Origin of the sequence: Streptomyces sp. XY006, assembly GCF_002237655.1 — a bacterium.
Lineage (GTDB): Bacteria > Actinomycetota > Actinomycetes > Streptomycetales > Streptomycetaceae > Streptomyces > Streptomyces levis.
In genome coordinates this window covers 170877-228326 of the sequence record NZ_NOKT01000008.1, presented here as the reverse complement: position 1 = coordinate 228326, position 57450 = coordinate 170877, and the positions used below count along the sequence as shown (strand labels likewise).

General features: G+C 72.3%; 47 protein-coding genes, 2 tRNA genes and 1 riboswitch (2 of these 50 running past the window's edge). Of the genes, 19 read left to right on the top strand and 30 right to left on the bottom strand.

Annotation, left to right across the window (positions count from 1 at the left end):
- A protein-coding gene (gene hutU / locus CHR28_RS12085) for a urocanate hydratase (protein WP_094053550.1) crosses the window boundary here: on the bottom strand, positions 1-967 show its 5' portion. The gene continues 698 nt to the left of window position 1, outside the view; 967 of the gene's 1665 nt are visible here — the first part of the coding sequence; the start codon lies at positions 965-967; its stop codon lies beyond the left edge, outside the window.
- A gap of 127 nt (positions 968-1094) precedes the next feature.
- On the opposite strand from hutU, the gene CHR28_RS12080 reads away from it, so the two are divergent.
- On the top strand, positions 1095-2447 hold the full coding sequence (locus CHR28_RS12080; protein ID WP_256984226.1) for a diaminopimelate decarboxylase: 1353 nt from the start codon (positions 1095-1097) through the stop codon (positions 2445-2447).
- A gap of 95 nt (positions 2448-2542) precedes the next feature.
- Here the strand turns inward: CHR28_RS12080 and CHR28_RS12075 are convergent, their stop codons facing one another.
- Both CHR28_RS12075 and CHR28_RS12070 read right to left on the bottom strand, forming a co-directional pair.
- Positions 2543-3154: a hypothetical protein gene (locus CHR28_RS12075; RefSeq protein WP_094053548.1), complete on the bottom strand. Its 612-nt coding sequence runs from the start codon at positions 3152-3154 to the stop codon at positions 2543-2545.
- A 105-nt stretch (positions 3155-3259) separates the two neighbouring features.
- Complete coding sequence (locus tag CHR28_RS12070) at positions 3260-4102, bottom strand: MurR/RpiR family transcriptional regulator (RefSeq protein WP_094053547.1); 843 nt, start codon at positions 4100-4102, stop codon at positions 3260-3262.
- A gap of 191 nt (positions 4103-4293) precedes the next feature.
- Here CHR28_RS12070 and CHR28_RS12065 point away from each other — a divergent pair, with 191 nt between their 5' ends.
- Positions 4294-4719, top strand: coding sequence for a hypothetical protein (locus CHR28_RS12065; protein WP_179272408.1), 426 nt, complete (start codon positions 4294-4296; stop codon positions 4717-4719).
- Between the two features lie 14 nt (positions 4720-4733).
- Here the strand turns inward: CHR28_RS12065 and CHR28_RS12060 are convergent, their stop codons facing one another.
- On the bottom strand, positions 4734-5495 hold the full coding sequence (locus tag CHR28_RS12060; protein ID WP_094053545.1) for an SDR family oxidoreductase: 762 nt from the start codon (positions 5493-5495) through the stop codon (positions 4734-4736).
- A 143-nt stretch (positions 5496-5638) separates the two neighbouring features.
- Here CHR28_RS12060 and CHR28_RS12055 point away from each other — a divergent pair, with 143 nt between their 5' ends.
- Positions 5639-6532, top strand: coding sequence for a helix-turn-helix transcriptional regulator (locus tag CHR28_RS12055; RefSeq protein WP_094053544.1), 894 nt, complete (start codon positions 5639-5641; stop codon positions 6530-6532).
- 373 nt (positions 6533-6905) lie between these two features.
- On the opposite strand, the gene CHR28_RS12050 is transcribed toward CHR28_RS12055, so the two are convergent.
- Entirely contained in the window at positions 6906-8294 is a 1389-nt protein-coding gene (locus CHR28_RS12050; RefSeq protein WP_094053543.1) for a cystathionine beta-synthase, read from the bottom strand.
- A 159-nt stretch (positions 8295-8453) separates the two neighbouring features.
- Between CHR28_RS12050 and CHR28_RS12045 the strand changes: the two genes are divergently transcribed.
- The 3 genes from CHR28_RS12045 (at position 8454) to CHR28_RS12035 (ending at position 11910) form a co-directional block, all read left to right on the top strand.
- Positions 8454-9482: an SGNH/GDSL hydrolase family protein gene (locus CHR28_RS12045; RefSeq protein WP_094053542.1), complete on the top strand. Its 1029-nt coding sequence runs from the start codon at positions 8454-8456 to the stop codon at positions 9480-9482.
- Between the two features lie 142 nt (positions 9483-9624).
- Positions 9625-10842: an acetyl-CoA C-acetyltransferase gene (locus CHR28_RS12040; protein ID WP_094053541.1), complete on the top strand. Its 1218-nt coding sequence runs from the start codon at positions 9625-9627 to the stop codon at positions 10840-10842.
- Between the two features lie 273 nt (positions 10843-11115).
- Positions 11116-11910, top strand: a complete 795-nt coding sequence (locus tag CHR28_RS12035; protein ID WP_094053540.1) for a hypothetical protein — start codon at positions 11116-11118, stop codon at positions 11908-11910.
- 40 nt (positions 11911-11950) lie between these two features.
- On the opposite strand, the gene CHR28_RS12030 is transcribed toward CHR28_RS12035, so the two are convergent.
- Positions 11951-12256 carry a hypothetical protein gene (locus CHR28_RS12030; RefSeq protein ID WP_179272404.1) on the bottom strand — a complete coding sequence of 102 codons (306 nt, stop codon included), beginning with the start codon at positions 12254-12256 and terminating at the stop codon, positions 11951-11953.
- A gap of 101 nt (positions 12257-12357) precedes the next feature.
- On the opposite strand from CHR28_RS12030, the gene CHR28_RS12025 reads away from it, so the two are divergent.
- Positions 12358-12588, top strand: a complete 231-nt coding sequence (locus tag CHR28_RS12025; protein WP_059424410.1) for a DUF4287 domain-containing protein — start codon at positions 12358-12360, stop codon at positions 12586-12588.
- 82 nt (positions 12589-12670) lie between these two features.
- On the opposite strand, the gene CHR28_RS12020 is transcribed toward CHR28_RS12025, so the two are convergent.
- From CHR28_RS12020 to CHR28_RS12010, 3 genes are all read right to left on the bottom strand, one after another.
- Positions 12671-13582 carry a Bax inhibitor-1/YccA family protein gene (locus CHR28_RS12020; protein ID WP_094053539.1) on the bottom strand — a complete coding sequence of 304 codons (912 nt, stop codon included), beginning with the start codon at positions 13580-13582 and terminating at the stop codon, positions 12671-12673.
- Positions 13583-13732: 150 nt separating this feature from the next.
- Positions 13733-14914 carry a 4-hydroxybenzoate 3-monooxygenase gene (locus tag CHR28_RS12015; protein ID WP_094053538.1) on the bottom strand — a complete coding sequence of 394 codons (1182 nt, stop codon included), beginning with the start codon at positions 14912-14914 and terminating at the stop codon, positions 13733-13735.
- Positions 14915-15085: 171 nt separating this feature from the next.
- Positions 15086-15169 (bottom strand) — tRNA-Leu (locus CHR28_RS12010).
- A 438-nt stretch (positions 15170-15607) separates the two neighbouring features.
- Between CHR28_RS12010 and CHR28_RS12005 the strand changes: the two genes are divergently transcribed.
- Complete coding sequence (locus CHR28_RS12005) at positions 15608-16378, top strand: ABC transporter ATP-binding protein (RefSeq protein WP_094053537.1); 771 nt, start codon at positions 15608-15610, stop codon at positions 16376-16378.
- A 37-nt stretch (positions 16379-16415) separates the two neighbouring features.
- Positions 16416-18950, top strand: coding sequence for an ABC transporter permease (locus CHR28_RS12000; protein WP_094053536.1), 2535 nt, complete (start codon positions 16416-16418; stop codon positions 18948-18950).
- A 92-nt stretch (positions 18951-19042) separates the two neighbouring features.
- Here CHR28_RS12000 and CHR28_RS11995 read toward each other — a convergent pair whose 3' ends face one another.
- From CHR28_RS11995 to CHR28_RS11930, 14 genes are all read right to left on the bottom strand, one after another.
- Entirely contained in the window at positions 19043-20350 is a 1308-nt protein-coding gene (locus CHR28_RS11995) for a class I SAM-dependent methyltransferase (RefSeq protein ID WP_094053599.1), read from the bottom strand.
- Positions 20351-20550: 200 nt separating this feature from the next.
- Positions 20551-21939 carry an NAD(P)/FAD-dependent oxidoreductase gene (locus CHR28_RS11990; protein ID WP_094053535.1) on the bottom strand — a complete coding sequence of 463 codons (1389 nt, stop codon included), beginning with the start codon at positions 21937-21939 and terminating at the stop codon, positions 20551-20553.
- 421 nt (positions 21940-22360) lie between these two features.
- A complete protein-coding gene (locus CHR28_RS11985; protein WP_094053534.1) occupies positions 22361-23302 on the bottom strand; it encodes a Ppx/GppA phosphatase family protein in 942 nt (313 codons plus the stop codon).
- Positions 23299-23829 carry a DUF501 domain-containing protein gene (locus CHR28_RS11980; RefSeq protein ID WP_094053533.1) on the bottom strand — a complete coding sequence of 177 codons (531 nt, stop codon included), beginning with the start codon at positions 23827-23829 and terminating at the stop codon, positions 23299-23301. The genes CHR28_RS11985 and CHR28_RS11980 overlap by 4 nt, the downstream gene beginning before the upstream one ends.
- A 53-nt stretch (positions 23830-23882) precedes the next feature.
- Positions 23883-24359, bottom strand: coding sequence for an FtsB family cell division protein (locus tag CHR28_RS11975; protein WP_094053532.1), 477 nt, complete (start codon positions 24357-24359; stop codon positions 23883-23885).
- Between the two features lie 115 nt (positions 24360-24474).
- Positions 24475-25755 carry a phosphopyruvate hydratase gene (gene eno, locus CHR28_RS11970; RefSeq protein ID WP_094053598.1) on the bottom strand — a complete coding sequence of 427 codons (1281 nt, stop codon included), beginning with the start codon at positions 25753-25755 and terminating at the stop codon, positions 24475-24477.
- Positions 25756-26008: 253 nt separating this feature from the next.
- The gene (locus CHR28_RS11965; RefSeq protein ID WP_094053531.1) at positions 26009-26698 is read right to left on the bottom strand and encodes a LysM peptidoglycan-binding domain-containing protein; all 690 of its coding nucleotides are present in this window, start codon (positions 26696-26698) and stop codon (positions 26009-26011) included.
- 4 nt (positions 26699-26702) lie between these two features.
- A riboswitch (cyclic di-AMP (ydaO/yuaA leader) is annotated at positions 26703-26868 on the bottom strand.
- Between the two features lie 228 nt (positions 26869-27096).
- Positions 27097-28101, bottom strand: coding sequence for a transglycosylase family protein (locus CHR28_RS11960; protein ID WP_094053530.1), 1005 nt, complete (start codon positions 28099-28101; stop codon positions 27097-27099).
- A 124-nt stretch (positions 28102-28225) separates the two neighbouring features.
- On the bottom strand, positions 28226-29536 hold the full coding sequence (locus CHR28_RS11955) for a cytochrome P450 family protein (protein WP_094053529.1): 1311 nt from the start codon (positions 29534-29536) through the stop codon (positions 28226-28228).
- A 46-nt stretch (positions 29537-29582) separates the two neighbouring features.
- Positions 29583-30590, bottom strand: coding sequence for a nucleoside triphosphate pyrophosphohydrolase (locus CHR28_RS11950; RefSeq protein WP_094053528.1), 1008 nt, complete (start codon positions 30588-30590; stop codon positions 29583-29585).
- Between the two features lie 263 nt (positions 30591-30853).
- Positions 30854-31498 (bottom strand): SurA N-terminal domain-containing protein, encoded by a 645-nt coding sequence (locus CHR28_RS11945; RefSeq protein WP_094053527.1) that lies wholly within the window; start codon positions 31496-31498, stop codon positions 30854-30856.
- A 142-nt stretch (positions 31499-31640) separates the two neighbouring features.
- Positions 31641-33140 carry a serine/threonine-protein kinase gene (locus CHR28_RS11940; RefSeq protein WP_256984229.1) on the bottom strand — a complete coding sequence of 500 codons (1500 nt, stop codon included), beginning with the start codon at positions 33138-33140 and terminating at the stop codon, positions 31641-31643.
- 38 nt (positions 33141-33178) lie between these two features.
- Positions 33179-33838, bottom strand: a complete 660-nt coding sequence (locus CHR28_RS11935) for a hypothetical protein (RefSeq protein WP_094053525.1) — start codon at positions 33836-33838, stop codon at positions 33179-33181.
- Between the two features lie 239 nt (positions 33839-34077).
- A complete protein-coding gene (locus tag CHR28_RS11930) occupies positions 34078-34854 on the bottom strand; it encodes an HNH endonuclease family protein (RefSeq protein WP_256984225.1) in 777 nt (258 codons plus the stop codon).
- A 159-nt stretch (positions 34855-35013) separates the two neighbouring features.
- Between CHR28_RS11930 and CHR28_RS11925 the strand changes: the two genes are divergently transcribed.
- Complete coding sequence (locus tag CHR28_RS11925) at positions 35014-35199, top strand: antitoxin (RefSeq protein ID WP_094053524.1); 186 nt, start codon at positions 35014-35016, stop codon at positions 35197-35199.
- 207 nt (positions 35200-35406) lie between these two features.
- On the opposite strand, the gene mfd is transcribed toward CHR28_RS11925, so the two are convergent.
- The 3 genes from mfd to CHR28_RS11910 all read right to left on the bottom strand — a co-directional run bounded on the left by mfd (position 35407) and on the right by CHR28_RS11910 (position 42546).
- Positions 35407-38940: a transcription-repair coupling factor gene (mfd, locus tag CHR28_RS11920; protein WP_094053523.1), complete on the bottom strand. Its 3534-nt coding sequence runs from the start codon at positions 38938-38940 to the stop codon at positions 35407-35409.
- Positions 38941-39181: 241 nt separating this feature from the next.
- A complete protein-coding gene (locus CHR28_RS11915) occupies positions 39182-41761 on the bottom strand; it encodes an ABC transporter permease (protein ID WP_094053522.1) in 2580 nt (859 codons plus the stop codon).
- Complete coding sequence (locus CHR28_RS11910) at positions 41758-42546, bottom strand: ABC transporter ATP-binding protein (RefSeq protein ID WP_094053521.1); 789 nt, start codon at positions 42544-42546, stop codon at positions 41758-41760. The genes CHR28_RS11915 and CHR28_RS11910 overlap by 4 nt, the downstream gene beginning before the upstream one ends.
- A gap of 442 nt (positions 42547-42988) precedes the next feature.
- Here CHR28_RS11910 and CHR28_RS11905 point away from each other — a divergent pair, with 442 nt between their 5' ends.
- The 4 genes from CHR28_RS11905 to CHR28_RS11890 all read left to right on the top strand — a co-directional run bounded on the left by CHR28_RS11905 (position 42989) and on the right by CHR28_RS11890 (position 47231).
- Positions 42989-44482, top strand: a complete 1494-nt coding sequence (locus CHR28_RS11905; RefSeq protein ID WP_094053520.1) for an MFS transporter — start codon at positions 42989-42991, stop codon at positions 44480-44482.
- A gap of 20 nt (positions 44483-44502) precedes the next feature.
- Positions 44503-45024, top strand: a complete 522-nt coding sequence (locus CHR28_RS11900) for a GNAT family N-acetyltransferase (RefSeq protein WP_094053519.1) — start codon at positions 44503-44505, stop codon at positions 45022-45024.
- A gap of 162 nt (positions 45025-45186) precedes the next feature.
- Positions 45187-45621, top strand: coding sequence for a DUF485 domain-containing protein (locus CHR28_RS11895; RefSeq protein WP_094053518.1), 435 nt, complete (start codon positions 45187-45189; stop codon positions 45619-45621).
- Entirely contained in the window at positions 45618-47231 is a 1614-nt protein-coding gene (locus tag CHR28_RS11890; RefSeq protein WP_094053517.1) for a sodium/solute symporter, read from the top strand. Before CHR28_RS11895 ends, CHR28_RS11890 begins: the two co-directional genes overlap by 4 nt.
- A 241-nt stretch (positions 47232-47472) precedes the next feature.
- Here CHR28_RS11890 and CHR28_RS11885 read toward each other — a convergent pair whose 3' ends face one another.
- The 3 genes from CHR28_RS11885 to CHR28_RS11870 all read right to left on the bottom strand — a co-directional run bounded on the left by CHR28_RS11885 (position 47473) and on the right by CHR28_RS11870 (position 53057).
- Positions 47473-48357, bottom strand: coding sequence for a cellulose-binding protein (locus tag CHR28_RS11885; protein ID WP_094053516.1), 885 nt, complete (start codon positions 48355-48357; stop codon positions 47473-47475).
- A 331-nt stretch (positions 48358-48688) separates the two neighbouring features.
- Positions 48689-52045: an SUKH-4 family immunity protein gene (locus CHR28_RS11880; protein ID WP_256984224.1), complete on the bottom strand. Its 3357-nt coding sequence runs from the start codon at positions 52043-52045 to the stop codon at positions 48689-48691.
- A gap of 7 nt (positions 52046-52052) precedes the next feature.
- Positions 52053-53057 carry an SMI1/KNR4 family protein gene (locus CHR28_RS11870; protein ID WP_094053515.1) on the bottom strand — a complete coding sequence of 335 codons (1005 nt, stop codon included), beginning with the start codon at positions 53055-53057 and terminating at the stop codon, positions 52053-52055.
- A 387-nt stretch (positions 53058-53444) separates the two neighbouring features.
- On the opposite strand from CHR28_RS11870, the gene CHR28_RS11865 reads away from it, so the two are divergent.
- Both CHR28_RS11865 and CHR28_RS11860 read left to right on the top strand, forming a co-directional pair.
- Positions 53445-54020: a YwqJ-related putative deaminase gene (locus CHR28_RS11865; RefSeq protein ID WP_094053514.1), complete on the top strand. Its 576-nt coding sequence runs from the start codon at positions 53445-53447 to the stop codon at positions 54018-54020.
- An 86-nt stretch (positions 54021-54106) separates the two neighbouring features.
- Complete coding sequence (locus CHR28_RS11860; RefSeq protein ID WP_094053513.1) at positions 54107-54601, top strand: SUKH-3 domain-containing protein; 495 nt, start codon at positions 54107-54109, stop codon at positions 54599-54601.
- Positions 54602-54625: 24 nt separating this feature from the next.
- On the opposite strand, the gene CHR28_RS11855 is transcribed toward CHR28_RS11860, so the two are convergent.
- Positions 54626-55924: a sensor histidine kinase gene (locus tag CHR28_RS11855; protein ID WP_094053512.1), complete on the bottom strand. Its 1299-nt coding sequence runs from the start codon at positions 55922-55924 to the stop codon at positions 54626-54628.
- Between the two features lie 167 nt (positions 55925-56091).
- Between CHR28_RS11855 and CHR28_RS11850 the strand changes: the two genes are divergently transcribed.
- From CHR28_RS11850 to glmU, 3 genes are all read left to right on the top strand, one after another.
- Complete coding sequence (locus tag CHR28_RS11850; protein ID WP_094053511.1) at positions 56092-56952, top strand: hypothetical protein; 861 nt, start codon at positions 56092-56094, stop codon at positions 56950-56952.
- Positions 56953-56966: 14 nt separating this feature from the next.
- Positions 56967-57039, top strand: a tRNA-Gln gene (locus tag CHR28_RS11845).
- 134 nt (positions 57040-57173) lie between these two features.
- Positions 57174-57450: the start of a bifunctional UDP-N-acetylglucosamine diphosphorylase/glucosamine-1-phosphate N-acetyltransferase GlmU gene (glmU, locus tag CHR28_RS11840; RefSeq protein WP_094053510.1), read on the top strand. The gene runs 1172 nt beyond the window's last position; only the first 277 of its 1449 coding nucleotides appear in the window; it begins with the start codon at positions 57174-57176; the stop codon falls past the right edge of the window.

The following is a 57450-nucleotide window of genomic DNA, read 5'->3' as shown; positions in this document are numbered from 1 at the left end:
CGCGGATGGAGTTGCCGTAGTCGAAGACCTCGGCGCCGGCGTCCTGGAAGCCGACCATGGCCTCGACGTGCTTCGCCATGGACTCACGGGCGCGGGTGGTGAAGCCGGCCGGGTCCTTGGCGGCGTAGGAGGCCATCTCGTCGAAGTCGACGCCGAGCGGGAGGTAGGCCAGCGGGTCGTGCGCCGAGGTCTGGTCGGTGACGATGTCGATGGGCGCGCCCATGGCGAGGAGCTGCGGGAGGAGTTCGGCGGCGTTGCCGAGGACGCCGATGGACAGCGGGCGGCGGGCGTCGCGGGCCTCGGTGGCCAGCCGGAGGGCGTGGTCCAGGCTGTCGGCCTTCACGTCCAGGTAGCGGTGCTCGATGCGGCGCTCGATCGCGCGCGGGTCGCAGTCGATGCACAGGGCGACGCCGTCGTTCATCGTCACGGCGAGGGGCTGGGCGCCGCCCATGCCGCCGAGGCCGGCGGTCAGCGTGATCGTGCCGGCGAGGGTGCCGCCGAACTTCTTCGCGGCGACGGCGGCGAAGGTCTCGTAGGTGCCCTGGAGGATGCCCTGGGTGCCGATGTAGATCCAGGAGCCGGCGGTCATCTGGCCGTACATGGTCAGGCCGAGCTGTTCGAGGCGGCGGAACTCCTCCCAGTTGGCCCAGTCGCCCACGAGGTTGGAGTTGGCGATGAGGACGCGCGGGGCCCACTCGTGGGTCTGCATGACGCCGACCGGGCGGCCGGACTGGACGAGCATGGTCTCGTCCTGCTTCAGGCTCTTGAGGGTGCGGACCATGGCGTCGAAGGAGCGCCAGTCGCGGGCGGCCTTGCCGGTGCCGCCGTAGACGACGAGCTGGTCGGGGTGTTCGGCGACCTCCGGGTCGAGGTTGTTCTGCAGCATCCGCAGGGCGGCTTCCTGCTGCCATCCGAGGGCGCTCGGTTCCGTGCCGCGCGGCGCTCGGACGGGGCGGGGTCCGGACATGGTCTGCCTCCTGGTGGGGTCTCCCGGCGGATGTTGCTGCTTCTATTCACATCCTGGACTCATGAATAGAGCTAGTCAATACGCGGGGACGTCGGCGCGGCCGGGGCGTGGATGTTTGGCTGGGCGTATGGGCGCACACAGGGAAACGGACGAGACGGACGGCTCCGGGGCCGGGCGGGTGGCCCGGCGGGACGAGGCGGTGCGGGCCGCGGTCGAGCAGGGGCTGCTGGGGCCGGACCGGCCCCTGGTGGGACTGCTGGACGTCGTCGGCATCCGGGAGTCGGCCGCGGGGCTGCGGGCGGCGTTCGAGGCGGTGACCGCGCCGGGCACACCGGTGCTGCACGCCTTCGCGGTGAAGGCGACCCCGCTGGTGCCGGTGCTGCGGCTGCTGCGCGAGGAGGGCGTCGGCGCGGAGGTGGCGAGCCCGGGCGAGCTGGCGCTGGCCCGGGCGGCCGGGGTGCCGGTCGGGATGACGGTGCTCGACTCGCCCGCGAAGACACCGGCCGAACTGCGTGAGGCGCTGGACGCAGGCATCGCGGTCAACGCCGACAACCCGCAGGAGCTGGCCCGCATCGACGCCCTGATGCGCACCCGCCCCGCCCGCTCCCCGCTCGGGATCCGGGTGAACCCGCAGCTCGGCGGGGGTGCCATCGAGGCGCTGTCCACGGCGACGGCCACGTCCAAGTTCGGGGTGGCGCTGCGGGACGAGGGGGCGCGGGAGTGGGTCGTCCAGGCGTATCTGGACCGTCCGTGGCTGACCCGGCTGCACACGCACACCGGGTCCCAGGGCATCCCGCTGTCCCTGATGGCGCGGGGTGTGGCGGAGGCGTACGCGCTGGCCGAGGAGATCAACCGGCGGGCCGGGCGGCGGCAGGTCGACACGCTCGACATCGGCGGCGGCCTGCCGGTGAACTTCGCGTCGGACGCGACGACGCCGACGTACGCGCAGTACGCGCGGATGCTGGCCGAGGAGGTGCCGGGGCTGTTCGACGGGCGGTACGGGCTCGTCACCGAGTTCGGCCGGTCCCTGCTGGCGAAGCACGGGACGGTGCTGGCCCGGGTCGAGTACGCGAAGACCTCCGGTGGGCGGGCGGTCGCCGTGACGCACGCCGGGGTGCAGGTGGCGGCGCGGACGGTGTACGCGCCGGGGAGCTGGCCGCTGCGGATCGCGGCGTACGACGCGAAGGGCCGGGTGAAGGAGGGGCCCGTCGTGGTGCAGGACGTCGCGGGCCCGGCCTGTTTCGCGGGGGACCTGCTGGCGGAGGGGCGCTCCATGCCGCTGCTGGAGCAGGGGGACTACGCGGCGGCGCTGGACACGGGGGCGTACTACTTCGCGCACCACTACGGGTACAACTCGCTGGTGCGGCCCGGGGTGTACGGGTTCTGGCCCGGGGGGCGGTTCGCGGTGGTGCGGGAGGCGCAGACCGTGGAGGAGGTCGTCGCGGAGTCCGGCGGGGCGCAGGTGGACGCGTTGGCCTGAGCGCCGCGGGAGTGCCGTGGTGGGGCGGCTGCGGGGGCGTGGGGGCTGATCGCGCAGTTCCCCGCGCCCCCGAGGGGGCGTGTCCTCGCCGTCGGTCAGACGAGGGCCGGTGTCTTCCTCCGATGTCCGCCGGGGACCGCCGTCTTCCTGCGGGTTCCGCCGGGGGCCGCGTCGCCCGCCGCGATGCCGGTGCTGCGGAACGCCTTGACCTGCTTGCCCGTCGGACGGGCCGCGCCCGCGCGCAGCCAGTCCACGCGGACCCACAGCAGCACCTCGTCCGCGCGCTCGCGGCGGCCCAGCCACGCCGCCTTCAGCCGCAGGCCCGCTCCGCAGCCGGCCAGCAGCATGCCGCCCGCGGCCGGCAGCGCGAACGAGGTGCCCAGGGCGGCCAGGAAGGCCAGCAGGAGCCACCAGCGGTGTGCGCGGCGCCAGTTGCGGGCCGTGACCGCACGGTCCTGGAGCACGTCGTGCTTGCCGGCCCGGGCGGCCGAGGCGGCCAGGGCCGTGTAGCGCCTGCGGCGGGCGGTGGCCACCGCGGCCGCGGCCAGGAGGAAGAGGGCCGCTCCCGTCAGCACGCCGATCCGGCGGCCGGTGAGTCCCCCGGGCAGCAGGCCGATGCCGGCCGCCAGGACCCCGAGCCACCACAGCGGGGCGGCACCCGCCCGTACGACGACGGCCACCCGGGCCAGTCCATGTCCTCCACGCATGTCGATCAGCCTCCGTCCGGTACCCGAAGCGTCCGAAGAGTGTTGTAGGAGACGCAGGTTAGCGACGCAACGTGAGACGAGGATGAGAAGCGCGAGCCGGTGCCGTCAGTCGACGAACAGGCCCCGGGCCGCCGCCTTGGCGTCGAACTCCTCCAGCCGGGCCTGGGCCTCGGGCAGGTCGTCGCACATGGCCTCCAGCAGCACCCGGCCGAGCAGCATCGGGGCGCAGGCCGTGTCGAAGGCCAGGCCGGTGCCGACGGCGGCGGGGACGAGCAGGTCGGACACCTTGGCGACGGGGGCGAAGGCGGAGTCGGCGACCGTGACGACGGTCAGGCCGCACTCCCGGGCGTAGGCGAGGGTGTCGACGACCTCGCGGGGGTGCCGGGGCAGCGCGAAGCACAGCAGGGCGGAGGCACCGGCGCGGACGGCGGAGTCGATGCGGTCGGCGAGGACCGTGCCGCCCTCGTTGAGGAGCCGTACGTCGGGGTGGACCTTGGCGGCGAAGTAGGCGAAGCCGTGAGCCTGGGCGGCCGCCGCCCGCAGTCCGAGGACGGGCAGCGGGCGGGAGGCCGCGAGCAGGCGCCCGGCGCGCCGCACGGGAGTGGGGTCGGCGAGCGCCTCCGCCAGGTGCCGCAGGTTCTCGATCTCGGCCTCGACGGCCTGCTGGTACTCGTTGGCCGACGCGGCCTCCCCCGCCGGTTCCGCGGGGGCGACCTCGCGCAGGTGGCGGCGCAGGGCGGGGTAGCCGTCGAAGCCGAGGGCGACGGCGAAGCGCGTCACGGAGGGCTGGCTGACGCCGGCCAGCTCGGCGAGCTCCACGCTCGACAGGAACGGCACGTCGGCGGCGCGGCGCACCATGCTGTGCGCGATGCGCCGCTGGGTGGGCGTCAGCCGGTGGCCCTCGAAGAGCGCCTGCAGCCGCGCGGCAGGGCTGTCGGTCGCGCTCATGGCGTGCTCCCCCTCGCCTATTCAGTAGCTGAGGATTCTGCATGAGCATATGCAGACCGGCAAGCGGCGGCAGGCGCGCGGACCTCGGCGGGGGCGGGCCGGTCCCGCCTCGGCAGCCCACCGCTCCGACAGGGGGGCTAACCCCAGTGCGGCCGCCCTCCCCGCTGCCTACCGTGGACGGCATGAGCGGAATGGACGCGCGGGACACCGAGCTGAAGAAGGAACTCGACGCCACGCTGCACGCCCGCAGGGAGCTGGGCGAGGAGTACGAGCCGGCGCTGGTCGAATCGTTCCTGGAGAAGGTCGACCAGCGGATCGACGGCGCGGTCGAGCGCCGGGTGCGCCGGCAGCTCGCCGAGCAGCAGATGCAGACGGCCCGGGACTCCCGGACGCCGAGGGCCACGGACTCCTGGGGCGAGCGCTTCGGCTTCGGGATCGTCTCCCTCGTCCTCGCGGTGCCGCTGTCCGCGATCGGCGGGGGCGTGGCCCGGCTGCCCGGTCTGCTCGTCGCCTGGGCGGGCATCGTCGGCGTCAACCTCGTGCAGGCCGCCCGCACCAACCCGAACCTGTTCGGACGCCGCCGCAAGTCCTCCCAGGAGAGCGACTGGGAGGACTGAGGACGCCCCGGCGGTCAGGCCTGCCGTGTCGGCAGGGCCACGATCTGCCGCAGGTTGACCCGGCGCGGCCGGCTCGTCGCGTAGGCGACCAGGTCGGCCAGCTCCTCGGCGGACAGCGCGCCCACCGCGTCCAGCATGCCCTCCACCTGCCGGGACAGCTCCGCGTCGGAGATGTGCGTGCGCAGCTCGCTCTCGACGAACCCCGGCTCGATGTTGGTGACCCGGACGTCCCTCGGCCCGAACTCCCCGCGCAGCGCCTCCGACAGATACGTGACGGCCGCCTTGGTCGCGCCGTACACCGCGTAGTTCGGGAAGCTCATGTGCGCGGCGATCGACGAGATGTTCACCAGGTCGGCGCTGCGGCCGGCCTCCGCGGCACCCACCAGGTCGGCGGTGAAGGCACCGGTGATCCGCAGCACCCCGGCGACGTTGGTGTCGAGCATCCGCTGCCACTCGTCCGCGCGCCGGTCCTCCACCGGGTGCGGCAGCATCACGCCGGCGGCGTTCACGACCAGGTCGACGGGACCGTACTCGGCGTGGATCCGGTCCACCGCGTCGGCGACGGACGTCTCGTCGGTGACGTCGGCGGCGACGGCCAGGGCCTGTCCGCCGTCGGCCCGGATCTTCCCGGCGAGTGCGGCCAGCCGTTCCTCGCGCCGGGCCAGCAGCGCCACCCGCGCGCCCTCGGCGGCCAGCAGCACCGCGACGGCCTCGCCGATGCCGCTCGCGGCTCCGGTGACGACGGCGGTGCGGCCGGCCAGGTTCTCGTACGCCATGGGATCTCTCCTCGGTGGGCCGGGGCGTCTCCCCGGCTTCGTCCACCACCCTCGGCGCCCGCGGCCGCCGTACCCAGGGCGACGGTTTTCCTGGGACCGGCAGTACCAGGCTCGCCGGGCCCGGGCCGCCTACGCTCGAAGGCATGGACGGAGAACTGGGAGACTTCCTGCGCTCGCGCCGTGCCCGGATCCGCCCGGAGGAGGTGGGGCTGCCCTCCTACGGCCGGCGCCGCGTCCCGGGGCTGCGCCGCGAGGAGGTGGCACAGCTGGCGGGGGTCAGCGTGGACTACTACGTGCGCCTGGAACAGGGCAGGGGACCCGGCGGCCCCTCCCGGACCAGGTCCGGGGGCGTCTCGGACGCCGTGCTGGACGCGATCGCGCGGGTGTTGCGGCTGGACGGGGCCGAGCGTGAGTACCTGCGGGCGGTGGCCCGGCCCCGGCGGCAGGCCGCCGGCGGACCGACCGGACCGGGAGTGCGCCAGGCCGCCGGCGGACCGGCCGGACCGGGAGTGCGCCCGGGCGTCCGGCTGATCCTGGACGGCTTGGACCGCAACCCGGCCTACGTGCTGGACCACCGGATGACCGTCCTCGCCTGGAACGCCCTCGCGGACGCCGTGCTCGGCTTCGACGGCACCGGCCCCGAGGAGCGCAGCCTGCCCCGCCGGACCTTCCTCGACCCGGCCTCCCGCGACCTCTACCCGGACTGGACCGCGATCGCCGAGCAGACGGTCGCCCACCTCCGGCTGCAGGCGGGCCACCATCCGGGCGACGCCGCCCTGGGGGAGCTCGTCGGGGAACTGACCCGCGCCAGCGAGGACTTCCGCCGGCTGTGGGCCGACCATCTGGTCAAACCCTGCGACCACGGCGTGAAGCGGCTGCGGCACCCGGTCGCGGGCCTGCTGACCCTGCCGTACGAGACGCTCACCGTCCCGTCGGCCCCGGACCAGACGATCGTGGCCTACGCCCCGGAACCGGGTTCGGAGACGGCGGAACGCCTGGCGCTGCTGGGGAGTTGGGCGACGAGCCACTCGGCATGACACCGGGCGGGCCGGACGGGCCGCCGGTGAGGAGATGCGCGGTGAGGAGATGCGCGGGGACCGCCGCACCCCCGTGAACGAGGGGCGGGACGACGGCGGTCCCCGCGAAGGACGCGGACCTGGTCAGGGCCGGGCCCCCGCGTCCGTGGCGTCGGTGGAGGTCCGGGAGCCGCTCCGGAGGTCCGTGACGCCTACGGCGCCGGCGGGGGCGGGGAGCCGCTCCCGCCCTTGCCGACATCCACCAATGTGCAGGACCCGTGTTAAGCGGGTGCTGCGCGAACGTGACGCCCTCGTACCACTTCCGCGAAGTCCGCGAAGATCGCGGACGTCACGGGTTCACCCGGTACGCGGGCCGTTCACCCGGCGTTCGCCGTCACTTCCCGCCGCGGGCGAGGAACGACAGCAGGTCCTGCCGGCTGACCACGCCGGTGGGCTTGCCCTCGACCAGGACGATCGCCGCGTCCGCCTTGCCCAGCACGGCCATCAGGTCCGCGACCGGCTCGCCGGAGCCGACCTGCGGCAGCGGCGCCGACATGTGCTTCTCCAGCGGGTCGTCCAGTGAGGCGTTCTTGCTGAACAGCGCGTCCAGCAGCTCGCGTTCGACCACGGACCCGACGACCTCGGCGGCCATCACGTCCGGGTGCCCGGCGCCCGGCTTGACGACGGGCATCTGCGAGACGCCGTACTCGCGCAGCACGTCGATGGCCTGACCGACCGTCTCCTCCGGGTGCATGTGGACGAGGGAGGGCATGCGGTCGCCCTCCTTGTCGGCCAGGACGTCGCCGACGCGGGCGCTCGGGCCGGTGTCCTCCAGGAAGCCGTAGTCGGCCATCCACTCGTCGTTGAAGATCTTGCTGAGGTAGCCGCGGCCGCTGTCCGGCAGCAGCACCACCACGACGTCGTCCTCGCCGAGCCGAGCGGCGACCTCCAGCGCGGCGACGACCGCCATGCCGCAGGAGCCGCCGACCAACAGGCCCTCCTCCTTGGCAAGGCGGCGGGTCATCTGGAAGGAGTCCTTGTCGGACACGGCGACGATCTCGTCGGCGACGGTGCGGTCGTAGGCGGTGGGCCAGAAGTCCTCGCCGACGCCCTCGACGAGGTACGGCCGGCCGGAGCCGCCGGAGTAGACCGAGCCCTCCGGGTCGGCGCCGATGACCTTCACCTTGCCGTCGCTGGCCTCCTTGAGGTAGCGGCCGGTACCGGAGATGGTGCCGCCGGTGCCGACGCCCGCGACGAAGTGCGTGATCCGCCCCTCCGTCTGCTCCCACAGCTCGGGGCCGGTGGAGTGGTAGTGGGAGAGCGGGTTGTTCGGGTTGGAGTACTGGTCGGGCTTCCAGGCGCCGGGCGTCTCACGGACCAGCCGGTCGGAGACGTTGTAGTAGGAGTCCGGGTGCTCGGGGTCCACCGCGGTGGGGCACACCACGACCTCGGCGCCGTACGCGCGCAGCACGTTGATCTTGTCGGTGCTCACCTTGTCGGGGCACACGAAGATGCACTTGTACCCCTTCTGCTGGGCCACGATGGCGAGCCCGACGCCGGTGTTGCCGCTGGTCGGCTCGACGATCGTGCCGCCGGGCTTGAGCGCGCCGCTCTCCTCCGCCGCCTCGATCATGCGCAGGGCGATGCGGTCCTTCACCGAACCGCCGGGGTTGAAGTACTCCACCTTGGCCAGGACGGTGGCCCTGATGCCCTTGGTCACGCTGTTGAGCCTCACCAGCGGGGTGTTGCCGACGAGACTGATCATCGAGTCGTGAAATTGCACCGTTGTCTCCGGATGCCGCAAAAGATTCGGTCGTAGTGGTGCCGCCAGCCTATGACTTCGCCGTCGCCCGTGACGGTCGTTCACTCCCCGTTGAGATTCGGCGACCCCCTGTACGGGGCAAGCACTGGGTGTAGGGGTTCGAGGAGGTGGCGGCGACGCATGCCGAACATGTCGAGGGCGAGGGCGGCCCGGCGGATCGCGGCCGGCGCCGCGTACGGCGGCGGCGGGATCGGGCTGGCCGGGGCGGCCACCGTGGGGCTGGTGCTGGCGGAGGTGCAGCTGGCCCGGCGCCGCGTGGGCAACGGCACGTCGGGGCACGTGCCGAACGCGGACGGGCTGTACGGCCGGACGTACGCCGTCTCCTCCGAGCTCCCGCCGCTGCGGCTGACCATGCTGGGTGACTCCACGGCCGCCGGCCAGGGCGTGCACCGGGCCGGGCAGACGCCGGGGGCGCTGCTCGCCTCGGGGGTCGCGGCGCTGGCGGAGCGCCCGGTGGAGCTGCGCACGGTGGCGCTGCCGGGGGCCCGCTCCGACGACCTGGACCGCCAGGTGGCCCTGGTGCTGGCCGGACCCGGCCCGGTGCCCGACATCTGCGTGATCATGGTCGGCGCCAACGACGTCACCCACCGCATGCCCGCCACCCGCTCGGTCCGCTGCCTGGCCTCGGCGGTACGCCGGCTGCGCACGGCCGGTGCGGAGGTCGTGGTGGGCACCTGCCCCGACCTGGGCACCATCGAGCCGGTCCGGCAGCCGCTGCGCTGGCTGGCCAGACGGGCCTCCCGCCAGCTGGCAGCCGCCCAGACGATCGGAGTGGTCGAGCAGGGCGGCCGCACCGTGTCCCTGGGCGACCTGCTGGGTCCCGAGTTCGCGGCGAACCCCCGTGAGCTGTTCGGCCCGGACAACTACCACCCGTCCGCCGAGGGCTACGCGACGGCGGCGATGGCGGTGCTGCCGACCGTCTGCGCCGCGCTCGGGCTCTGGCCGGCCGAGGAGGAGCGCCCGGACGCCTCCCGCCGCGAGGGCTTCCTGCCGGTGGCGCGGGCGGCCGCGGAGGCGGCCTCGGAGGCCGGTACGGAGGTCGCGGCGGCGCTGCCGACCGGGCCGCGGGGCCCATGGGCCCTGCTGAAGCGCCGGCGCCGCCGCCGGGTGCCCGAGCAGGAACCGGCACCCGCGACGCCCTCGGTCTGACGCACGGGCGGGCATCCCGACAAAGCAAGCGCTTAGAAAACTGCGGCCAGGGTCACACCGCGACACCCGTGACCCAGCCCATACGTACGGGTAACTTCCCAGTCAGCCCCGCCAGACCACCCGGTACGTCAATGGAGCCGTGATGCCCGAAGCCGTGATCGTCTCAGCCGCCCGCTCCCCCATCGGCCGCGCCGTCAAGGGCTCCCTCAAGGACCTCCGCCCGGACGACCTCGCCGCCACGATCGTCCAGGCCGCCCTGGCCAAGGTCCCCGAGCTGGACCCGAAGGACATCGACGACCTGATGCTGGGCTGCGGCCTGCCCGGCGGCGAGCAGGGCCACAACCTCGGCCGCATCGTCGCGGTGCAGATGGGCATGGACCACCTGCCGGGCTGCACCGTCACCCGGTACTGCTCGTCCTCCCTGCAGACCTCCCGCATGGCCCTGCACGCCATCAAGGCGGGCGAGGGCGACGTCTTCATCTCGGCCGGCGTCGAGACCGTCTCCCGGTACGCCTACGGCAGCTCGGACATGCCCGGCACGCACAACCCGCTCTTCGCCGAGGCCGAGGCCCGCACCGCCGAGACCGCCCAGTCCGAGGGCTCCACCTGGCACGACCCGCGCGAGGACGGCCTGCTGCCCGACCCGTACATCGCGATGGGCCAGACCGCCGAGAACCTGGCCCGCGCCAAGGGCGTCACCCGCCAGGACATGGACGAGTTCGGCGTCCGCTCGCAGAACCTCGCCGAGGAGGCCATCAAGAACGGCTTCTGGGAGCGCGAGATCACCCCGGTGACCCTGCCCGACGGCACGGTCGTCAGCAAGGACGACGGCCCCCGCGCCGGCGTCACCCTGGAGGGCGTGCAGGGCCTGAAGCCGGTCTTCCGCCCCGACGGCATGGTCACCGCCGCCAACTGCTGCCCGCTGAACGACGGCGCCGCCGCACTGGTGATCATGTCCGACACCAAGGCCCGCGAGCTCGGTCTCACCCCGCTCGCCCGGATCGTCTCGACCGGCGTCTCCGGCCTGTCCCCCGAGATCATGGGCCTCGGCCCGGTGGAGGCGAGCAAGCAGGCCCTGGGGCGGGCCGGGCTGACCATCGACGACATCGACCTGGTGGAGATCAACGAGGCGTTCGCCGCCCAGGTGATCCCCTCCTACCGCGACCTGAACATCCCGCTGGAGAAGCTGAACGTCAACGGCGGCGCCATCGCCGTCGGCCACCCCTTCGGCATGACCGGCGCCCGCATCACCACCACGCTCATCAACTCGCTCCAGTTCCACGACAAGCAGTTCGGCCTGGAGACGATGTGCGTCGGCGGCGGCCAGGGCATGGCCATGGTCATCGAGCGCCTCAGCTGAGCGCCGCACCGTAGCCGCCATAGCACCGACCGTGAGGTCATGGCCCAGAACCCGGGAAACCCCTGGGTTCTGGGCCGTTTTGTGATCCAATCTCCCCCAGGATGTGACCTATCTCCCTCTGCCTCGACAGAAGCCCAGGTCACAGCAGCCTCACCCCCTCCCCCGAGACCGAAGCCCTGTCCGGTTCGTGACGTTACGCACTGACAGTTGGTTAGTCCGCCCTTCAAGCTGATGTAGGAAGTCGGGGGTCGACTTTGAACCGGGAGTACGTCAGTGAGCGCCATGCCGATCGCGTTGCTGGTCACCACGGCCGCCACGGGCGCCGTGGGCGTCGCCGTCCTGCGCACCGTTCTGCAGCTGCGCCGGCAGGTCGCGGCGCTGCACACCGCGCTGGCCGAGAACCGCGCCGCCACCACCCGCGCCCTGCTGCCCGCCGCCCGTACCGCCGACACCGACGAGATACGGGCCGCCGTGGCCGCGGCGCTGGCGGAGGAGCGGGAGCGCGAGCTCGCCGAGGCCCGGGCGTTCTGGGCCGCCCAGGAGGCGCGTGACGCCTCGGACGCGCCCTCGCTGCTGGGCCTGGCCGACACCGACCTGTTCCTGCCCCGGCAGGCCGATTTCGCGGGCCTGGAGCCGGTCGCCGAGTCCGGCGCGGACTCCGACGAGGCGAGCGTGCGGGACACGCCCTCCGAGTCCGCCGAGCTGGCCGCGGCCCGCCGCCGCCACCCCTCCCACCCGGACTTCGTGCCGAACCCGTCGCCGGTCGTGGGCGACCACGAGCGCACGGTGGCCACCCTCGAGGAGCTGGCCGCCTCCCGCGTCGAGCTCACGGACGTCCGCCCGGGCCCCCTGGGCACGCTGGACGTCTACGTCTTCGCCGACGGCACGACCCTGTGCATGACCCCGGGCCACCGGGAGACGGCGGAGCGTCTGGCCGCGGCGCTGCGCGCGGGCGAGACCCCGACCCTGCTGGGCGGCTCGGGCATCTCCGGCGCCTACACGCTGACGTTCGAGTGCGGCAAGGAGAACGTCTACATCCTGGCGGACCGGGTCATCGCGTCCCTGTAGCGGAGCGCCCGGAGCGCCCCCTCAGGGGCGACGCAGCGGGTTACACACCCGCCCGCTTCTGCGCCTCCTCCACCAACCGCACGGCCTCGTCGACCTCGTCGTCGCCGGGCGCCACCACGGCCAGATCGTGCGCGGCGACCATGATCTGATCTGCAGCCGCGAACATCCCCGCGTCCGGCATCTCCCGAGGCTCCCTGCCCTCCAGCACCTGCGCCCTGCGGGCCAGTTCCCGGGCCAGCCCGAGAGCCTCGGCCGCAGCACCCCGCTGCAGCCGGCTCTGGGGCGCGGCCCTCAATCGATCGGCGAAGTGATCCACCGCACGGGTCAGAGGCGTCGTATCAACCACGCCGCGAGGGTACGCGTCGCACCGGGACTGTTGCCAACGGGCGAACACTCAGGCACGGTGACCTGAAGGACCGGCTTACATCCCAGCGTCCGGAGGCGCCGATGTCCCAAGTCTTCTCCGAAGAGACCCACCGCAACATGCTCGCCCGCATCCCCCACTGCACCGGTCGTGAGATCTCCGACTGGTTGCGCACCGTCGAAGAAGGCCCGGCACTCTTCCGCTTCGAGGAAAAGGTCAGCTGGCTCCGGCACGAACACAATCTGGCGTACGGCCACGCCAAGGCGATCATCCACGAGTACGACCTGAGGAGGGCCGCGCGCAAACTGCTCTAGGCGCGCACCGCTTCAGGCCGTACGCCTGGACGACGAAGGGCCCCGGCCGGAGCCGGGGCCCTTCGCGCACGACAGCCGGGGACTAGTCGTTGCTGTTGAGGATCGAGATGAGCCTCAGGAACTCCAGGTAGATCCAGACCAGCGTCAGCGTCAGACCGAAGGCCGCGAACCAGGCCTCCTCGCGCGGGGCACCGTAGGCGATGCCGTCCTCGACCTGCTTGAAGTCCAGGGCGAGGAAGCAGGCGCCGAGGATGATGCCGACGATGCCGAAGACGACACCGAGGGCACCGCTGCGGAAGCCGAGGCCGTCACCGCCGCCGAACACCGCGAACAGCAGGTTCACGGTCATCAGCAGGATGAAGCCGAGCGCGGCCGCCATCACGAAGCCGTAGAAGCGGCGGTTGACGCGGATCCAGCCGGCCTTGTAGGCGATCAGCACACCGGCGAAGACTGCCATGGTGCCGATCACGGCCTGCATGGCCGCACCGTCGGCGATGCGGTTGTCGACGATGTTGGACACCACGCCGAGGAAGACACCCTCGAACGCGGCGTACGTCAGGATCAGCGCGGGCGAGGCCTTGCGCTTGAAGGACTGGACGAACGCCAGGACCATGCCGATCAGCGCGGCGCCGATACCGATGCCGTAGCTCCGGCTGATGTTGGCGTCGTCGATGGGCAGGAGGGCCCAGGAGAGCGCCGCGGTGAGGATGAGTACACCGAGCGTGCTCGCCGTGCGCAGGACGACGTCGTCGATGGTCATCCGGCCGGTGGTGGCCGGGGCCTGCGGCGGCGCTCCGAACTGCTGGTCCTGCTGGGCGTAAGGGTTCTGCGCGTACGGGTTCTGCGCGTACGGGTTGCCCGTCGGCTGCTGCGCGTACGGGTTGCCCTGCGTGGCGACAGCGGGACCCCCGGCCTGCGGCGCGGTGTTGAAGCCCGCGTAGCCGTTGTCGCGGCTGAACCCCCGTCGCGAGAAGACCGGGTTTCTGCTCCTCATTTCACTCCTCCATGGCCACACTGCGTGGCCTTGGCTCAAGAGTAATAGGTAGGCAAAGGAATGACCCTACTGCTTGGGGAGGATCTTTCCCTCGTCGTGCAGCGCAACACGCTACGCCGCTTCGTGATTCCCCTCACCGGAGGGGCTCATTCATCCGCGGTCCAGCGGGAAGCCCGTGTAGGCCTCCGCGAGGTCCGTCGCGGCGGCGCGCGAGCCGGTGATCCGCTCCAGCCGGGCCAGCTGCAGCCGGTCCTCGAACGGCGTGGCCCCGGGGAGCCGGTGCAGCAGGGTCGTCATGTCGTAGGAGAACCGCTCGGCCTGCCAGATCCGGCGCAGGCAGGTCTCGGAGTAGGAGTCGAGCAGCTCGGGTGAGCCGGTCTGCTCCAGGTGGACGAGGGCCCGGGCGAAGGTGACGACGTCGCCGACGGCGAGATTCAGCCCCTTCGCCCCGGTCGGCGGGACGATGTGCGCGGCGTCGCCGGCGAGGAAGAGGCGGCCGTGGCGCATGGGCTCGTGGACGAAGGAGCGCATGGGGGTGACCGACTTCTGGGTGATCGGGCCGCGCTCCAGGCGCCAGTCGTCGGCGGTCTCGAAACGGCGCTCCAGCTCGTCCCAGATCTCCTCGTCGCCCCAGGCCCCCGCGTCGGTGCCGTCGGGCACCTGGAGGTAGAGGCGGGAGACGGACGGCGAGCGCATGGACAGCAGGGCGAAGCCGCGGTCGTGGCGGGCGTAGACCAGCTCGTCGTGCGAGGGCGCCACGTCGGCGAGGATGCCGAGCCAGCCGAAGGGGTACATCCGTTCGAAGACCTGGCCGAGTCCGGCCGGGATCGCCCGGCGGGAGACGCCCCGGAAGCCGTCGCAGCCGACGACCCAGGAGCACTCCAGGACGTCCTCGCGGCCCTGGTGCCGGAAGCGGACGCGCGGGGCGTGCGTGTCCGCGTCCTCGACGGCGAGCGCCTCCGCCTCGAACAGCAGCGGGCCGCCCTCCGCCAGCTGGAGGGCGATGAGGTCCTTGCAGACCTCGGTCTGGGCGTAGACCATCACGGACCGGCCGCCGGTGAGGCCGGGGAAGTCGACCCGGTGGCGCCTGCGGTCGAAGCGGAGTTCGATGCCGTCGTGGCGCAGTCCCTCGCGGTCCATGCGGCGGCCGGCGCCGGCCGCGCGCAGCACGTCGACCGTGCCCTGCTCCAGGATCCCGGCGCGCTGCCGCCGTTCGACGTAGGCGCGGTCGTGGCTCTCCAGGACGACCGCGTCGATGCCGGCGTTGTGGAGCAGCCGCGCGAGGAGGAGTCCGGCGGGCCCGGCTCCGATGATGCCGACGGTGGTGCGCATCGGGCGCCTTCTCTCTCGGGTCCGCGGGGCCCGGCTCGCGTGGTCGCGTGGTCACCTGTTCGCGTAGTGAAAAATATTTCACTACTTTCCGGTGTGAGTTTCCGACGGCATGCGACCGCTGTCAACGGGCATGCGGTGAACACTTCAATGAAGCATGCAGGGGTCGGAAGGTGCCCGGAGCCGGACTCGAACCGGCACGCCCGCGAAGGGGCAGCGAGGTTTAAGCTCGCCGTGTCTGCATTCCACCATCCGGGCAGGCCATGGGCTCCGCATCGAGGTTCCGAGACTATCGGGACGCATCCCCCGAACAGCGGACGGGCGGACCGATGTTGTCTTATTTTATTGACGTCTGAGGGTGCATCAGCACACGGAACGCGCCATCCGCACTTGCCAATAGCCTTCCGCGCACCGGTCAGCGGCGTATGCGGAATGACGGAATTTCACCGCCCGAACAAGGGCACTCCACCTGTTCTCGACACCCGGACCGGTCGGTTCCCGACACCCGATGCCATCGGTTCCCGACAGCGGCGCCCCTCGGGGGCGTGCGTCATTCCCAGGTATGACACCGCGCCGCTCCGTCAGACCGGAGTCGGCCCCGAGAACCGGAACTACGGGTGACTACACGGCGGCACGGGACCCGGACGATGGAACACGTCCTTCCAGCACACCGCCGTCCGACAGGAGTCCCATCCCGTGACCACCGCATCCCTCGCCGACCGGGCCACCACCGTGGCCGCGCGCGCCACGGATCTGTCGAAGATCTACGGACAGGGTGAGACCCAGGTGGTCGCCCTGGACCGGGTCTCCGTCGACTTCCGGCAGGCCGAGTTCACCGCGATCATGGGCCCCTCCGGCTCCGGCAAGTCCACCCTGATGCACTGCGTGGCCGGTCTCGACACCTTCTCCTCCGGGTCGGTGCGCATCGGCGACACGGAGCTCGGCTCCCTGAAGGACAAGCAGCTGACCAAGCTGCGCCGCGACAAGATCGGCTTCATCTTCCAGGCCTTCAACCTGCTGCCGACGCTGACGGCCCTGGAGAACATCACCCTCCCGATGGACATCGCGGGCCGCAAGCCGGACAAGCAGTGGGTCGACTCGGTGATCCGCATGGTCGGGCTCGCCGACCGGCTGAGCCACCGCCCCGCCCAGCTCTCCGGCGGCCAGCAGCAGCGCGTCGCCGTGGCCCGGGCGCTGGCCTCCCGGCCCGAGATCATCTTCGGGGACGAGCCCACCGGCAACCTCGACTCCCGCTCCGGCGCCGAGGTGCTGGGCTTCCTGCGCAACTCCGTGCGGGAGATGGGCCAGACGGTGGTCATGGTGACCCACGACCCGGTGGCCGCGGCCTACGCGGACCGGGTGGTCTTCCTGGCGGACGGCCGGATCGTCGACGAGATGCACCAGCCCACGGCCGACTCGGTCCTGGACCGCATGAAGGAGTTCGACGCCAAGGGCCGCACGAGCTGATCCCCCGCCAGGACCGACAGGACTGAGAACCGCCACCATGTTCCGTACCGCCTTGCGCAACGTACTCGCGCACAAGGCCCGGTTGCTGATGACCGTGCTCGCCGTGATGCTCGGCGTCGCCTTCGTCTCCGGCACCCTGGTCTTCGCCGACACCCTCTCCCACGCCTTCCGCAACCAGTCGGCGAAGAGCTATGACGACGTCGCCGTCTCCGTCACCCTGTACGCCGACGCGGACGACCCCGAGAAGGTGCCCGGCCTGACCGGCAAGGACCTCGACCGGATGTCCGCCGTGGACGGCGTCGCCGGGGTCTTCGGCCGCGTCGAGGGCTTCGCCGGGGTCGCCGACCCCGACGGCAAGCTGATCGGCGTCGGCTGGTCCAACAAGGGCTCCAACTTCGCCCCCGGCAAGGACGGCAAGGACCCCGCGTACACCTTCACCGACGGCTCGGGCCCGGTGCGGGACGACCAGATCGCCCTGGACGAGGACTCCGCGGCCAAGGGCGAGTACCGGGTCGGCGACCGGGTGCGCGTCGCGACCAACGGCCCGGTGAAGGAGTACACCCTCAGCGGTGTGTTCACCACCGAGGACGGCGCCGTCAACGCCGGCGGCAGCCTCGTGCTCTTCGACACCGCCGTCGCCCAGCAGCAGTACCTCAAGCCGGGCTACTTCGAGAGCGCCACCGTCACCGCCGCCCCCGGCGCGAACGACACGGCGATCCTGAACGCGGTCAAGCCGCTGCTGCCGGACACCGCCGAGGCGCAGACCGGCCGGGCGCTCGCCGACGAGCAGGCCGAGCAGATCGAGCAGGGCATGGGCAACCTCAAGCAGGTCCTGCTCGGCTTCGCGGGCATCGCGCTGTTCGTCGGGATCTTCCTGATCTCCAACACGTTCACGATGCTGGTCGCCCAGCGCACCAAGGAGATCGCCCTGATGCGCGCCGTCGGCGCCTCCCGCCGGCAGATCACCCGCTCGGTGCTGGCCGAGGCCGCGCTGGTGGGGCTGGTGGCCTCGGCCGTCGGCTTCGTCCTCGGCATCGGCCTGGCGGTCGGACTGCGCTCCGGCATGGCCGCCTTCGACATGAAGATGCCGGACGGTCCGCTGGTCCTGTCGGCCACGCCGGTGATCGCGGCGTTCGCGGTGGGCGTGCTGATCACGGTGTTCGCCGCCTGGCTGCCCGGCCGCCGGGCCGCGAAGATCCCGCCGGTGGCGGCCATGAACAGCGTCCACGCGGTGGCCACCACCAAGTCGCTGGTGCTGCGCAACTCCGTCGGCGCGGCCGTCACCGCCCTCGGCGCGGCGGGGATCGTGGCGGGTGCCTCGACCGGCGGCGACGACGGCCGCATGTACATCGGGGCGGGCGCGTTCCTCGCGCTGATCGGCGTGATCATCCTGATCCCGCTGCTGTCCCGGCCCGTGATCGCGCTCGTCCGCCCGCTGCTCGTCGGCCCCTTCGGGGTGGCGGGCAAGCTCGCCGGCCAGAACGCGGTCCGCAACCCGCGCCGCACCGGAGCCACCGCCTCGGCGCTGGCGATCGGGCTGACGCTGGTGACCGGTCTGTCGGTGCTCGGCGTCACGGTCGGCACGGCCATCGACAAGATGACCACGGACAACATCAAGGCCGACTACATGGTCTCGATGGCCAACGGCGGTGTCCTCGACGCGTCGGCGCTTACGGCGCTGGAGAAGGCCGAGGGTGTGTCCGCGGTCTCGCCGCAGCAGGATGCCTACTTCCAGCTCGACGGCAGGGACTTCGTGTCCGCCTCGGCCGTCACCCCGGGCGACATCGACAAGGTCCTGACCGTCGACGTCGTCAGCGGAAGCGCGGACTCCCTCGCCGAGGGCCGGATCGCGGTCGCCGAGAAGACGGCGAAGAGCAAGGGCTGGAAGACCGGCGACAGGCTCCCCGTCACCTTCGGCGACGACAAGAAGGCCACGCTGACGGTCGGCGCCGTCTTCAAGGACAGCGAGTTCCTCTCCCCCGTCCTCATCGACCGGAAGGTCGTGGACCGGCACGAGACGAAGCCGTCCATCCAGCAGATCTTCGTGAAGATCGACGGCGGGCAGACCGGGGCGAACGAGAAGGTCCTCATCGACGCCCTGGGCGACAACCCGGCGATCACCGTGATGGACAAGCAGGACATCCGCAACGAGTTCGGCGGTGCCATCAACACCCTGCTGAACGTGATGTACGGGCTGCTGGCGATGGCCCTGATCATCGCGGTGCTGGGCGTGGTCAACACCCTCGCGATGTCGGTCTTCGAACGGCAGCAGGAGATCGGCATGCTGCGCGCCATCGGTCTGGACCGGCGCCGGGTGAAGCGGATGGTCCGGCTGGAGGCCGTGGTCATCTCGGTGTTCGGCGCGGTGGTCGGCATCGGTCTCGGGGCGTTCCTCGGCTGGGCCATCGGCGAGACCTTCGCGGACCAGATCCCGGGCTACGCGCTGGTCCTGCCCTGGGACCGGATCGGGATCTTCCTGGTGCTGGCCGGTCTGGTGGGCGTCCTGGCCGCGATGTGGCCGGCCCGCAACGCCGCCCGGCTGAACATGCTGAACGCGATCAAGGCCGAGTGACCGGGCCACACCGCGGCGCGCGAAGGGCCGGCTCCCCCGCTGCGGGGAGCCGGCCCTTGCCGTCGGTTCCGGCCCTTGCCGTGGGGTCCGGGTCAGTCGCGCCCTGGCGCACCCCAGGTGCGGGCCCGCAGCGGCATCCCGGAGGCGCCCGACTCCGGTGTCCGGACGGCCAGGACCTGGTTGACGCCGATGCGGTTGCGCTCGAAGGCCAGGGCGGAGGCGGCCATGTACAGGCGCCAGACGCGGGCGCGGCCGGGGCCGGCGAGCTGGGCGGCGCGCGTCCAGTCGGCCTCCAGACGGGACACCCACCGGCGCAGCGTGAGGGCGTAGTGCTCGCGGATCGACTCGACGTCGCGCACCTCGAACCCGGCGCGCTCCAGCTGGGTGACGGTGCTGCCGAGCGGCTGGAGTTCGCCGTCGGGGAAGACGTAGGAGTCGATGAACGCGTCGACGCGGTAGGCCGTCTCGTCGCGCTGCGGGCGGCGGGCGATCTGGTGGTTCAGCAGCCGTCCGCCGGGCTTGAGCAGGCCGTACAGGTCGGCGGCGTACTCCAGGTAGCGGTCGGCGCCGACGTGCTCGGCCATGCCGATGGAGGAGATCGCGTCGTACGGTCCGTCGCGGACGTCGCGGTAGTCCTGGACGCGGATCTCGACCTTGTCGGTCAGGCCCGCGTCGGCGACGCGCTTGCGGGCGTACGCGGCCTGCTCCTGGGAGAGCGTGACGCCGACGACGCTCACCCCGTGCTCGCGGGCGGCGTGGACGGCCAGCGAGCCCCAGCCGCAGCCGACGTCGAGCAGGCGCTGACCGGGTTTCAGGTCCAGCTTGCGGCAGACCAGTTCGAGCTTGTCGTGCTGGGCCTGTTCGAGGGTGGCGTCCGGGGCGGGCCAGTAGGCGCAGGAGTACACCATGGACGGGCCGAGGACGATCTCGTAGAAGTCGTTGCCGACGTCGTAGTGGTGGCTGATGGCGCGTCTGTCGGTGCGCTTGGTGTGCAGATGGCGGCGGGGGGCGCGGGTCTCCTCGCGCGGCGGGGCGGGGGGCAGCGGGGACCCGGCCAGTCTGACCAGCCCGCGGACGGCGGCGCGGACCTCGGGGTCGCGCAGCGCCTGGGCGAGGGTGCGGGCGTCCTCGCCGCGCTCCCAGATCAGCCCGGACAGCAGGTCGAGTGTGGTGTAGAGGTCGCCCTCGATGTCCAGGTCGCCCGCCACCCAGGCGCGGGCCAGGCCCAGTTCGCCGGGCTTCCACAGCAGGCGGCGCAGGGCGCGGCGGTTGCGTACGACCAGGGTCGGCGCGCCCGGCGGGCCCGCCTGCGAACCGTCCCAGGCGCGGATGCGCACGGGAAGCGGTGCGTCCAGCACCTGTGCGAAGAGGCCCTGCAGCCGCTGCGCGGCGTCTGCCATGGTGTACACCTCCGTGACGGGAATCCCGGAATGCCGACACCACGTAAACATCCGCGGAGCTCCCGCGCAGTCCCCGGCACGCGTCATGACTGAGCAAAGCCGCTTCTTCGCCCGCCCGGAGGCGTGCGGCGGGAACGCCGAAGGGCCCCCCGCACCACGGACGGCGGGGGGCCCTTTTCGGCCAGGGGTGGACCGAGAGGTCAGGAGGCCTTGGCCTTCTCCTCGGTCTTCTCCTTCGGCGCGGCGGCGACCGGGGCCGGCTTGGCGGCCTCGTAGAACTCCTCGCGCGGCGTCTCGATGGCGCCGAGCGAGACGACCTCGCGCTTGAGGAACATGCCGAGGGTCCAGTCGGCGAAGACGCGGATCTTGCGGTTCCAGGTCGGCATCGCCAGGCCGTGGTAGCCACGGTGCATGTACCAGGCGAGCCGGCCCTTGAGCTTGATCTTCATCTTGCCCATGACGATCATCGCGACGCCCTTGTGGAGGCCGAGACCGGCCACCGCGCCCTTGTTGGCGTGCGCGTACTCCTTCTGCGGGAAGCCCCGCATGCCGGACAGCACGTTGTCACCGAGCACCTTGGCCTGGCGCAGCGCGTGCTGGGCGTTCGGCGGGCACCAGGCGTTCTCGTTGCCCGCCTTGCGGGCGGCGAGGTCCGGGACCTGGGCGTTGTCGCCGGCGGCCCAGATGTAGTCGGTGCCCTGGACCTGGAGGGTCGGGGCGCAGTCGACGTGGCCGCGCGGGCCGAGGGGCAGGCCGTAGCGGGCCAGGACCGGGTTGGGCTTGACGCCGGCGGTCCACACGATGGTGTTGGAGTCGACCTCCAGGCCGTTCTTCAGCACCACGTGGCCGTCGACGCAGGAGTCCATGGAGGTGGACAGGTAGACCTCGACGCCGCGGCCCTCGAGGTGCTCCTTGCCGTACTTGCCGAGCTTGGGACCCACCTCGGGGAGGATCTTGTCGGCGGCGTCGACCAGGATGAAGCGCATGTCCTCGCGGGACACGTTCTTGTAGTACTTGGCCGCGTCGCGGGCCATGTCCTCGACCTCGCCGATCGTCTCGGCACCGGCGAACCCGCCGCCCACGAAGACGAAGGTGAGCGCCTTGCGGCGGATCTCCTCGTCGGTGGTGGAGTCGGCCTTGTCCAGCTGCTCGAGGACGTGGTTGCGCAGGCCGATGGCCTCCTCGATGCCCTTCATGCCGATGCCCTGCTCGGCGAGGCCGGGGATCGGGAAGGTGCGGGAGACCGCGCCGAGCGCGACCACCAGGTAGTCGAAGGGCAGCTCGTAGGCCTCGCCGACCAGCGGGGAGACCGTGGCGACCTTGCGGTCCTGGTCGATGGTGGTGACCCGGCCGGTGAGGACCTCCGCCTTGGGCAGCACGCGTCGCAGCGGGACGACGACATGGCGAGGGGAGATGTTGCCGGCGGCGGCTTCGGGGAGGAAGGGCTGGTAGGTCATGTACGACCGGGGGTCGACGACCGTGACGGTCGCCTCGCCGTAACGCATCTTCTTGAGGATGCGCCGAGCTGCGTACAGGCCTACGTACCCACCGCCTACTACGAGGATCCTGGGACGCTCCGTGGTGCTCATGCCATCGAGTATCCACCCGCTTCAGGGGGGTGGCTCGTGCGCCCCTTCACAAGGTTGTGGAGGGGGTGTGCTATCCTCCGCGGCTCGCGTGATCCACGTCATGGTGACAACCGGGAGCGTTTGTGCACCGCCGACCGTTGTCAATGCCGCGTGAGCTGCCTCTCTGGGTCGCGCGGACCTCTGTGAGGGCCTCTCGGAACCCCGTCCGGGGCACCTTCCCGTGGCCCTCCATACCATGCTTCTGAACATGTTCAAAGGGCCGTTCGGCCCTCGGACGGGTCAACGGGACCCTTCCGGTCGCCCGCAGGGGCCGAATTCCTTGTGAAGAACTTCACGAACTTTTCCGACAGACCGTCGCCGGGCGGCTCCCGCAGGCCCCCCGGCGACGCTCATCCGTGATCCATGCCTGCTCAGAAGCGGGCTACGCCACCGACCACGCGATGCCGTCCAGGATGTCGTGCTCGCTGACGACGACCTCCCGCGCGCCGGTCCGCTCCATGATCGACAGCAGTACGAGGGCCCCCGCCCCGATCACGTCGACCCGGCCCGGGTGCATGGAGGGCACGGCCGCGCGCTCGGCGTGCGTGGAGCGCAGCAGCCACTCGGTGATCTCGCGGACCTTCTCCAGCGAGACCCGGGAGTGGTGGATGGCCTCGGAGTCGTAGGCGGGCAGCTCCTGGGCGATCGCCGACACGGTCGTCACGGATCCGGCCAGGCCCACCAGGGTCCGCGCCTCGCGCAGCGGGACCGTCTCCTCGGCCAGGTCGAGAGCGGCCTCGATGTCGGCCCGCATCGCGGCGATCTGCTCCGGCGAGGGCGGGTCGCTCACCACTCCGTCCCGGACCAGGTGCCGCTCGGTCATGCGCACGCAGCCGACGTCCACCGAGCGGGCCGCCCGGACGTGGTCGTCGCCCACAACGAACTCGGTCGAGCCGCCGCCGATGTCCACCACCAGATACGGCCTGGGCAGGTGGTCGTGGCCGGTGAGCTCCTTGGTGGCGCCGGTGAAGGAGAACTCGGCCTCCTGGTCCCCGGAGATCACCTCGGGCTCGACGCCCAGGATGTCCAGCACGCCGCGCACGAACTCGTCCCGGTTCTCGGCGTCCCGGGAGGCGGAGGTGGCCACGAAGCGCAGCCGCTCCGCCCCGTGCTCCTTGATGATCGCGGCGTACTCACGGCAGGCCGCGAAGGTCCGCTGCAGCGCCTCGGGGGCGAGCCGGCCGGTGCGGTCGACACCCTGCCCGAGCCGGACGATCGTCATCCGGCGGTCCAGGTCGGTCAGCTCGCCGGTGGCCGGGTCGGCGTCGGCGACCAGCAGGCGGATGGAGTTCGTACCGCAGTCCACGGCGGCGACACGGGTCACTGTGCGTCCTCCTCGGTGGTCGTCACGCACGCGCCCTTGCGCCACCACTCGGGCAGCATGGCCAGCGCCTCGTCGCCCAGCGGATTCACGCCGGGGCCCGCGGCCAGGGAGTGCGCCACCAGCACGTGCAGGCACTTGACCCGGTCCGGCATGCCGCCGGCGCTCGGGAAGTTCTTCAGCTCCTCGATCTCGTCACGGCGCCGGACGTAGTCCTCGTGCGCCGCCCGGTAGGCCGCCGCCAGCTCCGGGTCCGAGGCCAGCCGCTCGGTCATCTCCTTCATCACGCCGTTGGCCTCCAGCGTGCCGATCGCGGAGTTCGCCTTCGGGCACGTCAGGTAGTACAGCGTCGGGAACGGCGTGCCGTCCGGCAGCCGCGGGGCCGTCTCGACGACGTCGGGCTGTCCGCAGGGGCAGCGGTGCGCGATGGCCCGCAGGCCGCGCGGGGGCCGACCGAGCTGCTGCTTGAAGGCCTCGACGTCCGCGTCGGTGGGCTCGGTGCGCGGGGTGGTCGGCGGGGGCGTTTCCATGACTGTCTTCAGGCTGTCTTTCTCTGGGTGTTCTGCGGGATCACTGGGGCGCGTCACTGGTCGGAGGCGTCGGCCTTGTCGACCCCGTCCCAGACGTTGGCGTACCAGGGGCGGTCGGCCGCCCCGAGGTCGGTGCGCGACTGCTTCGCCGCGTGCGGGTCGATCACGATGAAGCCCGTCTCCCCCGGCATGACGTAGTGCAACCGTCGGCGGATCTGCTGCTCGGCGTACGCGTCGTCCTGCCAGCGCGCCTTGAGGTCGCGCAGGTGCTCGACACGCTCGCGGGCCTGCTGCTGCTCGCGCCGCAAATCCTCGATCTCGGCGCGCTGGGAGACGTACTGCCGCATCGGGTAGGCCAGGGCCACGATGAGCGAGCACATCACCAGCGCGAGCAGCGCGGCCCGGCCGGTCAGCCGGGAGCGGCGGGCCTGCCGCTTGGTCTGGGAGCGGTAGACCCGGGCCGCGGTCTGCTCGCCGAGCAGCCGGATCCTGGTCGCGGTGGAGAACCGGTCCCGGTCCTTCACGGCCATGTCTGTCCGCCTCCCGCTGCACCGTCATACGCGCGTACGTCCCCGGACACGGTACGGGACCGAGTACGGGGACGTACGTACGACGCTGCCTCTTACGGGTCGGGCCTTTCGGCGATCAGCCCTTGAAGCGCGGGAACGCGCTGCGGCCGGCGTACACCGCGGCGTCGTCGAGGATCTCCTCGATGCGCAGCAGCTGGTTGTACTTGGCCACGCGCTCGGAGCGGGCCGGGGCGCCGGTCTTGATCTGGCCGCAGTTGGTGGCGACGGCCAGGTCGGCGATGGTGACGTCCTCGGTCTCGCCGGAGCGGTGGGACATCATGCACTTGAAGCCGTTGCGCTGGGCCAGCTCGACGGCGTCCAGGGTCTCGGTGAGCGAGCCGATCTGGTTGACCTTGACCAGCAGGGCGTTGGCCGCGCCCTCCTCGATGCCGCGGGCGAGGCGCTCGGGGTTGGTGACGAACAGGTCGTCGCCGACGAGCTGGACCTTGTCACCGAGCTTGTCGGTGATGGTCTTCCAGCCCTCCCAGTCGTCCTCGAACAGCGGGTCCTCGATGGAGACGAGCGGGTACGCGTCGACGAGCTCCGCGTAGTACTCGGTCATCTCGGCCGCCGAGCGCTCCTTGCCCTCGAACGTGTAGACGCCGTCCTTGTAGAACTCGGAGGCGGCGACGTCGAGCGCCAGGGCGATCTGCTCGCCGGGGGTGTAGCCGGCTTCCTTGATGGCTTCCAGGATGAGGTCGAGGGCCTCGCGGTTGGAGCCGAGGTTCGGGGCGAAGCCGCCCTCGTCGCCGAGGCCGGTGGCCAGGCCCTTGCTCTTCAGGACCTTCTTCAGCGTGTGGTAGACCTCGGCGCCCCAGCGCAGGGCCTCGGAGAAGGACTCCGCGCCGATCGGGGCGATCATGAACTCCTGGATGTCCACGTTGGAGTCGGCGTGCGAGCCGCCGTTCAGGATGTTCATCATCGGCACCGGCAGCAGGTGCGCGTTGGGGCCGCCCAGGTAGCGGAACAGCGGCAGGTCGCTGGCCTCGGAGGCGGCGTGGGCGACGGCGAGCGAGACGCCGAGGATGGCGTTGGCGCCGAGGGAGCCCTTGTTGTCGGTGGCGTCCAGGTCGAACATCGCCTGGTCGATCAGGCGCTGCTCGGTGGCGTCGTAACCGACGAGCTCCGGGCCGATCTGCTCGATGACCGCGAGGACGGCCTTCTCCACACCCTTGCCGAGGTAGCGGTTCGAGTCGCCGTCGCGGAGCTCGATGGCCTCGAAGGCGCCCGTGGAGGCGCCGGACGGGACGGCGGCACGACCGGTGCTGCCGTCGTCGAGGCCGACCTCGACCTCGACCGTGGGGTTGCCTCGGGAGTCCAGGATTTCCCGGGCTACGACGACGTCGATGGACGGCACGAGCATCTCCTTCTTATGTGACGCGGGTACGCGGGTCGCGTGGACCCGGCGAGGTGCGGGCCGCGGTGGCTCGCGACATGAGCCTAACCGGCTCGGGGCGATCGGCCACCGGGTCGCCCACCCCATGGACAGAACCGAGAGTAAATTGTTTCCGAACGGAACAAAGCCGGATGCCGAAAAAACCCCGCCCCGGTGCGTACGGGGGACGACGCACCGGGGCGGGGAGCCCGTGGGGACGGGGGCGGGCCGCTGCTTACTTCAGGTGCAGCTGCTGGCCCGGGTAGATGAGGTTGGCGTCCTCGACGATGTCCTTGTTCAGGTCGAAGAGCTTCTCCCAGCCGCCCTTGACCTTCTCCTCGGCCGCGATCGAGCTCAGGGTGTCGCCCTTGACGACCTTGTACTCGCCGTCGCCCTTCTTGACCTTCTTGCCGGTCGGGGTGGTGACGGTCTTCTTCGCGGCCGGGCGCTCCTCGGAGCGGGAGGCCGGCTGCTGCTGGGTCTCGCGCGACTCGGTGCTCTGCTGGCTCTGGGCGGAGCTGCCGGAGTCGGTGGAGCCGCCGCCGGTGTAGCCGGCGCTGGACAGGCCCTTGCCGCAGACCGGCCAGGCACCCTTGCCCTGGCCCGCGAGGACCTTCTCGGCGATCTCGATCTGCTGGGCCTTGGTGGCCTGGTCGGCGGTGGAGGCGTACTTCGTGCCGCCGTAGCCGGCCCAGGTGGAGGCGGAGAACTGCAGACCGCCGTAGTAGCCGTTGCCGGTGTTGATGGACCAGTTGCCGCCGGACTCGCACTGGGCGACGGCGTCCCACTCGGAGGCGGTGGCCGCGGAGGCGTTGCCGGCCGCCATCAGCGGGGCGGCGACGGCGGCGCCGGCGACACCGGCGACGGCGATGGCACGGGTGGCCTTGGACGGACGACGGTGCTTGCCCTTGCCGGAAAACAGCATGGATGGATCCCCTCACCGACGCCTGCGAGGTGAGCTGTCGGGTTCGGGCCGGTTGAGTTGCCCGGCCACGTCCCTCACGGGACGCGGCTTCACCCCAAGCCCTTCCGGCCAACCGGCCGGTCGGGCACCTACCTTGGGTCCCCCGCTCCTGCCTACGGCGCTTGACGCGACGACTGTTCCCGTGCGGCCGCTGGCAGGATTCGGCGTTGCGGCAGCCGGGGCTCGCGGTGGCGAGCGGTCATGACCGTAGACAGGTGATCCGCCGAATTTCAAAGACGATCAGGGCTTCTGAGATCTATCTCTCACCGCACTTATACGGGACATTCGGCGCGAATCATGACGTGAACTCACCCGGATTAGGGATGACTTGAGCCGCCGTTTCCGCACTGCCCGAACGGCTACCTCTCGTCCGCTTCGACCCTGGTCGTGAGCGTCTGACCGGGGCGGATGAGGTCCGGGTCGGCACCGACGGCCTCCTTGTTGCCGGCGTACAGCGCGTGCCATCCGCCGCTGAGGTCAAGGGAGTCGGCGATGGACCAGAGACTGTCGCCGGAGCGGACGGTGTACGAGCCGTCCGTGGCGTCGCGGGAGGCGTCGTCACCGCGCGAGGCGTGCCGCCCCGCGGACTCGTCCGCACGGCCGTTCGCGGCCTCGGCGTCCTCGTCGGCGCTGGGGCCGCGATGGCGGCCGGAGCCGGTGTCGGTGAGGGCCGAAGCCTCGTCACTCGGACGGGAGTTGCCCGTCCCCTCACCCTCGGGGGTGGCCGAGGAGCCGCTGCCGGACTCCCGGCCGGGCTCCTGCGAGGTGGAAGCGGAATCAGGCGACTTGTCGGACTTGGACGATTCGCCCTCCGACGCCGACGACCCGTCAGGCGAGGCCGATGTGGAGGGGGAAGCCGAAGGAGAGGAAGGAGACGCCTCCGAAGACCCGGATGACTCGGATGACTCGGAGGAGTCGGATGAGTCGAGCAATCCGGGCGCATCCGTCGGATCGGACTGGTCCGAGGAGTCGGAGGTGCCCGCGTTCCCGTCCTGCTGGAGCCCGGAGAGCAGCCCGCAGGTACGCCATGCGCCGACCCCCTGGTCGGCGAGGATTCTCTCGGCCACGGATATCTGCTGGGAGCGGCTGGCGAGATCGGCGCTGGCCGCGTAGTCCAGACCGCCGTAGTTCTCCCAGTTCTCCTGGGACAGCGCGAGGCCGCCGTAGTAGCCGTTGCCGCTGTTCTGGCTCCAGGCGCCGCCCGTCTCGCAGTCCGCGACCCGGTCCCAGGTCGTGCCGTCGGCCGCGCTGGCACCGGAGGCTCCGAGGAGCGGGATCGCGATGGCGGAGCCGGTCACTCCGGCCGCGACGAGGAGTGCCGGAGCCTGGCGGGGGCGACGGTGCCGACCGTTCCCGGAGAGCATGCGGAGACCTTTCGCGAGACAACAGTGAGCGGCGCGGCGCAGGAGTCCCCGGCCACGCTGATGGGTGAACGTATCGGCAGACGATCACTTGTCACAAGTTCATGCCGCGCAGATCACGTGAAGATCACAGAGCTGAGGGCGTGTCACTTTTGACCGGGGTGAATTCCACGGGCAGGGTGCGCAGCCCTCGCATGATGAGTCCGCCGCGCCAGCGCAGCTCGGACGGGTCCGCCGCGAGACGGAGGTCGGGCAGGCGGGTGAGAAGCGTGGCGAGCGCCGTCTGGCCCTCCAGGCGGGCGAGCGGGGCGCCGAGGCAGTAGTGGATGCCGTGTCCGTACCCGAGGTGCTGGTTGTCACCGCGGGACAGGTCGAGCACGTCCGGGTCGGCGAACCGCTCCGGATCCCGGTCCGCTGCGGCCAGGACGACCAGGACCGGGTCGCCCGCGGCGATGCGCTGCCCGCCGAGGGTGAGCGGCTGCGTGGCGAACCGCCAGGTGGCGAGCTCGACCGGGCCGTCGTAGCGCAGGAGTTCCTCGACGCCGGTCTCCAGCAGGGCGCTCTCCCCGGCGGCGAGGGAGGCCTGGAGGCGGGCGCGCTGGCCGGGGTGGGTGAGCAGGGCGTAGGTGCCGTTGCCGATGAGGTTGACCGTCGTCTCGAAACCGGCGAACAGCAGGATGAAGGCCATGGCCGCGGCCTCGTTCTCGGTGAGGTGCTCGCCGTGGTCGGAGGCGCGGATGAGGCCGGAGATGAGGTCCTCGCCCGGGCCTGGCTCGGCGGGCAGCGCCTCCCGCTTGCGGTGGATCAGGTCGGCGAGGTAGCCGCGCATCTTCTTCACGGACCGCGCCACGCCGCCCCGCGGGCCGCCCTGGTGACGGATCATCATGCCCGCCCAGTCGCGGAAGTCGTCCTGGTCCTCGCGGGGGACGCCGAGCAGGTCGCAGATGGCGTAGATGGGCAGCGGGAAGGCGAACTCGTGGATGAGGTCGGCGCTCCCGCGCTCCGCGAACCCGTCGATGAGCCGGTCGGTGAGCTGCTGCACCCGTGGCGCGAACTCCGCGACCCGGCGGGGCGTGAACGCCTTGGACACCAGCCGCCGCAGCCGGGTGTGGTCCGGCGGGTCGATGTTGAGCAGGTGCGTCATCAGCTCGGCCTTGCGCTCCCCGGGGATGCCGGTCTTGCCCTTGGCGTGCGCGGGCTCGTCGTGGTGCGCCGGGTTCTTGGAGAGCCGGTGGTCGGCGAGGGTCTGCTTGGCGTCGGCGTAGCGCGTGACCAGCCAGGCCTCGACGCCGCTGGGGAGCCGCGTCCTGTGGACGGGGCTGTGCTCGCGGAGCCAGGCGTAGGCGGGGTAGGGGTCGCTCGCGAACTCCCAGGTGAACAGGTCGGGAGCGGGAGCGGGGGCCGGGGTGGGCGTGCGGGGCTCGGGCTGGTCGGTCACCCTCCGACCGTATCCGGCCCGCCGCCGCACGCCCGGGCCGGTCCGCTCAGCCCTCGGCGTCCCTGATCGCGTCCCGGTAGGCGCGGGCCGCCGCTCGCAGGGCCGCCTCCGGGTCCACGCCCTCCGCTTCCGCGCGGACGGCCAGGGCCAGCAGCTCGTAGCCGACGCCCTCGGCGGGCGGGAGCGGTATGTCCAGGCCGGCGGTGCGGGCCCGGGAGGCCAGCTTGGCGGCGAGGGCCAGGCCGGGCTGGCCGAGGGGGATGCCCTCGGTGACGGAGCTGCGCTGCTTCTCGACGGCCTTGGTGCGCAGCCAGTGCTCCTTGACCTCCTCGGGGGTGGTGGCCGTCGCGTCGCCGAAGACGTGCGGGTGGCGGTGGATGAGCTTGGCGACGATGCCGCCGGCCACGTCGTCCACGGAGAAGGGTGCCTCGGGGTCCTCCTCGGCGATGCGGGCGTGGAAGACGACCTGCAGCAGGACGTCGCCGAGCTCCTCGCGCAGCTCGTCGCGGTCGCCCTCCTCGATCGCCTCGACGAGCTCGTACGCCTCCTCGATGCCGTACTTGGCCAGGCCCTTGTGTGTCTGCTGGGACGACCAGGGGCACTCGGTCCGGATGCGGTCCATGACCTGGACGAGGTCGAGCAGGCGGGCGCCCGGCAGGTCGTAGGAGGCGGGCAGCAGCTCCAGCTCGGGCATCGCGAGGCGGCCGGTGCCGGCGAGGCGCGCAAGGCCGTCGGTCAGGGCCGGCTCGCCCTCGCCCGTCGCCACGACGACCACCGTGCGGGCGCCGGCGCAGGCCTCGACCAGTTCCTCGGCGGTCGGGGACGCCTCCTCGACCGCGACGCCCGCCTCGCGCAGATAGGGCAGCTGCGGATGGGCGCCGTCCGCGCACAGCACCCGGTCGGCCGCGTGCAGGGCCTGCCAGGCGGGCCAGGACAGCAGGCCGGGGGCGACGCGGTGGCTGGTGGTGAGCAGGACGATGCGGCCGGGGGCGCCGGCCGCGTCGGGGACGGCCTGCCGGGGGCCCGGGGTGGCTTCGGGGCTGTTGGCGTTCACGCTCCGAAGCTATCCCACACCGCCGACGGGGCTTGAGGTTGTCCACAGGGCCGGCGGGGACCGAGGGGTTTTCCACAGGGCCCCGGGACGGGGGCGGGCGGGCCCGTGGGCGAAGGCGGGGCCGGGGTCCCGTGAGCGAAGGCGGGTCGGGGCCGAGATGGGCCGGGCCCCGTGGCCGGGATGGGCCGGGGGCCCGGGGGCGAAGGCGGCCGGGCCCCGTGGATGAAAGCGGGCCGGGCCCTGTGGTCGAAGTTGGGCCGGGGTTACATGTTCTGCTGCGTCTGTGTCGCCGTCACGTCTCGGAGCCATGGGGTCTTCGCGTCGGCGCGGCTGCTCTTCTGGACGTCCCACGTGCCGTAGCGCGGGTTGAGGTCGACGTCGAGCTTCTTCGAGGACTCGGACAGGGCCTTCCAGAACTCGGGGCGTGTGGTGTCGGTGCCGAGCTTCTCGGCGAGCTTCTGGGCCTCCAGCTGGAGGCGGAGGTTCTCCTCCAGGCGCCGCGGCGGGATGCCGTACCGCTGCAGCCAGGTCGTCTCCAGCGCCTCGGCGCCGCCCGCCTGCTCCTCCAGCCCGGAGCGCATCTCCTGGATCTCCTTGCGGCTGACGGTGACCCCGGCGTCCTCGGCGGCGCGGTGCAGCACCCGGTCGAGGACCATGGTGTGCAGCGTGTCGCGGGTGAGCGTGCCGGTCCTGGCGATGGCCTGCTGGTACTGCGCGTCGTTCTGCACGGCCGCACGCTGGGCCGCGCGGACCTCTCCGACCCGCTCCTCCAGCTGGGAGACGGTGATCCGCTGCCCGCCGACCACGGCCGCCGCGCCCGGATGCGCGTCGTTGCCGCAGGCGGTGAGCAGGGGCGCCGCGGCGATCGCGGCGGTGAGGAGGAGCGCGGTGCGACGGCGGCGGTGCAAGGAGACCTCCCGAGGAGATTGTGCGACGGTGCACAAAGTCTTGCGGTGATCGATGGTAGGCAGTGGCCAGGCTCTGGCCAACCCATTCGACCAACGATTCACCGGGACTTCCGGCACCGCCGCGCCCGCTGCGGTGCGGCGGTCAGCCGCGGACCTGCCCCAGCCACTGCAGCGTCCGGCGGATCTCCGCACCGAGCGGGTGGCCGGGGCCGTGGGTGCGCTCCACGTCGTGCAGCAGCCGGGCCAGCGTGTCGTGGGCGGCGCCGCGGTCGCCGAGGGCGAGCAGCAGGTGCCCGATACGGCGGCGGACGTCGTGCGCGACCTCGGGGCCGCCGGCGGCGACGTACTGGTTCTCGTAGTACGGCAGCACCGCTCGGTACTCGGCGAGCGCCGCCGCCGGTTCGCCCAGCTGTTCGAGGCACTGGGCGGCCTCGTAGCGGAAGCGGAGGGCCTGCGGGTCGGCCTGGCCGGCCTCGGCGGCGCGTTCGTCGGCGAGGCGGCGCAGCTCGGGCAGGGCGCGGCGGAACTGGCCGTCGTCCAGGAGCGTGGCCGCGTACTGCTTGCGCAGCGTGCGCACCACCGGGGAGTTCCCGCCGTGCTGCTCCGCGGCGGCGGGCAGGATCGCGCCGAGGATGTCGACGGCCTGGGTGATACGGCCCTCGCCGAGGAGCCGCTTGACCTCGTCGACGGCGCGGGCGATGTCGGTCTTCCCCGCGGCCTCGGCGACGGGGGCGGCGGGCGGCGCCGGCTGGGGCGCCGGGGTGCGGGCCCGGTCGGGCCAGGGGGCGTGCGGGCGCAGGAAGGGGCGGGTGGGGTCGAGGGCCGCTCCGGTGGGCGTGCCGCGCGCGGGCAGCAGCGGCTCCAGGTGCTCGTAGACCTCCTGCGCGGAGGCGGGCCGGTGCTGCGGGTCCTTGGCGAGCAGGCGCAGGACGAGGGTCTCCAGGGCTTCGGGGACCTCGGGCCGCAGGCGGCGCACGGGCAACGGGGGCTCGTACAGGTGCCGGTGCAGGACGCCCAGGGCCGTGGAGCCGGAGAAGGGCACGTCCCCGCTGAGCAGTTCGTGCAGCACGACGCCGAGGGCGTACAGGTCCGTGTACGGGCCGACCGCGCCGCCCATCGCCTGCTCCGGGGCCATGTAGGCGGGCGAGCCGATGGGCGTGCCGGTGTGGGTCAGGCGGGTGGTGTCGGCCTCCATGACGGAGGCCACGCCGAGGTCCAGCACGGTGACCGTGCCGTCCTGCTTCACCATCACGTTCCGCGGCTTGAGGTCGCGGTGGACGATCGGCACGGCGTGCACGGCGCTGAGCACGGCGCACAGTTGCGCGGCGACGGCGACCGCCCACGGCCAGGGGTACGGAGTCCGCTCGGCGAGGTGACCCGCGAGGTCGGAGCCGTCGATGTACTGCATGACGAGGAACAGTTCCTCGCCCTCGCTGCCCGCGTCGTGCACCGTGACGAGGCCGGGGTGGTCGACCTGCGCGGTCACCCGGCACTCGCGCACGAACCGGCGGCGCAGCTCCTCGGCGTCCTGGCCGGCCACCTTGTCGGGGCGCAGCAGCTTCACCGCCACGCGCCGGTCCAGGCGCTGGTCGTACGCCGTCCACACCTGGCCCATGCCGCCCTGGCCGAGGAGGGTGGACAGCTCGTAGCGGCCGGCGACGACACGTCCTGCCGTCACGCTCACCTGCCGCCCTCGCGATCGCCGTCGCGCCGGTCGTCACCTTCCTGGCGGCGCAGGTAGTCGCTGAGTTCGTCGAGTTCGGCGCGGACCTGGTCGATGCGGGCGGGGGCGGGGCGCTGGGGGGACGCGGGCGGCTGCACGGGAGCCGGACCGTGGGGCGTGGCGTCCCGGGGCACGGGCGTGTGCGGCGCGGGGGTGTGCGGTCCGGTGTGCGGCGTCGGAGGCTGCGGGACGGGCGTGGACGTCTGGGCGTAGGACGAGCCGGGGTGCGGATAGCCGTACGGGGAGTGGACGGTCGGCGCGTGGGGCGAGGCCGGGTAGCCGGTGAACTGCCGGCGCTCGCCGTGGTGGGCGATGTCCACGATCAGGAAGTAGATGGCGGAACCGGCACCCAGCAGCAGGATCAGACCCAGCGCGATGTCGGTCCGGACGTCCTCCTCCGGCAGGGTGCCGACCACCAGGAAGCAGGCGATGGACAGGGGCAGGGCCGCCCAGGCCAGCACCCAGTCCAGGGCGCGCCCGCGCAGGACGGCCACCCGGAACAGCGGGACGCAGGCCAGCACGCCGCACGTGAGGATGCCGGCTGCGGCGAACAGCACACGCAGGGAGATGACCGTTGCCGCGCTCCGGGGAGGCGGCGCCGCGCCGTGGCCGTACATGACTGCTCCTGGACCGGTGTAGCCGATGGGGACGAGTGTGCGAGTGACAGAGCCCGTTGGGAGTCCGAGCGTATAGCCCGACAAGGAGAACGGGTCACGGGTTGTACCGAACCGTTGTCGTGCTGATCACCCGGGCCCCGCGGAGGGAGTGCCGCACGAAGCGTGCGCGGTCCTCCGGCGGTCGCGGCATCCGGACCGTCGTCATGGGCGCGCACGGCAGCTCGGGCAAGGGCGGGCTCTCAGCCGCCGCACTGCCGCAGCATCATCTCCTTGTCGGCGGACGTCACCGGCAGGTCGTACTTCAGGGACACCTGGGCGAAGCGCACCGAGTAGGCGCAGCGGATCCGCTTGTCGGGAGGCAGCCAGGACGCCGGTCCGGAGTCGCCCTTGGCGCTGTTGGTCGGCCCGTCCACCGGCACGAGGTTGAGCGGGTCGTTGGCGATGGACTCCCGCTTGTCCTTCGTCCAGCGGGAGGCGCCCATCTGCCAGTCGTAGGACAGCGGCATGACGTGGTCGATCTGGACCTTGATCGCTTGCGACTTGGTCCACTCGATGACCTTGCCGGTGTACGGGTCGTGCAGCGTCATGGATATGACGACGCAGTCGGAGCCCGAACGGAAGCGCAGGTCGCGGCCGTCGCGCTTCAGCAGGTCGTTGCGCGAGTCGCAGCCGTTGTGGGAGTAGGGGACCTCGCGTGGCGCCGAGTCCATCCAGGCGTAGCCGAACTCGTCCCGGTCGTAACCGGTCCTGGGGCCGCGGCCCTTCGTCGCCACCTTCTCGATGAGGGCGCGTGCCCGCGCCTTGTCCTCGGTCGAGGTGACCGGCGCGAGGCCCGGTTTCGTGCCGTCCGGGTTGTCCAGCGGGTTCACGGCCCGGCCGTCACCGGCGGCCGGGGCGCCGGATCCCGGGACACCGCCGCCGTCCGCCGGAGGGGTCAGGCCCTCGCAACCGGTCAGCGCCGCACCGGCGCACATCACGGCGACGGCCAGCGCCGCCCCACCCCTCAGACGCGTCACGTGCGCCCCTCCCCTGCTTGCCCGTTCCGCCCTCGCACGAGCGGCCTGTGCCTGGTCCCACGGTAGCGAGGAAGAGGTTCAGACCACACCGGGCCCACATGGGCATTCCCGGCACATCGCGCGTATCGTCGGTTTTGAGTCACCTGGAAGGAGCTGCGGATGGGCATCTTCGACAAGTTCAAGGGCCAGGGGCGGCACCGGAGCAAGCAAGGCTCCGACACCGCGGAACAGAAGATCAACGAGAGGACCGGGGGCCGGTACGAGGACCAGGTCGACTCCGGCCGGCAGCGCGTCGAGGGCTCGCTGGACGCGGAGCGCGACCGGAACCGGCCCGAACAGCAGTGAGGCCTCCGGCATTTCGAGGCCGTCCGCGCAGGCGCCCACTCGGGCGCGATTCCCGCGGACGGCTTCTCGCGTAGGGGGACGGGCGGGCCTCGGCCCCCAAATGCCGGCCCGCAGCGCCCCGCCGGCAATCCCCGGGTCGCAGCCCCCCGCCGGCAAAACCCCGGCCCGCAGCCCCCAGCCCTCAGCCCTGGTCCTCAGCCCCCGCCCTCAAGACCCCAGCACCGACGTCAGGAACTCGCCGACCCACGCCAGCAGTTCGCGGCCGACCAGGGGCTTGCCGCCGACCTTCGCCGTCTTCGGGCGCGGCACCAGCACCTGGTGCACCGCCGGCTTGATGACGGCCCCCGGGTACAGCCGCTTCAGCCGCAGCTCCTGCGACTCGCGCAACTCCACCGGCGCGAAGCGGATGTTGGTGCCCTGCAGCACCACCTCGCCGACGCCGCACGCCCGCGCGAACATCCGCAGCCCGGCGACGAGCAGCAGGTTCTCCACGGGCTCGGGCAGCTTGCCGTAGCGGTCGACGAGCTCCTCGCGGACCGCCTTGATGTCCTCCTCCGAGTTGGCGGAGGCGATGGCGCGGTAGGCCTGCAGGCGCAGCCGCTCGCCGGGCGCGTAGTCGTGCGGGACGTGCGCGTCGACGGGCAGCTCGATCTTGACCTCGAGCGGCGGCTCCTCCTCGATCTCGCCGGTCTCCAGCTGGCGCCGGTAGTCCGCGACGGCCTCGCCGACCATCCGCACGTACAGGTCGAAGCCGACGCCCGCGATGTGGCCGGACTGCTCGCCGCCGAGGAGGTTGCCCGCGCCGCGGATCTCCAGGTCCTTCATCGCCACGTACATGCCCGCGCCCATCTCCGTGTGCTGGGCGATCGTCGCGAGCCGCTCGTGCGCGGTCTCGGTCAGGGGCTTCTCCGGCGGGTAGAGGAAGTAGGCGTAGCCGCGCTCGCGGCCTCGGCCGACCCGGCCGCGCAGCTGGTGCAGCTGGGACAGGCCGAAGTTGTCGCCGCGCTCCACGATCAGGGTGTTGGCGTTGGAGATGTCGATGCCGGACTCCACGATCGTCGTGGACACCAGCACGTCGAACTTCTTCTCCCAGAAGTCGACCACGACCTGCTCCAGCGCCGACTCGGACATCTGGCCGTGCGCGGTGGCGATACGCGCCTCGGGGACGATCTCGCGCAGCCGGGCGGCGGCCCGGTCGATCGACTCGACGCGGTTGTGGATGTAGAAGACCTGGCCCTCGCGCAGCAGTTCACGGCGGATGGCGGCGCCGATCTGCTTCTCCTCGTAGGGGCCGACGAAGGTCAGCACCGGGTGGCGCTCCTCCGGCGGGGTGGTGATGGTCGACATCTCGCGGATGCCGGTGACCGCCATCTCCAGGGTCCGGGGGATCGGGGTCGCGGACATGGTCAGCACGTCGACGTTGGCGCGCAGCTTCTTCAGCTGCTCCTTGTGCTCGACGCCGAAGCGCTGCTCCTCGTCGACGATGACCAGGCCCAGGTCCTTGAACTTCGTCTCGGACGAGAACAGCCGGTGCGTGCCGATCACGATGTCGACGGAGCCCTCGCGCAGGCCCTCCAGGACCGCCTTGGCCTCGGTGTCGGTCTGGAAGCGGGAGAGCGCCTTCACGTTCACCGGGAACTGGGCGTACCGCTCGCTGAACGTGCCGAAGTGCTGCTGCACCAGCAGGGTCGTGGGCACCAGCACGGCGACCTGCTTGCCGTCCTGGACGGCCTTGAACGCGGCCCGCACGGCGATCTCGGTCTTGCCGTAGCCGACGTCGCCGCAGATCAGGCGGTCCATGGGGATCGACTTCTCCATGTCCTCCTTGACCTCGGCGATGGTGGTGAGCTGGTCGGGCGTCTCCGCGTAGGGGAAGGCGTCCTCCAGCTCGCGCTGCCAGGGGGTGTCCGCGCCGAAGGCGTGCCCGGGGGCCGCCATGCGGGCGCTGTACAGCTTGATGAGGTCGGCGGCGATCTCCTTGACGGCCTTCTTGGCGCGGGCCTTGGTCTTCGTCCAGTCGGCGCCGCCCAGGCGGTGCAGCGTGGGGGCCTCGCCGCCGACGTACTTGGTGATCTGCTCCAGCTGGTCGGTGGGGATGTAGAGCCGGTCGCCGGGCTGGCCGCGCTTGGCGGGGGCGTACTCGACGACCAGGTACTCGCGGGTCGCGCCCTGCACGGTGCGCTGCACCATCTCGATGTAGCGGCCCACGCCGTGCTGCTCGTGGACGATGTAGTCGCCCGGCTCCAGGGTGAGCGGGTCGATGGTCTTGCGGCGGCGGGCCGGCATGCGGGCGCCCTCGCGGCCGGACGCCTTCTGGCCGGAGAGGTCGGTCTCGGTCAGCACCGCGAGTCTGAGCGCCGGGTCGACGAAGCCGTGCTCGATCGAGCCGCACGCCACGTGCACGACCGACGGGGAGATCTCGCCGAGGTCCCCGTCGAGGCGGGCGGCGATGCCCTCGCCGCCCAGCACCTCGACCGTACGGGCCGCGGGGCCGTGTCCCTCGGTGACGAACACCGTGCGCCAGCCGTCGGCGAGCCAGCCCTTGGTGTCGGCGAGGGCCTTGGCGGTGTCGCCGCGGTAGGTCTCCGGGGCGTGCATGCCGAGCTTGAGGGTGTCCGCGTCGAGCTCTTCGTCGGCGGCGAACGGCGAGACCGACCACCACATCATGTCCAGCTCGCGGGCCCGGTCGCGCACGTCCGCGATGGACCACAGGGAGGCCGCGCCGACGTCGATGGGCGCCTCCCCGCCGCCGGCGGTGGCCGCCCAGGAGGCCTGGAGGAACTCCTGGGAGGTGGCGACCAGGTCCGAGGCGCGGGTGCGGACCCGCTCCGGGTCGCACACCACGGCCATGGCGCCCTTGGGCAGCACGTCGAGCAGCAGCTCCATGTCGTCGACCAGGACCGGGGCGAGGGACTCCATGCCCTCGACGGCGATGCCCTCGGCGATCCTGCCGAGCAGTTCGCCCAGCTCGGGGTGTTCCTCGGCGAGGGCACGCGCGCGGTTGCGGACGTCGTCGGTGAGCAGCAGCTCGCGGCACGGCGGGGCCCACAAGCCGTGCTCGGCGATCTCCAGGGAGCGCTGGTCGGCGACCTTGAAGTAGCGGATCTCCTCGATGTCGTCGCCCCAGAACTCGATGCGCAGGGGGTGTTCCTCCGTGGGCGGGAACACATCGAGGATGCCGCCGCGGACGGCGAACTCGCCGCGCTTCTCCACCAGCTCCACGCGCGCGTAGGCGGCGGCCGCGAGGGCTTCGACGACCTCGTTCAGGTCGGCGCTCTGCCCGGTCCGCAGCGCGACCGGCTCCAGGTCGCCCAGGCCCTTGACCTGCGGCTGTAGCACGGACCGGACGGGCGCCACGACGACGGAGACGGGGCCGGTCTCGGGGTCGTCGGGGCGGGGGTGGGCCAGGCGGCGCAGCACGGCCAGGCGGCGGCCGACGGTGTCGCTGCGGGGGCTGAGCCGCTCGTGCGGGAGCGTCTCCCACGAGGGGTACTCCACGACGCCCTCGGGCGGGAGGAGGGAGCGCAGGGCGGCGGCCAGGTCCTCCGCCTCGCGGCCGGTCGCCGTCACCGCCAGCACCGGGCGGCCCGTGTCCCGGGCCAGGGCGGCCACCGCGAAGGGGCGGGCCGCCGGGGGGCCGACCAGGTCGACGTGCATGCGGTTGCCGTCTGCGGCCGCCCTGATCGCTTCGGCGAGGGCGGCGTCCTTGACGACGGCGTCGAGCAGACCGTGCAGGCTCATGGGGGGTGTTTTCCGTCCAGGGGGTGGGCAACACGACTGGCCCGACGCGCGCCGCGGGCCGGGGGTCTCCAGCGTACGTCGCTGCGCGGCTCGGCGCCGGGGCCTGTGGATGACGCCCCGGGGTGAGCCCCTGCCGCGCACAGCACCCGGCGCCGGGAAGTCCTGGAGTGGACTTCCCGGCGCCGGGCCCCCCGCAACCCCCGTGTGCGGTGGTTCCTCGGGATGACGGTGTGCCGGCCGGCTACTCCGTCGCGATCGCGTTCAGCACGTTCATCCGGCCCGCCCGGAACGCCGGGATCAGTGCCGCGAACAGGCCCACGAACGCCGAGCCGATGAAGACGCCGATGATGGTCGGCCAGGGGATGTCGAGGACCATCAGGCCCTCCAGCTCCAGCAGCTGCTGGGCCGTGGCGCCCCAGCCCATGCCCAGGCCGAGGCCCAGCAGGGCACCGAAGAGGGCGATGACCACCGACTCCATGCGGATCATGCGGCGCAGCTGGCGGCGGGAGAGGCCGATCGCCCGCATCAGGCCGATCTCCCTGGTGCGCTCCACCACCGACAGGGCCAGGGTGTTCACCACGCCCAGGATGGCGACGATGATCGCCAGGGCCAGCAGGCCGTAGATCATGTTGAGCAGCTGGCCGATCTGGTCCTTCAGGGCGTCCTTGTAGTCGGTCTGGTCGCGCACGGTGTACTGCGGGTAGTCGTGCAGCGCCGACTTCAGGGACGTGTAGGCGGCGTCCTGCTGCCCCTCCTTGGCGCTGGCGAAGACCAGCGTGTCCAGCGGCATCCTGTCGGCCGGGACGTACTTGGCCATCGTGGTGATGGAGGTGTACATCGCGCCCGCGTCGATCACCACGTCACTGCTGGTGATCGCCCGGACCGTGAGGTCGGCCGCGGAGCCGTCCTTGAAAGCCACCTTGATCTTCGAGCCGAGCGTGATGCCGTGGTCCTTGGCGAACTTCTCGTGCACGGACATCGAGTCGGGCTTGTAGGCGTCGGGGAGCTTGCCGGCGACGGTCTCGGTGCGCAGGTCGGTCGCGTACGACGGGTCGGCCGCCGTGATCGCCGTGTCCTTGAGGGTCTTTCCGTCGGGGGTGGTGAAGTCGGCCTTGGTCCACTTGTACTCGGTGACCCGCTCCAGCTCCGGCGTCGACTTCACGGCCTTGACCGCCTGGGGGGTGATCAGCTGGCCGCTGTCGGACTGGATGATGAAGTCGGTGCCGACGGTCTTGTCGAGCTGGTCGGTGGCGGAGGCCACCATGGAGGAGCCGACGACGGACAGGCAGGCCACCAGGGCGAGGCCGATCATCAGCGCGGCGCCCGTCGCGCCGGTGCGGCGCGGGTTGCGCAGGGCGTTGCGCTCGGCCATGCGGCCCACGGGGCCGAACATCCGCAGCAGGACCGCGCCGAGGACGCGGACCACCGCGCCGGCGAGCAGGGGGCCGATGACGACGAAGCCGATCAGCGACAGCACCACGCCGATGCCGAGCCACAGCGAGCCGTCCGTGGCCTTGTCGGCCGCCGCCGCCAGGTACAGGGCGAAGGCGCCGCCGGCGGTGAGGACCGTGCCGAGGATGCCGCGGATCCAGCCGGCCTTGGCGTCGGCCGGGGCACCGGCGTCGCGCAGGGCGGCCATCGGGGAGATCTTGCCGGCGCGCCGGGCGGGCAGGTAGGCGGCGAGCACGGTGACGATCACGCCGAGGACGAGGCCGACCACGGGGGTCGTCCAGGCCACGGTGAGGTCGTCGGTGGACAGTTCCATGCCCATCTGGCCCATGATCTGCATCAGGCCGACGGCGAGGCCGACGCCCGCGCCCACGCCGAGCAGCGATCCGACGACACCGAGCAGCAGCGCCTCGGCGAGCACCGAGCGGTTGACCTGCTTGCGCGAGGAGCCGATGGCCCGCATCAGGCCGATCTCGCGGGTGCGCTGGGCGACCAGCATGGAGAAGGTGTTGATGATCAGGAAGATGCCGACGAGGAAGGCGATCCCGGCGAAGCCGAGCATCGCGTACTTCATGACGTTCATGAAGCCCTCGACGTCCTTCTGGTTGGCGTCGGCGGTCTCCTTGGCGGTCTTGACCTGGAAGTCGCCGCCGAGTTCGGCCGTGACGTTCTTCTTCAGCTGTGCGTCGCTGACGCCGGCGGCCGCGGTGACGTTGACGTTGGTGTAGACGCCGGTCTCGCCGACCAGGGTCTGCTGGGCGGTCTTCGTGTCGAGGTAGAAGATCGCGGCGCCGGGGTTGGTGACGGTGAAGTCGGCGATGCCGGAGATCTTCGCCGTGTGGGTGCCGACCGCGCTGATCACGCCGATCTCGTCGCCGAGCTTCAGGCCGTGCTTGTCGGCGGTGTCGGCGTCGACCATGATCTGGTCGCCGCCCTCGGGCGCCGCACCGGAGGTGATCTTCATGGTGCGGGCGTCGGTGGCGTTCCAGCTGCCGACGATGGTCGGGGCACCGCTGGAGGGCGAGAGGTTGTCCTTGTCGGCGTCGACGACGGTGACCGAGGTGGAGAAGACGGTGCCCTCGGCCGACTTCACGCCGTCGGTCTTGCGCACCTCGCCGAGCACGGAGGCCGGCATGACCGGCGGCTTGCCGTTGTCGGCGGTCGTCTCACCGCTGTCGGAGGCGCCCTTGGCGCTGACCGTCACGTCGGAGGAGGTGGCCGCGAACAGCTTGTCGAACGTGGTGGACATGGTGTCGGTGAAGACGAGCGTCCCGCAGACGAAGGCCACCGACAGCAGGACGGCGATCGCCGAGAGGGCCATGCGTCCCTTGTGCGCGAGGAAGTTGCGCATCGAGGTCTTCAGGACGGTCATGACGTGCGCCCCCGGGCGTCGAAGTCCTTCATGCGGTCCAGGACGGCCTCCGCGGTCGGCTTGTACATCTCGTCGACGATGCGGCCGTCGGCGAGGTACAGCACGCGGTCCGCGTAGCTGGCGGCGACCGGGTCGTGGGTGACCATGACGATGGTCTGGCCCAGCTCGGTCACCGAGCGGCGCAGGAAGCCGAGGACCTCGGCGCCGGCGCGCGAGTCGAGGTTCCCGGTCGGCTCGTCCCCGAAGATGATCTCGGGCCGGGCGGCGAGCGCCCGCGCCACGGCGACGCGCTGCTGCTGTCCGCCGGAGAGCTGGGTGGGCCGGTGCTTGAGCCGGTCGGCGAGCCCGACGGTCTCCACGACCCGTGCGAGCCACTGCTTGTCCGGCTTGCGGCCCGCGATGTCCATGGGCAGCGTGATGTTCTCGATGGCGTTCAGCGTCGGCAGCAGGTTGAAGGCCTGGAAGATGAACCCGATCCGGTCCCGGCGCAACTGCGTGAGCTTCTTGTCCTTCAGGCCGGTGATCTCGGTCTCGTCGAGGTAGATCTGCCCGCCGGTGACGGTGTCGAGCCCGGCGAGGCAGTGCATCAGCGTGGACTTGCCGGAGCCCGAGGGGCCCATGATCGCGGTGAACTGGCCGCGTGCGATGTCCACGTCGACGTGATCGAGGGCGACGACCCGGGTCTCTCCGGACCCGTACGCCTTCACGACCTGCCGCGCCCGCGCGGCAACGGCCGTACGCCCTCCAGTACCCCCGTGCCTGGGAATGGTCACAGCCGAAGTCACGGTATGTCTCCTATATCGGTCAGCAAATGGTGAAGGCGGTCGCCCGGTCGACAGCCGCGGTGTGTACTGCCGGACCACGGAACCGTCCGGCGCGCCTCAAGTCTCGCCGCGGGGAGGGGCCCCGCGCCCTGGTGTTCAGCGCAGTCTTTTCCTGAGGAAAACCCCACCCCCGCCGGTGTGTGCAACCGCCCCCCGGCGGCGTAAAGCCAGGTTAAGGAGCGCCCCCTCGGCGTCTCGTCCTCCGCCGGTACGAACCCTCCCCAGGTCGTAGTACGGAGGTACCCCTAGGGGCAGTCCGCCGAAGGGTGGAGTCCGTCTCAGGGTCGGCTCCTCCTCCCGGCCCACCGAGGCTCCACCCTCCCGCGGCGTCAGGGTCAAGTGGGAAGCTGTCCGCGGCAGGTAGGTGCAAGGGGCAGGTAGACATCAGGGGGAGGAACCCGGGGTGGGCAGCACCAGTTCCGCGGCGCAGGAGTCCCTGCGCGCCGCCACGACCGGCCGCCGTGGGGCCGTCGTCGCCGCGTTGATGCTCTCGATGGCGCTGGCGGCGCTGGACTCCACCATCGTCTCGACGGCCGTCCCGCAGATCGTCGGCGACCTCGGCGGCTTCTCGGTCTTCTCCTGGCTGTTCTCCGGCTATCTGCTGGCCGTGACCGTCACCCTGCCCCTCTACGGCAAGCTCTCCGACACCTTCGGCCGCAAGCCGGTGCTGATCGTGGGGTCGGTGCTCTTCCTGCTCGGCTCCCTGCTGTGCGCGCTGGCCTGGAACATGGGCGCGCTCATCGCCTTCCGCATCGTGCAGGGCCTGGGCGGCGGCGCCCTGCAGGGCACCGTGCAGACCCTGGCCGCCGACCTCTACCCGCTCAAGGAGCGCCCCAGGATCCAGGCGAGGCTGTCCACGGTGTGGGCGGTGTCCGCGGTCGCCGGTCCCGGGATCGGCGGGGTGCTCGCCGCGTACGCGGACTGGCGCTGGATCTTCCTGGTCAACCTGCCGATCGGCGCGGTCGCGCTGTGGCTGATCGTGCGTCATCTGCACGAGCCGGAGCGGGAGATCGTCCCGCACGCGCGCGTGGACTGGGCCGGCGCGCTCGCGGTGTTCGCCTGCGGCGGGGTGCTGCTGACGGCCCTGGTGCAGGGCGGGGTGGCGTGGCCGTGGCTGTCGGCGCCCTCACTGGCCCTGTGCGGCACGGGGCTCGCCCTGGTGGCGGTGGTGGTGTGGGTGGAGCGCCGCGCGGCGGAGCCGATCATCCCGGGCTGGGTGTGGCGGCGCCGGACGATCGCCGCGGTCAATCTGGCCCTGGGCGCACTGGGGTTGCTGATGGTCGCGCCGACGGTCTTCCTGCCCACCTACGCCCAGTCGGTGCTGGGCCTGGCGCCCGTGGCCGCCGGGTTCGTGCTGTCCGTATGGACGTTGAGCTGGCCGGTGTCGGCGGCGCTGAGCCAGCACGTGTACCGCAGGATCGGCTTCCGCAACACCGCGATGCTGGGCATCGGGGCCGCCGCGCTGGTCCTGCTGGCGTTCCCCTTCCTGCCCTATCCGGGGCGGGCCTGGCAGCCGGCGCTGCTGATGCTGCTGCTGGGCGCCGCGCTGGGCCTGTTCCAGCTGCCGCTGATCGTCGGGGTGCAGTCGACGGTGGGCTGGGCGGAGCGCGGGACGACGACCGCGTCGGTGCTGTTCTGCCGCCAGACCGGCCAGACGATCGGCGCGGCCGTCTTCGGCGCGGTCGCCAACGGGGTGCTGGCCGCCCGGCTCGGCGGCGCGGGCGACCTCGACTCGGTGACCCGGGCGCTCGACTCGGGCGCGGCGCCGGAGGCGACCAGGCAGGCGATCGCCGAGGCGGTGCACGCCGTCTACCTGGGCGCCTCCTGCGCGGCGGCGCTGGCGTTCGCGGTGCTGCTGTTCCTCGCGCCGAGGAAATTCCCCGTGCTGGGGGACTGACCTTCCGTACCCTCCGGTCCATGCTGACCCTGGAACGGCTGCGCGCCGACCACGCGGACGCCCTGCTGGCCTTCGAACGGGAGAACCGGGCGTACTTCGCGCGCACGGTCCCGGACCGCGGGGACGCCTACTTCACACCGGACGGGTTCGCCGCACGCCACCGGGCGCTCCTGGCCGAGCAGCACGCGCGCGTGTGCCACTTCCACGTCCTGCTGGAGGACGACGTGCTGATCGGCCGGGTGAACCTGATGGACGTGGCGGACGGCAGCGCCGAACTGGGCTACCGCGTCGGCGAGCGCGCCGCGGGCCGGGGCGTGGCGACGGCCGCCGTCGCGCAGCTGTGCCGGCTGGCGGCCACCGCGTACGGGCTGACCTCCCTCACCGCGCGGACCACCCTGGACCATCCCGCCTCCAGGAAGGTGCTGACCCGCAACGGTTTCACCCCCGCCGGGGAGACCACCCTGGCCGGCCGGCCCGGACTCCTCTATGTACGCCGGGAGTTGGCCGCCACCCCGCCCCTGACACCCGGAAACAGGGGTTAACGCGGGTAACACCCGAGGTCAAGAAGGTAAGCGCATACCGACCAATCAGTTTGGCGAAACCCTCGCGCAGGCCCGGTACCCCGCAGTAACGTGCGTGGCCGCCCGCCCCCCACCTCCCTGCGGTCCGCCGCACCGGATCCGACCCGCGCAAGGAGCACCGGGATGTCCTACGACCCGCCACCGTCCTACCCGTACCCGCCACCGGACTCGTCCCCGTCGTACGACACCTACCCCTGGGTGCCGCGGCAGGAGCCCGAGCCGGCCGGGAGGCGTCCCCAGCGCCACGCCGCCCTCGGGCACCACAGCGACCTGCGGGTGCTGCGCAGCGCCTACCGCTGGCAGCGGCGCGTGGCCACGCTCACGGCCCTCGGCTACTTCGTGCTGTTCCTGCTCCTGTCGGCGTTCGCCCCGTCACTGATGACGAGCACCGTCACCGACGGCCTGCCCACCGGGCTGCTGCTCGCCCTCATCCAGGTGCCGGTGACGTGGGCGGCGATCGCCCTGTACGAGCAGACGGCCCGCCGCCGCGTCGACCCGATCGCGGACCGGATCCGCAAGCAGGCCGCGCTGGACGCCAAGCGGGAGGGAACCCGGTGAACACCGTGTTCAGCGGAAACGCCCAGGCGATGTCCCTGGTCGGCTTCTCCACCGTCGCCACCATCACGCTGCTGCTGTGCGTGATGACCGGCCCCGACCGGGACGACCTCGACGAGTTCTACACCGGCTACGGCTCCCTGTCGCCCATGCGCAACGGCCTCGCCATCGCCGGCGACTACATCTCCGCCGCGACCGTCCTCGGCACCGGCGGCGTGATCGCCCTGTTCGGCTACGACGGGACCGTCCTGGCCCTGAGCACCGCCCTGTCGCTGATGCTGCTGATGTTCCTGCTGGCCGAACCGCTGCGCAACGCCGGGCGGTTCACCATGGGCGACGCGCTGACCCGCCGGATGCCCGGACGCGCGGTGCGGATCGCGGCCTGCTCGGTGACCCTGGCGGCCCTGCTGCCGCTGATGCTGGTCCAACTGGCCGGGACCGGGCAGCTGATGGCGTTCATCCTCGGCTTCTCCGGCGAGTCGCTGCAGACCGGCTGCATCATCGGCGTCGGCGCGCTGATGATCAGCTACGCGGCGATCGGCGGCATGAAGGGCACCGCCCTCATCCAGATCCTCAAGATCGTGATGCTGCTCGGCTCCGGCCTGGTGGTCGCCGTGCTGATCCTCAACCGCTTCGACTGGGACCCGGGTGCGCTGTTCGGCGCGGCCGCCGAGAACAGCGGCGTGGGCTCGGCGTTCCTCTCGTCCGGCCTGCAGTTCTCGGGCGGCGCCAGCCCCGACCTGGACATGATCAGCTCGCATCTGACGATCGTCCTCGGCGGCGCCTGCCTGCCCCACGTCACGATGCGCATGTACACCGCCTCCAGCGCCCGGCAGGTACGGCGGTCGATGTCCTGGGCCGTGTCCAGCGTGGCGCTGTTCGTGCTCGTCATCACGGTCATCGGCTTCGGCGCGACCGCGCTGGTCGGGCGGGCGGTGATCGCCCAGGTCGACCCGCAGGGCAACACGGCCTATCTGCTCGGCTCCCAGGCGGCGTTCGGCGCGGACGTGTCGGCGGCGGAGACGTTCCTGTTCACGACCGTCACCACGGCCGTCTTCCTCACGCTGCTGGCCTCCGTCGCCGGGATGATCCTGGCCTGCGCCAACTCCCTCGCGCACGACGTGTTCGCCACCCGCGTGCACGAGATGTCCCCGCGCCGCGAGATGGCCCTGGCCCGCATCTCGGCCCTGGCGGTGGGCGTCGTCGCGATCCTGCTGGCCACCCTCGTCCAGCACCGCAGCCTGCAGCCCCTGGTGACGCTGTCGTTCTGCCTCGGCGCCTCGGCCATCGCCCCCGCGCTGGTCTACAGCCTCTTCTGGCGCCGCTACACCCGCGCGGGCCTGCTCAGCACCCTCATCGGCGGCTCCCTGGCCGTGCTGCTGCTGATGCCGGGCACCAACCTGGTCTCCGGCTCACCCGTCTCCGCCTTCCCCGAGGCCGACTTCAACTGGTTCCCGTTCACCACCACGGGCCTGCTCTCCATCCCCCTGGGCTTCGCCTGCGGCTGGCTGGGCACGCTGGCCTCCGGCCGCCGCAAGTCGGAGGAACAGCGCCACCAGTACGAGGCGGTCGAGGGCTGGATCCTGGCGGGCGCGGTACGCAGGAACGACTAGGAGGAGGAAGGGCCGGGACGGCGACGGAAGTTCCGTGTGGCACGCCCTGGGGGAGTTCGTCCGCCGTGCGGTCCGGGCACGCCCTGCCGGAGTTCGTCCGCCGTCCGGTCCGGGCACGACCCGCCGGAGGTCGTCCGCCGCCCGGCCCTGGCACGACCCGCCGGAGGTCGTCCGCCGCCCGGCCCGTGCACGCCCCGCCGGAGTTCGTCCGCCGTGCGGTCCGGGCAGGCCCTGCCGGGGGTCAGTCCGCCGTCTGTCCCGCCCACGCCGTCAGGCTGCTGTGGACGTGGTCGATGTGGGCCCGTACGCCGTCCCGCTGGTCGGCGTGCTCGCGCAGCAGCCGTGCCGTCTCGCGCTCGACCGCTTCCGCCCGGGCCCGGGCCCCGTCCAGCAGTTCCGCGGCCCGGGCCTCTGCCTCTTCCGTCAGGGCGAGGGCCTCGCGCTCCGCGTCGGCGAAGGCCTGCTCCGCCTCGGACAGCAGCCCTTCGGCGCGGGCCAGTTCCGCCGCGTGCCGGGCGTCCACGGCGGCCGCCCGCCCCGTCTCCTCCCGGCCGGCCGCCTCCCACCGCTCGGCCCGTTCCTTCTCCTTCTCGGCCAGCATCCCGGAGGTCCGCTGCCCCATCTCCCGCAGCGCGGCCAGCACCTCACCGCGCTGCTCCTGCGCCTCGCGCCCGGCCTCGCCCAGGATCTCGTCGGCCTCGGCACGCGCCGCGAGCAGCCGCTGGCGGGCGCGTTCGTCGGCGTCGGCCCGCACGGCATCTGCGTGCGCCTGCGCGGACTCGCGCACACAAGCGGCAGAGGCCCGCGCCTCTTCCACCTGTTGACGTGCCTCCCGGCGCGCCCTCTCCCGGACCGCAGCGGCCTCCTGCTCACCGAGCTCGTACAGCCGCCGGGCCCGCTCCCCCAGCGTCTCGTAGGTCTGCGGGCCCCGTCGCGCCACGGTCTCCCGCAGCCGCGCCAGTTCCTCGTCCATCCGCCGGGCGAGCACGGTCAGCCGGGCGGCCCGCTCCCAGGCCGCGTCACGGTCCGCGGAGAGGTCCGCGGCGTACCCGTCGACCTGCTCGGGACGGTAACCGCGCCCCCGTACGACCGGAAAGCCGTACGAGGACACCGATGCGCTGCTCATCCTGGGCCCCTCTCCACCACGCCGACGCGATATGCGAGAAATGGGATGATGTCGCGCACATCTTGGTGGATCGGATGGAAGTGTTCATAACGCGACACTCCGCACCGGGGTCACGGCCGCCAGGCGGCGACGGCCGCGACGCGCTCCTCGCTCACCGCGGCCTTGCAGTGGTGCGTCGCTGTCACTGCACTGCCGGAGCGGAGCAGGAAGGTGTGACCGCCCGGCGAGAGAAATCTCCGTACCGGCGCGAAAAAGCCGGGCCCGGTCGCGCGAACGACCGGGCCCGGCTCCTCACGGCACGTCGGCCGCGACGCGTCACGGCGTCACGGCGTCACAGCAGCCCGTCCCACATCTGCTCCAGCAGCACCGACCACCAGCTCTCCGGCGAACCCAGCGCCGCCGGGTCCAGCGCGGCCAGCTGCGCCTGGAAGTCGACGGTCCAGCGGCCCGCCTGCTCCTGGTTCAGCCCGAACCTGAGCCGCCACATCCGGCCGAGCAGCGCCAGGCAGCGCGCGAACTCCGGCAGCCCGGTGTTCACGAACTGCGGCGGTACGGGCGCCCCGCCCGGCCCCGCCTCCACCGGCACGGCGACGATGTTCGCCGTGCCGTACTGGACGCAGATCGCCTTGCCGAAGTCACTGCCCATCACCAGGTACGAACCCGCGTCCGAGGCCGGCTGCACACCACGCTCGGCCGCCAGCTCCGCCAGCGTCGGAACGGGCCGGCCCGGCTGCGCCTGCGCCCAGAAGAACGGGCCCATGTCCATCGGCAGCCCGGCCGCGACCAGCGTGTGCGCCACGATCGGCGGCACGCCCTGCCGCGACACGGCGGCCTGTTCGAACCGGAACACGCCCGGCCCGAACGCCGCCGCCAGCTCCTGCGCGATGGCCTCCGGCGGGATCGGCGGCACCGCCTGCACCGGCGGCAGCGGAGCGCGCACCGGGGCCGGGCGCGCCGGGCCGTCCGCGACCTGGTGCAACTCGCCCTGGTGGGCCAGCAGTTGCTGCATGCCCTGCTGCCGGCTCGCGTGGTCCGTGCCGTACGGCGCGATCGACGTGATCCGCGCCTGGGGCCACTGCTCCCGGATCATCCGCGCGCAGTACGCGCCCGGCAGCTCGCACGACTCCAGCTCGGTGTGCAGCTCCAGCACCTGGTCCGGCGGCACGTTCATGGCGCGCAGCTCGTGGAAGATCTGCCACTCCGGGTGCGGCGTGCCCGGCGCCGAACGCCGGATCAGCTGCTGCTCGGAACCGTCCTGCGCGCGGTAGCGCAGCACGGCCTGGTAGCCGGGACCGACGGTCGGCTGCCCGGTGGGCTGCTGCGGATAGCCGTACGCCGGCGGCTGCCCTGGAACGGGCTGACCGGGCGGCGGCATCGCGCCGGGCATCCCGCCGTGCGGCATGGGCGGCACACCAGGAACGCCCGGGACGCCCGGGGCGCCGGGGGCCTGCGGCGGCGGAGGCACACCGGGGCCGCCCGCGGGAGGCGTGGCCAGCATGGTCTCCGCGTGGTGCACGGGCCCGGACCCACCGGGCACACCCGGGGCCCCAGGAGGCTGCGGAGCACCGGGCACACCGGGAGGCCCGGGCGGAGTGGGCGCACCGGGCACGCCGGGCGCCTGCGGGGCACCGGGCGGATGCGGCACGCCGGGCCCACCCGGCCCACCGGCGGCTCCCGGAACACCGGGCGCACCAGGAGGCCCCGGCGGCTGCGGAGGCTGAGGACCGCCCGGCCCCATCCGACCGGGATCGGCAAGCATCGTGGCGGCATGATGCACACCACCGGGCGGCGTACCGCCGGGAACACCGGGCACACCGGGCGGCTGCGGAGCCCCCGGGGGCTGCGGCGCACCCGCACCGCCGTGACCGCCCGGAACACCGGGGGCACCAGGCGCGTGCGGAGCACCCGGGGGCTGCGGCCCACCCGGACCGCCGTGACCGCCCGGAACACCGGGGGCACCAGGCGCATGCGGGCCACCCGGAGGCTGCTGGGCACCCGGTCCGCCCGGGGCACCGTGGCCGCCCGGAACACCGGGGGCACCAGGCGCGTGCGGGCCACCCGGAGGTTGCGGCCCACCCGGGCCACCCGGGGCACCGTGGCCGCCCATGGCCCCCTGCGGAACACCGGGGGCACCAGGCGCATGCGGAGCACCCGGAGGCTGCGGGGCACCCGGGCCAGCCGGGACACCGGAACCACCCGGGGCACCGGCAGCCCCCTGGGCACCGTGGCCGCCAGGGGCACCAGGCGCGTGCGGCGCGCCGGGCGCGCCCGGGGACCCAGGTACGTCCTGGCCGCCGAGGCTGCCCGGGCCGCCAGGTCCGCCCGCGGCAGGGGCTCCCGGGCCTCCCGGGCCCTCGGGGCCGAGCGCCGAGACCATCTGCGTGGGCACGTAGCCGCCCGCCGGTGTACCCGGCGCTGCGGGCCCCGACGGCGCGGGCGTGTCGCCCGGCCGCACGCCCGGCGTCCCCGGGGCACCCGGCGGAGGCGGCGTGGTCGGACCCGCGCCCCGGCCGCGTCCCGGCGGCGGGGTCGCCTTGCTGGTCGCCGCGTCGGCGATGTCCCCGGCGTGCTGCGCGCTCCCCGGCCCGGCCGGCGGCTGCGGCACACCGGCCTGACCAGCGGATCCACCGTGCCCGCCAGGTCCACCAGGCCCACCGGGCCCCTGCGGATACCCGTACGGCTGACCACCCTGCGTGGGCGGAAGCGCGCTGCCGTGCGGCACACCGGCCGGTGGCGTACCCGGCCCGCCGGGCGCGGCGGCCCCGGGCGGATAGCCGTACCCCGGCCCACCGGGCGCCGCGTTCGGGTCGTCGATCGCCGGCGACAGCGCCGTCGGCGGAAGCTGGCTGCCGCCCGACATCAGGGCCGTCTTGGCGTCGGGCGTCGTCGACGGCGGCGGGGTGTCCCCTTCGCTCTCACTCAGCGGCGGCGCGAACACCGTCGCGGGCAGCGGCACGGAACGGTCGTCACCGGCATCGCCGTTGGTGTCCGTCCCCGCCCAAGGAGTCGCCCCCGCGGGCGCACCCGGAGCACCGGGAGCACCCGGCGCACCCGCAGTACCCGAGGCGTCCGGAATACCGGAACCGTCCGACGCGGCCCCCGCGTCGCTCCCCCCGGCGGCCGGCCACGACGCACCACTCCCCGGCGCCACGGGCGCACCCGCACCACCCGCGCCCCCCGGAGCACCCGGAGCACCCGGAGCACCCGGAGCACCCGGAGCACCCGGAGCGTCCGCCGAGCCATTCGCGCCACCCGCGCTGCCTACGCTGCCCGACCCACCCGTGCCGCCGGACGTCGTCTCCCGCCGGTCCGGGATCCCCAGCTTGTCCGCCGCGTCCTGCAGCCACTCCGGCGGAGTCAGCAGGAACGACGTCTGGTTCAGATCCACCCGCGCGGGCGCCGCCGGCACCGGCTCGTCCGCCGTGTCGGAACGGCCGTACTCCTCCTCGTACCGGCGGATCACCTCACCCACCGGCAGCCCGGGCCACAGCGTGGCCTCGCCGCTGTCCCGCGCGATCACCAGCCGCTGCGCGCCGCCGTCCGAGCGCGGCCCGTCCGCCCGGTCCTCGGCCCACACCACGAACCCGAGGTCGAACTCCCGCACCCGCACCTCACGATGCTGGTACGCCGGCAGGTCCCCGTTGATCCACTCTTCCGCGCGCTCCTGCGCCTGTGCGAAGGTCACCATCGCCGACTCACTCCCCCACGGCCGACGACGACACCGCGTCCACCGGCACCACACGCGCGAACCCACCGTCCACCATCAGGTTCGCCACCGTCTCCAACTCCGGCGGATCGCCCGCCAGCCGCGACAGGAAGACGTCGAAGTCGTCCCCGCACGGCAGCAGCAGCCGCTCCACCCGCTCCGCCGGCGGCAGCGAGGGATCCACGTCCCGCGCGTCGTCGTACGCGCAGAACCACACCGAGCCGATCCGCTCGCCCTTCACCTTCACGGCCAGCAACCCGCCCTGGACGAAGGAGATCCCCAGGTAGTCCTTGGTCAGATGGTCACGCAGACACTTGTTGACGTACACCAGGTCGTTGACCGCCGCCTCGTCGCGCACCGTGAAGAACGGCTGGTCGATCAGCAGCCCCAACTCCGCGTCCAGCGCGGCACCCACCGGCGCGCAGCCGCCCGCCGCCTTCAGAAACGACCGGTACGCGCCCGGCAGCCGGTAGCCGAGGTCCTCCTCGACGCCCTGCACCTGCGACTCCGTCACCGCCACACCCGACTTCGGCAGCCCGAAGTGCGCCGGACGCGTCTCCTGCAACGGCCGCGTCCCCCGCTTGGCATGGTCGACGCCCGACGTGGCCACCCCGCCGTGGTGCCGCAGCAGCGCCTTCACCTCGACCGGGATGAGCTCCAGCCGCCGCGAGCCCACCACGTGGTGCCACGTCCAGCCGTGCGGCGTCGCCACCGCCGGCACCGTGTCCCACAGCTCGTGCCCGGACGCCGCCAGCGCCGTGTTCGCCGACACGTAGTCCGTCAGCCGCAACTCGTCGACGCCGAAACCCTCCGGCGGCTCCGCGATCTCCGCCGCCGCACGCGCGTAGGGCGAGAAGTCGGGGTAACCGCGCTCGTCCACCCGTACCCCTCTCGGGTGACGGGCCGCCCGGACCGGGTCCGGGAAATGCACGACCTGCCCGGCGTAGGCCGCGTTCGGCGGCGCGGCTTGCTGCCCGAGCCGACCTGTCGTCATGGCGGTTGCCCCCTGCGGCACTCTGTACGACCCGTATTGACCACCCTTGGCGCACTACGGCCCGTATCGACTGTCACGTCCACTGTCTCGACTGCTGTGCACCTCGGCGCACATCACCGCACGCGCCCACCTCACGGATCACCCTCCGGTTCACTGCATCGATCTCCGAACGGATCACCGCATCGCCCGCGGTGCCGACAGCCTATGCGGTACGACGACACCGGTCACCGGCACCGGTCCGCACCCCCTCCGCTTCCGTGACCAGGCGTCACCCCACCGTGACGGCACGCCCCGGTACGGGCGTGTCGCCCCGCCCCAGCTTCCGCACGAGCCACGGCATTTGGCAGTCTGTGACCTCCCGGGGGATGCACGGAGGGGTAGACGATCATGAACGCGACACAGACGGGACCACACACCGGACGGTCCGCCGACCCACGAAACGGCGACCCCCGCGACGCCGACCCGCGCACCGGCGACCCCCGCAACGGCGGCGACCCACGCATCGGCTGGAGCGCCACCGAAGCCGCCCACGCACCCGTCCTCCTCCACCGCCGCGACGGCATCCTCCCCACCGTCGCCGCCGCCCTCTCCGTCCGCGGCGCCACCCTCACCGGCACCGCCGCCCGCGGCGACACACCCCCCGCCCTGCACCCCCTCGTCCAGGACTTCCTCGACACCCTCACCAGCGCACAGCGCGACCGCTTCACCGGCCGCTGCGCCGAGACCATCCTCATCTCCCGCCACATCGCCGCCGCCGACGCCGCACGCAGCAAACGCGCCGCACGCAAACCCATGACCAACGGCGAGGCACGCAAAGCCCTCAAGCAGGCCAAACTCACCGCCCGCCGCATCCGCGAGGACGGCGACCCCCTCCACGGCAGCTTCGCCACCCCCTGCCGCGCCTGCACCGCGCTCAGCGCCCACTTCGGCGTCCGCATAGTCGACCCGGCCACCCGGAACTGACGCCACCACCCCCCACACCCGCACGACCCGACACTCCGGCGCGCCCACCCACGCGCCACCCATGACCTCGACGAGACGAAGGGCAGATGCAGACCGACCGCACCTCCTCCACCCGCTTCGCCGTACCCGTCGACGCCGCCCTGCGCGCCGCCGGCTGGCAACCCGGACGCTGGGACATCAAACAAGCCGAGATCTGGGCCGACGCCCTGCGCGACCACGTCTCCCCCGCGGGCCACCGCCACACCGTCTTCCCCGCCGCCGTCGAGGCCTGGGCCGAATTCGGCGGACTCCACATCACCCCCACCGGACCCGGCCGCCAGGTCGCCCCGGCCACCCTCCACCTCGACCCGCTGCACGGCCTGCACATGGCCCGCACCCTCGGCGACCTCGGCCGCGCCCTCGGCACCGAGGTCTGCCCCCTCGGCGCCGAAACCGACACCCAGGGCCTGCTCGCCATCGACACCGACGGCCGCGTCTACACCCTCGACCACACCGGCGACTGGTACCTCGGCCCCGACATCGACCAGGCCCTGACCACCCTCATCGCCGGCACCGCACCCGCCCGCCTCACCACCGGCTGACCCGGGCCCGCCCAGCGGCTCGGGCTACGACGCCGGAATCACCGCCGACACCCGGAAACCCCCCGCGTCCGTCGGCCCCGACACGAACACCCCGCCCAGCGCCGACACCCGCTCCTTCATCCCCACCAGACCGTTCCCCCCGGACGGCAACCGCGCCGACGACGCCGCCTCCTCCCCCGGCGGCTCGTTCTCCACCTGCATCGCGATCTCCGACACCCGATGCGCCAGCCGCACGTACGTCTTCGCCCCCGCCGCGTGCTTGTGGACGTTGGTCAACGCCTCCTGCACCACCCGGTACGCCGTCTGCTCCACCTCCGGCGCATACGAGCGGGCATCCCCCTCCACCGACAGATCCACCACCATCCCCGCGGCGGCCGACTGCCCCACCAGCTCCTCGATCTCCGCCAGACTCGGCCCCTCGTCGTCGGCCACCCGCGAAGCCGCCGCGGCCGCGGCCGCCCCCACCGCCGCCAGCGGCATCGACGCGACCGGCACCCGCCGCTCGCCCCCACTGCGCAGCACCCCGAGCATCTCCCGCAACTCGGTCAGCGCCTGCCGCCCCATGTCCCCCACCAGCGCGGCGTTCTTCACCGCCTTCTCGGGATCCTTCCGGGCCACCGCCTGCAACGCCGCGGCATGCACCACCATCAGACTCACCCGGTGCGCCACCACGTCGTGCATCTCCCGGGCGATCCGCGTGCGCTCCTCGTTCCGGGCCCACTCGGCCCGCTCCTCCGCCCGCTCGGCCAGCAGCTGCAGCTCCCGCTCCAGACTGTCCGCCCGCTCCCGCAGACTCTCCATCAGCCGGCGCCGGGCCCCCACGTACAGCCCGAGCAGCACCGGAGGCGCGGTGAAGCCCAGCGACATCGTGACCGCCGCGAACGGCACGAACCAGTCGCCCAGGTCCAGATCCCCGCGGACCATGTCCTGCTGCGTCTTCACGAACGTCACGATGAGCGTCCCGACCAGCGACATCCCCGCCAGCGAGCCGATGATCCGCCGCGGCAGCTCGGCCGCGGCGAGCGTGTACAGGCCGACGATGCCCAGCAGGAAACCCATCTGGGCCGGCGTGATGGCGATCGAGACGAGCACGACGGCGATCGGCCAGCGCCGCCGCACGACCAGCACGGCACCGGCGAGCACGCCGAACACCACCCCCGCCGCGACCGGAACCCCCGCGTCCCTCGCGAACGGAATGCCTTCCAGTCCGCACTCCAGCGCGGACACCACGGCCAGACTCACATCGAACACGGCACTGCGCCGTCTGGCCCACCACCACGGCCCTCCCCGGGCCGTCACATGGTCTTCCCCCGTCGCGGTCATGCCTCCAGCCTACGGGCGCCCCCGGCCGGTTTTCCGGTGAGTTTCCCGGACTGGCCTACACCACACAGCGTGACCGTTCGGCTGCGAATCCACCCGATATCCCTCGAACTGCTGAACCACACACCGTTCGACCCCGGACCCGACCATTCCGCCCGGACGGTATGCGTATGACACATGCCAGCAGCAAATACACGGACTTCGAGGGCCTACGGGAACGAGCGGTGGCACTGCGCCGCTCCGGCTACAGCCTTCGCCAGATCCGCGACGAGCTGAAGATCTTCAACAACGACATCCTCAACCGCCTGGTCAAGGGCGAACCCCCGCCGGCCTGGACAAAGCGCCCGAACGCCAAGGACGACCTCCGGGCCAGGGCCAGAGAGCTGCGACTGCAGGGCTGGACGTACGACCGGATCGAGGTGGAGCTCGGGTGCTCCAGGAGTTCGGTATCGCTGTGGGTGCGCGACCTCCCGAAACCCGAGCCCCGCTACACGCCGGAGGAACAGCGGGCCTTGATGCAGGAAGGCCTCGCCCGGCTGCGCGCCACTCAGGACGAAGAGCGGAAACAGACCAGGGCCGACGCCGCGCAGGAGGTGGGAGAGCTCACCGACAGGGAACTGTTCCTCGCGGGTGTCGCGCTCTACTGGGCCGAAGGCGCCAAGAGCAAGCCGTACGCCCGGCGTGAGCGGGTCGTCTTCGTCAACAGCGACCCAGGAGTGATCCAGGTCTACCTCGCCTGGCTCGACCTGCTCGGCGTGGCGCGTGAGCGACTGAGCCTGCGCGTACTCATCCACGAATCGGCGGACGTGGAGGCGGCCCACCGTTTCTGGGCGGGCCTGGCCGACGTCGACCCGTCATCGTTCGCCAAGCCGACGCTGAAGAAGCACAACCCGAGAACCGTCCGCAAGAACACCGGCGACGACTACCACGGCTGCCTGGTCGTCACCGTGGCGCGAAGTGCCGATCTCTACAACCGGATCGAGGGCTGGTGGAGCGGCATCGTTGCCCACGCTCAGGCACGTCTCCGGTAAGGTCTGAGGCGCTGTCCCCCGTGGTGTAACTGGCAGCACACTGGTTTTTGGTACCAGCAGGACAAGGTTCGAATCCTTGCGGGGGAGCCCACGAAGGGCACCGCCTCTGTTCGGGGTCTGACCGGATGAACACCGGTCGGACCCCGCACTCATGTCGGCCACAAAACCCCCCGGTATCCTGCGGATGTCACCCCACCCCATCCACAGCCGAAGGGCATCCCGTGAGCGCCAACCGCCCGGCAGCCGTCGTCGTTCTCGCAGCGGGTGAGGGCACCCGTATGAAGTCGGCCACACCCAAGGTCCTGCACGAGCTCTGCGGACGCAGTCTCGTGGGGCACGTGCTCGCCGCCGCGGGCGAGCTGAACCCCGAGCACCTGGTCGTCGTGGTCGGCCACGCGCGCGAGAAGGTCACCGCGCACCTCGGCGAGATCGCCCCCGACGTCCGTACCGCCGTCCAGGCCGAGCAGAACGGCACGGGGCACGCCGTGCGGATGGGCC

Excerpts from the sequence above, each read along its gene's own strand:
- CHR28_RS11860 (WP_094053513.1), top strand. The coding sequence starts at position 54,107 with ATGCAGACCGACCGCACCTCCTCCACCCGCTTCGCCGTACCCGTCGAC.
- CHR28_RS12025 (WP_059424410.1), top strand. The coding sequence starts at position 12,358 with ATGTCCCAAGTCTTCTCCGAAGAGACCCACCGCAACATGCTCGCCCGC.
- CHR28_RS11935 (WP_094053525.1), bottom strand. The coding sequence starts at position 33,838 with ATGTACGGCCACGGCGCGGCGCCGCCTCCCCGGAGCGCGGCAACGGTC.
- CHR28_RS11865 (WP_094053514.1), top strand. The coding sequence starts at position 53,445 with ATGAACGCGACACAGACGGGACCACACACCGGACGGTCCGCCGACCCA.
- CHR28_RS11915 (WP_094053522.1), bottom strand. The coding sequence starts at position 41,761 with ATGACCGTCCTGAAGACCTCGATGCGCAACTTCCTCGCGCACAAGGGA.
- CHR28_RS12075 (WP_094053548.1), bottom strand. The coding sequence starts at position 3,154 with ATGCGTGGAGGACATGGACTGGCCCGGGTGGCCGTCGTCGTACGGGCG.
- CHR28_RS12015 (WP_094053538.1), bottom strand. The coding sequence starts at position 14,914 with ATGCGCACCACCGTCGGCATCATCGGAGCCGGGCCCGCCGGACTCCTC.
- CHR28_RS11980 (WP_094053533.1), bottom strand. The coding sequence starts at position 23,829 with ATGGAAACGCCCCCGCCGACCACCCCGCGCACCGAGCCCACCGACGCG.
- CHR28_RS11850 (WP_094053511.1), top strand. The coding sequence starts at position 56,092 with ATGACACATGCCAGCAGCAAATACACGGACTTCGAGGGCCTACGGGAA.
- CHR28_RS11975 (WP_094053532.1), bottom strand. The coding sequence starts at position 24,359 with ATGGCCGTGAAGGACCGGGACCGGTTCTCCACCGCGACCAGGATCCGG.
- CHR28_RS12045 (WP_094053542.1), top strand. The coding sequence starts at position 8,454 with ATGCCGAACATGTCGAGGGCGAGGGCGGCCCGGCGGATCGCGGCCGGC.
- CHR28_RS11925 (WP_094053524.1), top strand. The coding sequence starts at position 35,014 with ATGGGCATCTTCGACAAGTTCAAGGGCCAGGGGCGGCACCGGAGCAAG.
- CHR28_RS11895 (WP_094053518.1), top strand. The coding sequence starts at position 45,187 with ATGTCCTACGACCCGCCACCGTCCTACCCGTACCCGCCACCGGACTCG.
- CHR28_RS11900 (WP_094053519.1), top strand. The coding sequence starts at position 44,503 with ATGCTGACCCTGGAACGGCTGCGCGCCGACCACGCGGACGCCCTGCTG.
- CHR28_RS12080 (WP_256984226.1), top strand. The coding sequence starts at position 1,095 with ATGGGCGCACACAGGGAAACGGACGAGACGGACGGCTCCGGGGCCGGG.
- CHR28_RS12060 (WP_094053545.1), bottom strand. The coding sequence starts at position 5,495 with ATGGCGTACGAGAACCTGGCCGGCCGCACCGCCGTCGTCACCGGAGCC.
- CHR28_RS12065 (WP_179272408.1), top strand. The coding sequence starts at position 4,294 with ATGGACGCGCGGGACACCGAGCTGAAGAAGGAACTCGACGCCACGCTG.
- CHR28_RS11870 (WP_094053515.1), bottom strand. The coding sequence starts at position 53,057 with ATGACGACAGGTCGGCTCGGGCAGCAAGCCGCGCCGCCGAACGCGGCC.
- CHR28_RS12000 (WP_094053536.1), top strand. The coding sequence starts at position 16,416 with ATGTTCCGTACCGCCTTGCGCAACGTACTCGCGCACAAGGCCCGGTTG.
- CHR28_RS11960 (WP_094053530.1), bottom strand. The coding sequence starts at position 28,101 with ATGCTCTCCGGGAACGGTCGGCACCGTCGCCCCCGCCAGGCTCCGGCA.
- CHR28_RS11990 (WP_094053535.1), bottom strand. The coding sequence starts at position 21,939 with ATGAGCACCACGGAGCGTCCCAGGATCCTCGTAGTAGGCGGTGGGTAC.
- CHR28_RS12040 (WP_094053541.1), top strand. The coding sequence starts at position 9,625 with ATGCCCGAAGCCGTGATCGTCTCAGCCGCCCGCTCCCCCATCGGCCGC.
- CHR28_RS11885 (WP_094053516.1), bottom strand. The coding sequence starts at position 48,357 with ATGAGCAGCGCATCGGTGTCCTCGTACGGCTTTCCGGTCGTACGGGGG.
- CHR28_RS11965 (WP_094053531.1), bottom strand. The coding sequence starts at position 26,698 with ATGCTGTTTTCCGGCAAGGGCAAGCACCGTCGTCCGTCCAAGGCCACC.
- mfd (WP_094053523.1), bottom strand. The coding sequence starts at position 38,940 with ATGAGCCTGCACGGTCTGCTCGACGCCGTCGTCAAGGACGCCGCCCTC.
- CHR28_RS12070 (WP_094053547.1), bottom strand. The coding sequence starts at position 4,102 with ATGAGCGCGACCGACAGCCCTGCCGCGCGGCTGCAGGCGCTCTTCGAG.
- CHR28_RS11855 (WP_094053512.1), bottom strand. The coding sequence starts at position 55,924 with ATGACCGCGACGGGGGAAGACCATGTGACGGCCCGGGGAGGGCCGTGG.
- CHR28_RS12055 (WP_094053544.1), top strand. The coding sequence starts at position 5,639 with ATGGACGGAGAACTGGGAGACTTCCTGCGCTCGCGCCGTGCCCGGATC.
- CHR28_RS12020 (WP_094053539.1), bottom strand. The coding sequence starts at position 13,582 with ATGAGGAGCAGAAACCCGGTCTTCTCGCGACGGGGGTTCAGCCGCGAC.
- CHR28_RS11880 (WP_256984224.1), bottom strand. The coding sequence starts at position 52,045 with ATGGTGACCTTCGCACAGGCGCAGGAGCGCGCGGAAGAGTGGATCAAC.
- CHR28_RS11995 (WP_094053599.1), bottom strand. The coding sequence starts at position 20,350 with ATGGCAGACGCCGCGCAGCGGCTGCAGGGCCTCTTCGCACAGGTGCTG.